General features: G+C 70.2%; 48 protein-coding genes and 1 tRNA gene (2 of these 49 cut by a window edge). 24 read left to right on the top strand and 25 right to left on the bottom strand.

Going from position 1 to position 57,671, the window contains the following annotated elements; translation table 11 throughout:
• Window positions 1-287: the 5' end (the start) of a glycoside hydrolase family 13 protein gene (locus ACYU8V_RS07620; protein WP_460846376.1), read on the bottom strand. The gene continues 1,408 nt to the left of window position 1, outside the view; only the first 287 of its 1,695 coding nucleotides appear in the window; the start codon lies at window positions 285-287; its stop codon lies beyond the left edge, outside the window.
• A gap of 179 nt (window positions 288-466) precedes the next feature.
• Between ACYU8V_RS07620 and ACYU8V_RS07615 the strand changes: the two genes are divergently transcribed.
• A complete protein-coding gene (locus ACYU8V_RS07615) occupies window positions 467-1,498 on the top strand; it encodes a LacI family DNA-binding transcriptional regulator (RefSeq protein ID WP_460846375.1) in 1,032 nt (343 codons plus the stop codon).
• Here the strand turns inward: ACYU8V_RS07615 and ACYU8V_RS07610 are convergent.
• On the bottom strand, window positions 1,482-2,657 hold the full coding sequence (locus ACYU8V_RS07610; RefSeq protein ID WP_460846373.1) for an acetyl-CoA C-acyltransferase: 1,176 nt from the start codon (window positions 2,655-2,657) through the stop codon (window positions 1,482-1,484). The genes ACYU8V_RS07615 and ACYU8V_RS07610 overlap by 17 nt on opposite strands.
• Before the next feature lie 130 nt (window positions 2,658-2,787).
• Here ACYU8V_RS07610 and ACYU8V_RS07605 point away from each other — a divergent pair, with 130 nt between their 5' ends.
• On the top strand, window positions 2,788-3,264 hold the full coding sequence (locus tag ACYU8V_RS07605) for a winged helix-turn-helix transcriptional regulator (RefSeq protein ID WP_460846372.1): 477 nt from the start codon (window positions 2,788-2,790) through the stop codon (window positions 3,262-3,264).
• 9 nt (window positions 3,265-3,273) lie between these two features.
• On the opposite strand, the gene ACYU8V_RS07600 is transcribed toward ACYU8V_RS07605, so the two are convergent.
• Together ACYU8V_RS07600 and ACYU8V_RS07595 are read right to left on the bottom strand one after the other, a co-directional pair.
• Window positions 3,274-5,352 carry a phosphocholine-specific phospholipase C gene (locus tag ACYU8V_RS07600; protein WP_460846370.1) on the bottom strand — a complete coding sequence of 693 codons (2,079 nt, stop codon included), beginning with the start codon at window positions 5,350-5,352 and terminating at the stop codon, window positions 3,274-3,276.
• Window positions 5,353-5,363: 11 nt separating this feature from the next.
• Window positions 5,364-6,521: an alkaline phosphatase family protein gene (locus ACYU8V_RS07595; protein WP_460846369.1), complete on the bottom strand. Its 1,158-nt coding sequence runs from the start codon at window positions 6,519-6,521 to the stop codon at window positions 5,364-5,366.
• Between the two features lie 214 nt (window positions 6,522-6,735).
• On the opposite strand from ACYU8V_RS07595, the gene ACYU8V_RS07590 reads away from it, so the two are divergent.
• The 7 genes from ACYU8V_RS07590 (at window position 6,736) to ACYU8V_RS07560 (ending at window position 17,211) form a co-directional block, all read left to right on the top strand.
• Window positions 6,736-7,455 (top strand): DedA family protein, encoded by a 720-nt coding sequence (locus ACYU8V_RS07590; RefSeq protein ID WP_460846368.1) that lies wholly within the window; start codon window positions 6,736-6,738, stop codon window positions 7,453-7,455.
• Between the two features lie 618 nt (window positions 7,456-8,073).
• Entirely contained in the window at window positions 8,074-9,525 is a 1,452-nt protein-coding gene (locus ACYU8V_RS07585; protein ID WP_460846367.1) for a DUF3375 domain-containing protein, read from the top strand.
• Window positions 9,522-10,157 carry a DUF4194 domain-containing protein gene (locus ACYU8V_RS07580; protein WP_460846365.1) on the top strand — a complete coding sequence of 212 codons (636 nt, stop codon included), beginning with the start codon at window positions 9,522-9,524 and terminating at the stop codon, window positions 10,155-10,157. Before ACYU8V_RS07585 ends, ACYU8V_RS07580 begins: the two co-directional genes overlap by 4 nt.
• Window positions 10,154-13,495 (top strand): ATP-binding protein, encoded by a 3,342-nt coding sequence (locus ACYU8V_RS07575; protein WP_460846364.1) that lies wholly within the window; start codon window positions 10,154-10,156, stop codon window positions 13,493-13,495. Before ACYU8V_RS07580 ends, ACYU8V_RS07575 begins: the two co-directional genes overlap by 4 nt.
• Entirely contained in the window at window positions 13,492-14,640 is a 1,149-nt protein-coding gene (locus ACYU8V_RS07570; protein ID WP_460846363.1) for a Wadjet anti-phage system protein JetD domain-containing protein, read from the top strand. The genes ACYU8V_RS07575 and ACYU8V_RS07570 overlap by 4 nt, the downstream gene beginning before the upstream one ends.
• Before the next feature lie 145 nt (window positions 14,641-14,785).
• Window positions 14,786-15,967 (top strand): AAA family ATPase, encoded by a 1,182-nt coding sequence (locus tag ACYU8V_RS07565; RefSeq protein ID WP_460846362.1) that lies wholly within the window; start codon window positions 14,786-14,788, stop codon window positions 15,965-15,967.
• Complete coding sequence (locus tag ACYU8V_RS07560) at window positions 15,874-17,211, top strand: AAA family ATPase (protein ID WP_460846361.1); 1,338 nt, start codon at window positions 15,874-15,876, stop codon at window positions 17,209-17,211. The genes ACYU8V_RS07565 and ACYU8V_RS07560 overlap by 94 nt, the downstream gene beginning before the upstream one ends.
• A 450-nt stretch (window positions 17,212-17,661) precedes the next feature.
• Here the strand turns inward: ACYU8V_RS07560 and ACYU8V_RS07555 are convergent.
• From ACYU8V_RS07555 to ACYU8V_RS07525, 7 genes are all read right to left on the bottom strand, one after another.
• Window positions 17,662-17,737, bottom strand: a tRNA-Ala gene (locus tag ACYU8V_RS07555).
• Between the two features lie 149 nt (window positions 17,738-17,886).
• A complete protein-coding gene (locus ACYU8V_RS07550) occupies window positions 17,887-19,212 on the bottom strand; it encodes a hypothetical protein (protein WP_460846360.1) in 1,326 nt (441 codons plus the stop codon).
• Window positions 19,213-19,301: 89 nt separating this feature from the next.
• Window positions 19,302-19,925, bottom strand: coding sequence for a histidine phosphatase family protein (locus tag ACYU8V_RS07545; RefSeq protein ID WP_460846358.1), 624 nt, complete (start codon window positions 19,923-19,925; stop codon window positions 19,302-19,304).
• Window positions 19,925-20,287, bottom strand: a complete 363-nt coding sequence (gene rsfS, locus ACYU8V_RS07540; protein ID WP_460846355.1) for a ribosome silencing factor — start codon at window positions 20,285-20,287, stop codon at window positions 19,925-19,927. Before rsfS ends, ACYU8V_RS07545 begins: the two co-directional genes overlap by 1 nt.
• Entirely contained in the window at window positions 20,284-20,904 is a 621-nt protein-coding gene (gene nadD, locus ACYU8V_RS07535) for a nicotinate-nucleotide adenylyltransferase (RefSeq protein ID WP_460846353.1), read from the bottom strand. Before nadD ends, rsfS begins: the two co-directional genes overlap by 4 nt.
• A 375-nt stretch (window positions 20,905-21,279) precedes the next feature.
• Complete coding sequence (locus ACYU8V_RS07530; protein ID WP_460846350.1) at window positions 21,280-21,756, bottom strand: hypothetical protein; 477 nt, start codon at window positions 21,754-21,756, stop codon at window positions 21,280-21,282.
• Entirely contained in the window at window positions 21,753-22,439 is a 687-nt protein-coding gene (locus ACYU8V_RS07525; RefSeq protein ID WP_460846349.1) for a CDP-alcohol phosphatidyltransferase family protein, read from the bottom strand. Before ACYU8V_RS07525 ends, ACYU8V_RS07530 begins: the two co-directional genes overlap by 4 nt.
• 103 nt (window positions 22,440-22,542) lie before the next feature.
• Between ACYU8V_RS07525 and ACYU8V_RS07520 the strand changes: the two genes are divergently transcribed.
• The 3 genes from ACYU8V_RS07520 to ACYU8V_RS07510 are packed head-to-tail and all read left to right on the top strand — an operon-like array spanning window position 22,543 to window position 25,286.
• Window positions 22,543-23,394 carry a DMT family transporter gene (locus ACYU8V_RS07520; protein WP_460846348.1) on the top strand — a complete coding sequence of 284 codons (852 nt, stop codon included), beginning with the start codon at window positions 22,543-22,545 and terminating at the stop codon, window positions 23,392-23,394.
• A gap of 45 nt (window positions 23,395-23,439) precedes the next feature.
• Window positions 23,440-23,871 (top strand): MarR family winged helix-turn-helix transcriptional regulator, encoded by a 432-nt coding sequence (locus ACYU8V_RS07515; protein WP_460846346.1) that lies wholly within the window; start codon window positions 23,440-23,442, stop codon window positions 23,869-23,871.
• A complete protein-coding gene (locus ACYU8V_RS07510) occupies window positions 23,868-25,286 on the top strand; it encodes an MFS transporter (RefSeq protein WP_460846344.1) in 1,419 nt (472 codons plus the stop codon). Before ACYU8V_RS07515 ends, ACYU8V_RS07510 begins: the two co-directional genes overlap by 4 nt.
• 14 nt (window positions 25,287-25,300) lie before the next feature.
• Here the strand turns inward: ACYU8V_RS07510 and ACYU8V_RS07505 are convergent, their stop codons facing one another.
• A complete protein-coding gene (locus ACYU8V_RS07505) occupies window positions 25,301-26,548 on the bottom strand; it encodes a glutamate-5-semialdehyde dehydrogenase (protein WP_460846342.1) in 1,248 nt (415 codons plus the stop codon).
• Between the two features lie 109 nt (window positions 26,549-26,657).
• Between ACYU8V_RS07505 and ACYU8V_RS07500 the strand changes: the two genes are divergently transcribed.
• Together ACYU8V_RS07500 and ACYU8V_RS07495 are read left to right on the top strand one after the other, a co-directional pair.
• Window positions 26,658-28,226: a hypothetical protein gene (locus ACYU8V_RS07500; RefSeq protein ID WP_460846341.1), complete on the top strand. Its 1,569-nt coding sequence runs from the start codon at window positions 26,658-26,660 to the stop codon at window positions 28,224-28,226.
• 244 nt (window positions 28,227-28,470) lie between these two features.
• A complete protein-coding gene (locus ACYU8V_RS07495; RefSeq protein ID WP_460846340.1) occupies window positions 28,471-30,270 on the top strand; it encodes a hypothetical protein in 1,800 nt (599 codons plus the stop codon).
• A gap of 54 nt (window positions 30,271-30,324) precedes the next feature.
• Here ACYU8V_RS07495 and ACYU8V_RS07490 read toward each other — a convergent pair whose 3' ends face one another.
• Window positions 30,325-31,899, bottom strand: coding sequence for a S8 family serine peptidase (locus ACYU8V_RS07490; RefSeq protein WP_460846338.1), 1,575 nt, complete (start codon window positions 31,897-31,899; stop codon window positions 30,325-30,327).
• 173 nt (window positions 31,900-32,072) lie between these two features.
• Between ACYU8V_RS07490 and ACYU8V_RS07485 the strand changes: the two genes are divergently transcribed.
• On the top strand, window positions 32,073-32,591 hold the full coding sequence (locus ACYU8V_RS07485; protein ID WP_460846337.1) for an SGNH/GDSL hydrolase family protein: 519 nt from the start codon (window positions 32,073-32,075) through the stop codon (window positions 32,589-32,591).
• A gap of 15 nt (window positions 32,592-32,606) precedes the next feature.
• On the opposite strand, the gene ACYU8V_RS07480 is transcribed toward ACYU8V_RS07485, so the two are convergent.
• The 5 genes from ACYU8V_RS07480 to ACYU8V_RS07460 all read right to left on the bottom strand — a co-directional run bounded on the left by ACYU8V_RS07480 (window position 32,607) and on the right by ACYU8V_RS07460 (window position 37,289).
• Window positions 32,607-34,037, bottom strand: a complete 1,431-nt coding sequence (locus ACYU8V_RS07480) for an MFS transporter (RefSeq protein ID WP_460846336.1) — start codon at window positions 34,035-34,037, stop codon at window positions 32,607-32,609.
• A 165-nt stretch (window positions 34,038-34,202) separates the two neighbouring features.
• Window positions 34,203-35,156, bottom strand: coding sequence for an electron transfer flavoprotein subunit alpha/FixB family protein (locus tag ACYU8V_RS07475; RefSeq protein WP_460846334.1), 954 nt, complete (start codon window positions 35,154-35,156; stop codon window positions 34,203-34,205).
• 11 nt (window positions 35,157-35,167) lie between these two features.
• The gene (locus ACYU8V_RS07470; protein WP_460846333.1) at window positions 35,168-35,959 is read right to left on the bottom strand and encodes an electron transfer flavoprotein subunit beta/FixA family protein; all 792 of its coding nucleotides are present in this window, start codon (window positions 35,957-35,959) and stop codon (window positions 35,168-35,170) included.
• Between the two features lie 125 nt (window positions 35,960-36,084).
• Complete coding sequence (locus ACYU8V_RS07465; RefSeq protein WP_460846332.1) at window positions 36,085-36,471, bottom strand: hypothetical protein; 387 nt, start codon at window positions 36,469-36,471, stop codon at window positions 36,085-36,087.
• Window positions 36,472-36,488: 17 nt separating this feature from the next.
• Window positions 36,489-37,289 (bottom strand): enoyl-CoA hydratase/isomerase family protein, encoded by an 801-nt coding sequence (locus ACYU8V_RS07460; protein WP_460846330.1) that lies wholly within the window; start codon window positions 37,287-37,289, stop codon window positions 36,489-36,491.
• 79 nt (window positions 37,290-37,368) lie between these two features.
• On the opposite strand from ACYU8V_RS07460, the gene glgX reads away from it, so the two are divergent.
• Window positions 37,369-39,456 (top strand): glycogen debranching protein GlgX, encoded by a 2,088-nt coding sequence (gene glgX / locus ACYU8V_RS07455; protein ID WP_460846328.1) that lies wholly within the window; start codon window positions 37,369-37,371, stop codon window positions 39,454-39,456.
• A gap of 6 nt (window positions 39,457-39,462) precedes the next feature.
• Here the strand turns inward: glgX and glgP are convergent, their stop codons facing one another.
• Complete coding sequence (glgP, locus tag ACYU8V_RS07450) at window positions 39,463-41,976, bottom strand: alpha-glucan family phosphorylase (RefSeq protein ID WP_460846327.1); 2,514 nt, start codon at window positions 41,974-41,976, stop codon at window positions 39,463-39,465.
• 191 nt (window positions 41,977-42,167) lie between these two features.
• On the opposite strand from glgP, the gene ACYU8V_RS07445 reads away from it, so the two are divergent.
• The 6 genes from ACYU8V_RS07445 to ACYU8V_RS07420 all read left to right on the top strand — a co-directional run bounded on the left by ACYU8V_RS07445 (window position 42,168) and on the right by ACYU8V_RS07420 (window position 51,191).
• On the top strand, window positions 42,168-43,376 hold the full coding sequence (locus ACYU8V_RS07445) for a molybdopterin molybdotransferase MoeA (RefSeq protein WP_460846325.1): 1,209 nt from the start codon (window positions 42,168-42,170) through the stop codon (window positions 43,374-43,376).
• Window positions 43,377-43,445: 69 nt separating this feature from the next.
• Complete coding sequence (locus ACYU8V_RS07440; RefSeq protein WP_460846324.1) at window positions 43,446-45,392, top strand: alpha-1,4-glucan--maltose-1-phosphate maltosyltransferase; 1,947 nt, start codon at window positions 43,446-43,448, stop codon at window positions 45,390-45,392.
• Window positions 45,389-47,074: a maltose alpha-D-glucosyltransferase gene (gene treS / locus ACYU8V_RS07435; protein ID WP_460846323.1), complete on the top strand. Its 1,686-nt coding sequence runs from the start codon at window positions 45,389-45,391 to the stop codon at window positions 47,072-47,074. The genes ACYU8V_RS07440 and treS overlap by 4 nt, the downstream gene beginning before the upstream one ends.
• Window positions 47,071-48,453 (top strand): maltokinase N-terminal cap-like domain-containing protein, encoded by a 1,383-nt coding sequence (locus tag ACYU8V_RS07430; RefSeq protein ID WP_460846321.1) that lies wholly within the window; start codon window positions 47,071-47,073, stop codon window positions 48,451-48,453. Before treS ends, ACYU8V_RS07430 begins: the two co-directional genes overlap by 4 nt.
• A complete protein-coding gene (gene glgB / locus ACYU8V_RS07425) occupies window positions 48,446-50,374 on the top strand; it encodes a 1,4-alpha-glucan branching protein GlgB (protein ID WP_460846319.1) in 1,929 nt (642 codons plus the stop codon). Before ACYU8V_RS07430 ends, glgB begins: the two co-directional genes overlap by 8 nt.
• A 22-nt stretch (window positions 50,375-50,396) precedes the next feature.
• A complete protein-coding gene (locus tag ACYU8V_RS07420) occupies window positions 50,397-51,191 on the top strand; it encodes an NUDIX domain-containing protein (protein WP_460846317.1) in 795 nt (264 codons plus the stop codon).
• Here the strand turns inward: ACYU8V_RS07420 and ACYU8V_RS07415 are convergent.
• Complete coding sequence (locus ACYU8V_RS07415) at window positions 51,100-52,023, bottom strand: EamA family transporter (RefSeq protein ID WP_460846315.1); 924 nt, start codon at window positions 52,021-52,023, stop codon at window positions 51,100-51,102. The two genes, ACYU8V_RS07420 and ACYU8V_RS07415, sit on opposite strands and share 92 nt — an antisense overlap.
• A gap of 73 nt (window positions 52,024-52,096) precedes the next feature.
• Here ACYU8V_RS07415 and ACYU8V_RS07410 point away from each other — a divergent pair, with 73 nt between their 5' ends.
• Complete coding sequence (locus tag ACYU8V_RS07410) at window positions 52,097-52,996, top strand: LysR family transcriptional regulator (protein WP_460846314.1); 900 nt, start codon at window positions 52,097-52,099, stop codon at window positions 52,994-52,996.
• Between the two features lie 60 nt (window positions 52,997-53,056).
• Here ACYU8V_RS07410 and ACYU8V_RS07405 read toward each other — a convergent pair whose 3' ends face one another.
• Genes ACYU8V_RS07405 through ACYU8V_RS07385 form a run of 5 tightly spaced genes read right to left on the bottom strand, consistent with a single transcriptional unit; the run spans window position 53,057 to window position 56,944 of the window.
• Window positions 53,057-53,791, bottom strand: a complete 735-nt coding sequence (locus ACYU8V_RS07405; protein WP_460846312.1) for an EI24 domain-containing protein — start codon at window positions 53,789-53,791, stop codon at window positions 53,057-53,059.
• 15 nt (window positions 53,792-53,806) lie between these two features.
• The gene (locus ACYU8V_RS07400; RefSeq protein WP_460846309.1) at window positions 53,807-54,745 is read right to left on the bottom strand and encodes a co-chaperone YbbN; all 939 of its coding nucleotides are present in this window, start codon (window positions 54,743-54,745) and stop codon (window positions 53,807-53,809) included.
• Between the two features lie 24 nt (window positions 54,746-54,769).
• Window positions 54,770-55,294: a PH domain-containing protein gene (locus ACYU8V_RS07395; protein WP_460846307.1), complete on the bottom strand. Its 525-nt coding sequence runs from the start codon at window positions 55,292-55,294 to the stop codon at window positions 54,770-54,772.
• 11 nt (window positions 55,295-55,305) lie between these two features.
• Window positions 55,306-55,482 (bottom strand): hypothetical protein, encoded by a 177-nt coding sequence (locus ACYU8V_RS07390; RefSeq protein WP_460846305.1) that lies wholly within the window; start codon window positions 55,480-55,482, stop codon window positions 55,306-55,308.
• A 46-nt stretch (window positions 55,483-55,528) separates the two neighbouring features.
• Window positions 55,529-56,944, bottom strand: a complete 1,416-nt coding sequence (locus ACYU8V_RS07385; protein ID WP_460846304.1) for a M1 family metallopeptidase — start codon at window positions 56,942-56,944, stop codon at window positions 55,529-55,531.
• Between the two features lie 23 nt (window positions 56,945-56,967).
• On the opposite strand from ACYU8V_RS07385, the gene ACYU8V_RS07380 reads away from it, so the two are divergent.
• On the top strand, window positions 56,968-57,671 hold the 5' portion of the coding sequence (locus tag ACYU8V_RS07380; RefSeq protein ID WP_460846301.1) for an LOG family protein. Its footprint extends 208 nt past the window's final position; 704 of the gene's 912 nt are visible here — the first part of the coding sequence; it begins with the start codon at window positions 56,968-56,970; its stop codon lies off the right edge, out of view.

Below are 57,671 nucleotides of genomic sequence, written 5' to 3'. Positions count from 1 at the left end.
GTCCCGTAGGCGGGCTCGATGTCGCGGTAGTCGGCGACGTCGTACCCGGCGTCGGCCTGGGGGGACGGGTACCAGGGGTTGATCCAGATCGCGTCCACGCCGAGCTCGGCGAGGTAGCCGATCCGGGCGCGGAGGCCGGCGAGGTCGCCGATGCCGTCGCCGGATCCGTCGGCGAAGGAGCGGATGTAGACCTGGTACACGACCGCGTCGGTCCACCAGGGTCGCCCCGAGGAGTCGGGTGCGTCGGAGCCCGCTGATGCCGGGAACGTGGTGAGCGCGTCAGCCACAGCGGTGTCGTGGTGCAGCAAGGGGATGGCCCTTCCATGGGGGAGGTGACCGTGAGCGCGGTCACGTAAACGTTTGCGCTACCATCGTGGCGACAGTCACACCGGCTGTCAACAGCCAGCCCGGATCTCGGCCCCGAAAGCCGGGACCGGCAGCGTTGGAAGGACCTACATTGAGCCGCGTGGGGAGTCGCAACGAGATCAACATGGCCGACGTGGCGCAGCGGGCCGGCGTCTCCCTCGCCACCGTCTCGCGCGCTCTTCGCGGGCTGCCCGGGGTCGGGCAGGCCACCCGCGACCGGATCCTCGAGATCGCCGACGAGCTCGCCTACGTCGTCTCCCCCGAGGCGTCGCGGCTGTCCAGCGGCCAGACCCGGCGCGTCGGCGTGGTCGTGCCGACGACCAACGCCTGGTTCTACGGCGAGATCCTCGCCGCCATCGAGAGGCGCCTGCGGGCAGCCGACCTCGACGTGCTCATCTACCAGGTCAAGGACGTCGAGGTCCGCCAGCGCTTCTTCCGCGAGCTCCCGACCCGGCGCAAGGTCGACGCGGTCATCCTCATCGCGCTCCCCCTCCCCAACGACGAGGCAGACCGGCTCGACCACCTCGGCGTCGAGGTCGTCGTCGCGGGCGGCCGCATGCGCGACTTCCCCCACGTCGAGGTGGACGACCCGGCCATCGCGCGCACGGCCATGGACCACCTGGTCGGCCTGGGCCACGAGCGGATCGGTCTGATCCGGACCACCAGCTACGGCGACATCCACTGGGAGCCCGACGTGCTCCGCCTCGACGGCTACCTCCAGGGACTCGCGGCCGCCGGCATCCCCTACCGGGACGACTACGTCCTGTCGGTCCCGTTCACTCCGATGGACGGCGCCGCCGCCGCCGTGCAGCTGTTGTCACTCCCCCAGCGACCCACCGCACTTCTCTGCTTCTCCGACGAGATCGCCTTCGGCGCGCTGCAGGGCGCGCAGCGCGCCGGGCTCCGGGTCCCCGAGGACGTCTCGATCATCGGCGTCGACGACCACCCGCTCGCCGAGGTGATGGGGCTGACGACGGTCGCCCAGGACGTCGCCGCGCAGGGCGAGCTCGCCGCGACGATGGCCCTCCAGCGGCTGGCCCAGCGACCGGTCACCGACGTCGTCGTACCCCATCACCTCGTCGTGCGGTCCTCCACCGCTCCGCCGCCGAAGCGGGTCAGAGCCGCTCGATGATGGTGGCGTTGGCCAGTCCGCCGGCCTCGCACATCACCTGCAGGCCGTAGCGGCCGCCGGTCTGCTCGAGGTTGTTGACCAGCGTCGTCATCAGGCGTGCACCCGAGCCGCCCAGCGGGTGGCCGATCGCGATGGCGCCGCCGTTGATGTTGACCTTGGTCAGGTCGGCACCGGTCTCCGCCTGCCATGCCAGTACGACGGACGCGAACGCCTCGTTGACCTCGAACACGTCGATGTCGGCGATCGAGAGGCCCGCCTTGGCGAGCACCTTCTGGGTCGCCGGGATGATGCCGGTGAGCATGTAGATCGGGTCGTCGCCGGCCACCGCGACGGAGTGGATGCGGGCGCGCGGGGTCAGGCCGAGCCGGCCGGCCGCCTCCTCGGACGCGATGAGCAGCGCGGCGGAGCCGTCGTTGACCGGGCTGGAGTTGCCGGCGGTCACGCGCCAGTCGATCTCCGGGTAGCGCTCGACCCAGTGGTCGTCGCGGAACGCCAGCCGCAGCCCGGCCAGGGTGTCCGCGGTCGTGCCGGGGCGGATCGTCTCGTCGGTGCGGAGGTCGTTCACGTAGGCGACCTGCGACTCGAAGAGCCCCTCGGCCCAGGCCGCGGCCGCGCGGGCGTGGGACTCGGCGGAGAACTCGTCGAGCCGCTCGCGCGACAGGCCCCACTTGTTCGCGATCAGCTCGGCGCTGATGCCCTGCGGCACCAGGCCGCCGTCGTACCGCTGAGCGACCGACGGGCCGGCGAAGTCCTTGCCGAGGAACTGCGATCCGATCGGGATGCGCGACATCGACTCCGAGCCGGAGGCGATGGCGACGTCGTACGCACCGGCGATGACGCCCTGGGCGGCGAAGTGGACGGCCTGCTGGCTCGAGCCGCACTGCCGGTCGACGGTGACGCCGGGGACCGACTCGGGGTAGCCGGCCGCCAGGAGCGCCCAGCGCGCCGTGTTGCCGGACTGCTCGCCGACCTGGCCGACGGCACCGGAGATGACGTCGTCGACGACGACCGGGTCGATGCCGGTGCGGTCGACCAGCGCCTTGAGCGAGACCGCGTGCAGGTCGACCGGGTGGATCTCGCTGTAGGCGCCGCCGGGCTTGCCCTTGGCGACGGGCGTGCGCACGGCGTCGACGATGACCGCGGATCGGGTGCTGCTCATGACATCTCTCCTTCGAGTGGCGGACGGTCTCCCGTCGACCGGATCCGGCTGGATTCAGTCGACTGAAGTCACGTTCGACGCTACCTCCAGACTTCAGTCTGGTAAAGTCAGATCCGAGGTGATGTGAGTCATGAGGCTGACCGGAGTGCTGGCCGATCGCGGCACGTGGGTGACGCAGGGCGACTGCCCGATCGAGAAGGCGATGGCCGTGGTCGGGTCACGCAACGCGATGCTCGTCATGCGCGAGGCGTTCTACGGCACCCGCCGCTTCGACGAGTTCGCCGAGCGGGTGGGCATGTCGTCGGCGACGACGGCCGCCAACCTGCGCGCCCTCGTCGAGGCCGGGCTGCTCGCGAAGTCGCCGTACCAGGACGCGGGGGCGCGCACCCGTGAGGAGTACGCGCTCACCGCCGCCGGGACCGACCTCATGCCGGTCGTCTTCGGGCTCTTCGACTGGGGTATGCGCCACTGCGACGCACCTCCCCCGCTGCAGCTCGACCACCACGACTGCGGCCGGCAGGTCACCGTCGCGATGGTGTGCGACGACGGCCACGTCGTACCGCCCGAGGACGTGGACCTGCGAGTGGCGCGGCGCCGCCCGCGCTGAGCCGGGCGCTCAGCCCCCGACAGCGGCTGCGACGCGGCCCGCGAGCGCGGGATCGCTCGAGCTCGCCCGGCCCGTCTCGACGTGACCGGCCAGCTGGAGCCGGATCGTCGCCGCCGCGACGGTCAGGTCGTACCAGCCCTCCTTGCCGGGGAACGTCTGGTCGACGGTGCTCCGGGCGGGAACGGCGATCGCGCTCGACGTACCGGTGTAGCCGTCGGTGACCGTGACCTGGACGGCCCGGGGGCCGGGGTTGCGGAGGCTGACGCGTAGGGCTCCGCTGCGGCCCGAGGGAGCGGCCGAGACGACCGGGGCGAGCAGATCGAGTCCGGAGGCCTGCCGGAAGAAGCCGTTGGGCCCGTGGATCTCCACCGACCCGACGGCACTCGTGGCCGCCAGCTCCGCGCGCATCGTCCGGCCCGCGCCGACCGTGTACATCTGCGTGAGCTGCCCGGCGGGCGTGGTCGTGCGGATGTGGAAGACCGCGCCGCGTGACCCGCGGTTCACGAGATCGACCCCGAGACCCGCGGCGGTCGCCGAGACGACCGCGTCGAGGTCGTACGGCAGCGGCCGCGCACCGCGGACGCCGGGCTCCTGGGCCGGGAGCTGCTGCTGGGCCGGCGGCACCATGACGACGTCGGGGTGCCGGTTGCGGTCCGGCGGGGCGTAGCCGCTCGTGCTCGGCAGCGACGGCACCGAGGCGCTGGCGCCGGAGAAGTCGAACGCCGACGTCAGGTCCCCGCAGACGGTACGACGCCACGGCGTGATGTTGGGCTCGTGGACGCCGAAGCGCGCCTCCAGGAACCGGATGATCGAGGTGTGGTCGAAGACCTCGGACGTGACATAGCCGCCCTTGCTCCACGGGGAGACGACCAGCATCGGCACGCGCTGGCCCAGGCCGTAGGGCCCGGGGACGCCGGTGCTCCCACCCGGGGTGTTGACCTCGCCGTGGTAGATCTCGCCCTCGGTGCTCACCGTCGACGCGCCGTCGGCTGCCGTCATCGGGGCGTAGGGCGGCACGACGTGGTCGAAGAAGCCGTCGTTCTCGTCGTAGGTGATGAACAGGGCGGTCTTGCTCCACACGTCCGGGTTCGCCGTGAGGGCGTCGAGCACCTGGGCGATGTAGCCGGCGCCGTAGTTGGCCGGCCAGTTCGGGTGCTCGGTGTAGGCCTCGGGCGCGACGATCCAGGACACCGACGGCAGCGTGCCGGCGGCGACGTCCGAGCGCAGCGTCTCGAACAGGTCCTGACCCGACTGCGCGTTGGTGCCGGTGCGGGCGCCGGCGTACAGCGGAGAGCCGGGGGCGGCGTTCTGGTACTGCTTGAAGTAGAGCAGCGCGTTGTCGCCGTAGTTGCCGATGTAGGCGTCGCTGGTCCAGCCCCAGTAGCCGGGGCCGTCCAGGCCGACGCCGGAGTCCTGGTAGACCTTCCAGCTCACGCCGGCCGACTGCAGCCGCTCGGGGTAGGTCGTCCACGAGTAGCCGAGCTCGTCGTTGGCGATGACCGGACCCCCGCCGCCCTCGTTGCCGGGCGAGCCGCCGACCGAGCCCGTCCACATGTAGTAGCGGTTCGGGTCGGTCGGGCCGAGCAGCGAGCAGTGGTAGGCGTCGCAGATCGTGAACGCATCGGCCAGCGCGTAGTGGAACGGGATGTCGCCGCGGTCGAGGTACGCCATGGTCGCGGCCGTCTTCACCGAGACCCACTTGTCGTACTGGCCGCCATTGAGGGCGGCGTGGGTGCCGTTCCAGCTGTGGTCGAGGTCCTCGAGGAACGCCAGGCCGGCATCGGCCACGTCCGGGTGGAACGGCAGCACCTCGCCGGCTCCGTCGGGCTGGTGGAAGACGCTCTTGCCGGACGCGAACCTGGCCGGGTGCGGGTCCCCGAAGCCGCGCACGCCGCGCAGGGTTCCGAAGTAGTGGTCGAAGGACCGGTTCTCCTGCATGAGGACGACGACGTGCTCGACGTCCTGGATCGACCTCGTACGCCGGTTCGGGGTGATCGCCACGGCCCGGTCGATGCTCTGCAGGAGCACCGACGCGGTCGCGGCCCCGGCTCCGGCCTGCAGCAGGCGGCGGCGGCTCAGGCTCGTCATCGTCGCGCCCCTCAGGGACGGAAGAGCTCGACGAGCGAGCCCGAGGTGGTCGGCGAGCAGGTGTTCGCGAGGCAGCCGAGGTGCCACAGCTTCTCGATGGTCGCCAGCACCGTGTACTCGTCGGCCGGGGTGTCGGTCGCGATGTGCGGGCCGCCCGCGGAGTTGATCACCAGCAGCGGGGCGTCCCCGCCACCGAGCACGACGCCGTCGGCGCCGACGGGGCTGCCGGGACCACCGGAGAAGCCGGAGTAGTCGTTCTCGTCCCACATCAGCACGATGCTGGAGTTGGTGGTCTTCCAGGTCTGCGAGCTGGTGATCTGCTGCACCGCCTGCTTGACGTAGTCGTCGCCGAGCTGGATCGCGCCGTGGTCGAGGCCGCTGTCGGGGTAGCCGCACTTCGGGTTGCCGATCAGGGCCGCGCTGGACGGGGAGATGCCGTGCATGTCGTGGCACTGGTCGGGGCTGATCCACACCAGGTTCGGCACGTTGCCCGACGCGAGGTCGGCGCCGAGCTGGTCGCCGGGGACGATGTTGCTCAGCCGCGGGTTGCCCGGCGAGTTGATGCCGGAGAAGTACATGAACGGGTTGTGCTTCTGCGCGTAGAGCTTGACCGTCGTACCGTTGACGACCGGGGCGTACTCGCCCTCGAAGCCCACGCTCGGCATCGACTGCATGTAGGCCTTCCAGGTGCGCCCGCTGGCCTCGAGCTGGTCGACCAGGGTCCTGCCGCCGAACAGGTGCGGGGTCTCCGAGGCGCTGGCGAACTGCTCCGGCGTGAGCGCGGCACCATCGGTCGCGTCCCCCGAGCCGGGCACGAACTCCTCGGGCTCGCAGGTCACGTCGGCGCCGGCCTTGCAGTCGTCCCAGATGCCCTGGAAGCTGCCGGAGATCGCGGCGAGGTACTCGGGCAGGCTCGGGTGGGTCACGCCGTGGTAGTTCGTGGCGACGTTGTAGCGCCGCGCGAGCGAGGTGATGTACGGCGCGTCCGCGGTGTTGCCGATGATCTGGTCGGTGCCGTGGTTCTCCATCATGATCACGAACACGTGGTCCGGTCCGCTGGACGAGGTGGTCCGCTGGGCGTGCGCCGATCCGGGGACCAGGGCCAGGGCCGAGGCTGCGAGCACACCCGCCGCGGCCAGCGATCGGACAGTGCGGTGAGAAGTCGTCATCGAGAAACCACCTGTGAGAAGGAGACCGTCGATTCCGAATGCTCGCGGTCTCGGCCGCGCCGCGCCTCGACCAGAGGGTGAACATTCCGCCAACTCATCAGCAACGGTCACACGCAGCCCTCGGCACGGATGCCACCCGTTCGAGGAGGCGTCCCGGACGATCGTGCGAGCGGACGCGAGGTGACGGCCTCACGCCGGTGCCACACTTTCCACGATGACGTCGGCCCCGGATCTCCCCAGCACCCGGCCATCGCCCGACGGGCGGTCGCAGCGCGGGCGGTTCGCGGGCGCCGGTCGCGCGGACGTCGCGCTGTCGCTCCTGCTCGGGGTGATCGCCGCCTACACGCTGGCGCTCTGGCCGCTCACCACGGCACTGATCGGTTCACACCCGCTGCTGCTGGAGCTCCTGAGCGGCTCCGCGGTGGCCGAGGTGACCGTCGGTGCCCACAGCCGATCGGGCGAGCTGCCGCTGTGGGTGGCGGTCGCCGCCGGCGTACCGGGAAGCGTGATGTTCGACTGGGTCTTCTGGTGGGCGGGTCGGCGTTGGGGCGACCGGGCCCTCCACCTGTTCCTGGGGCGCGGCTCGTCACCGAGGGACGTGGCGCGGCGGGAGGCCCGGATCGTCCGACTCGAACGGGCGGCGCGACGATGGGGCCGCGCTTTCGTGCCCTTGGCCTACTACCTCCCCGTTCCCACGTTCCTGGTGTACGTCGCGGCGGGGTTGGCGGGGATGCGACTGCGGACGTTCCTGGTGCTGGACGTGGCGGGAGCCCTCCTCTGGATCGGCCCCGTCGTCGGCCTGGGCTATGCCATCGGCAAGCCTGCCGTCGACGTGGTCGACAGGATCGACCAGTACGGCACCTACCTGGCCGTCGCGGCCGTCGTAGTCATCCTCGTCCTCCAGGCGAGGAAGCGTGGGTCTGCTCCGCGCTGAAGGCCGAGGTCGAGGTTGTGGTCGAGGATCGGCTCGATGTGCGACCACTTCCTCGATCTCGTCACCCGAGGACCCGCACCAAAAACAGGAACGCTGGTCAGGTCCCGTCTCCAGGTCCTGACCAGCGTCCTCGCGGTGGAGCTGAGTGGACAACTATCGAAACCTGGCCCGGCCGTCGCGAAGTGGCTGAGTTCGCCATTGTCGCAGGTCGGGCCGCCGTCGGACGAAGTCGTCGCTCCCCCGCCACGGCTTGTCCAGGTCCGACTGTCGAGACGACAGCAGCTCGAGCTGGTCGAGAGATACCGAGGCGGGGCGCTGAGGCGAGAGTTGGCCGAGGCGTACGGGATCGGCACGGGCACCGTATCCGGGATACTCAAACGGCACGACGCTAGCCGCAAGATCGGCCTGAGCGAGGACGAGGTCGAGGAAGCCGCGGAGAGCTACGAGGCCGGGCAATCGCTCGCACAGATCGGCGAGGCCCTCGGAGTCGTCGCGGGAACCGTGCGAACTGCGCTTCTTCGGCGCGGGGTCGCGATGAGGTCAACGGCCCCATTGAGGCATCGGTCGGATCCACTGTGTTAGCCCAATGTGTCGGACTCCGATGCCAAGATTGCGGGCATGTCCGCTTTGGCGTCGGCTCTCGCGTATCAGCGTTTGGTCACCGAGCACGCATCGTTGCGCATGCTCCGGGCAGATCACGCTGCCGTCGCCGCAGCCCTGCTGGCGGCTCATCTCGGCAAGCCGGGCGCGCGTCTGGCGGCAGACGATCTGTACGAGTTGATCGATGCCGATCTTGAGGTTCTTCGCGATCATTTTGAGCTACCGCAGACTGCGCGTGCCTACTGCGACGCCTGGCGGAGGGACGGCTTCATCGTCCGACGTCCGTCGGTCGGTACTCGCGGAGAGACTCTGGAGCTCTCCCCTGAAGGGCACGTCGCTCTGCGGGTCTTCGCCCAACTCGATGAACCACGCTCCACGGTCACCCAGTCCCGCCTGCTGAGCCTTGCCCAGGCGGTCCGGCAACTCGCCATCGACACCGATCCCGAGGCGGACCGACGGCTGACAGCACTGCACGCTGAGCGCGACCGCATCGACGAGGCAATCGCCCGCATCAAGACCGGGGACTTCGAGGTCCTCGACAACCGATCCTCGCTAGAGCGGGTCAACGAGGTTCTCCTCCAGGCTCAGGATCTACCAGCCGACTTCGCTGGTGTCCGGTCACGCTTCGAGCAGCTCAATCACGAGCTTCGAGCCCGCATCCTTGAAGTCGACGACGCTCAAAGCAGTGTCCTTGACGATGTCTTCCGGGGCGTTGACCTGATCGAGTCCTCGGATGAGGGACAGACGTTCAGCGCGTTCTCGATGCTCATCCGAGATCCCGAGCGCTCATCGGCGCTGGATAGTGATCTGTCAGCCGTGCTGGACCGGGACTTCGTTCGCACGCTGTCTCCAGAGGCGAGGCGAACGCTTCGTTCGCTGGTGCACGATCTGAAGCACAACAGCCGTGAAGTGCACGCCGTACTCACCGAGTTCGCCCGCGGGCTGCGGCGCTACGTGTACTCACAGGAGTTTCAGCGCGACCGGGCGCTCCGTGACGCTCTTCAGGAAGCACTGGCGGCCGCGGTCCCGGCCAGTCGTCAGGTGCGACCGACATCCGCATTCGGTCAGGACATCGAGTTGTCTTCGCTTCGCTTGTCCAGCGTGGGCGAGATCAACGTGCACGATCCGACCGAATACGACACCGGCACCGCCCTTGGAGACGCCGAAGCCGGCACCGTGGACCTGATCGCCCTGGCCGCCATCGCACGGGAGAGCGAGATCGACTTCACCGAGTTGATCGACAACGTGAATCTCGTGGTCGCGCAACGAAGACAGGTGTCCGTCGGTGAGGTCCTTGGCCTTCGTCCCGCCACCCAGGGGCTCGCCAGCATCGTTGGGCTGCTGTCGCTCGCGACCACGTACGGCGAGGTAGATCCCCTGCATACCGAGCACCTTGACTGGCTGGGCGCCGACGGCGTGGCTCGTGAAGCCGACGTAGTAGTTCACACCTTCTCTGAGGCGATCGCATGACCGAGGGCACCGTGGATTCGGTCGCCTCAGAAGCCCGACTGTGGTCGGAGGATCTTGGCACCCTTGCTGAACAGTCGCGCCGCGCGCTTCTTGAGATCGTCCGAGGTCCGTACCTCTCTGGTCAACGCCGACCGGTTCTGTGGGCAGCGCTGATCGCGGATGAGCATGCGATTCGCTCTCGGCTCCACGACCTTTTCCTCGACCTGGTGATCGATCGAGTTGATGAGTTCGCGTTCGCCCGTAAGGTGCGGACGACCGAGATCGATGCCCCAAGCCCGATGCGAACTGAGAGCCTCAACTTCCTAGATACGGCGATGCTCCTGGTCCTTCGCCAGTTGTTGCTCGCCTCGCCCGGAGAGAGTCGGGTCATCGTCGGCCAAGATGAGGTCTACGAGCGGCTGATGGTCTACCGAACCGGTGACGAGAAGACATTCCGGGGCAATCTCAACGGGGCGTGGGGACGCATGGCGAACCGCTTCCGCGTGATCCACGTAGTCGAGGAGGACAGGGCCGAGATCTCCCCAGTCCTCAAGTTCATCCTCGACCATGACCGCGTCCGTGCACTCACCGAGCACTTCCAGAACATCGCGGCGGGTGCCACATCGGCCGCCCCACCGGAAGGCGAGCAGTGAGCGGCGCCGGGACCCTCCTTGATGCCGCCGGCGCCCCTATGGGGCAGTGGCGGCTGGTCGAGGTGCAGCTGGCGAACTGGGGCACCTTCGACGGCGCGATCTATCGTGTTCCCGTGGCGCGCCGGGGCCACCTGATCACCGGGCCGTCGGGGTCGGGCAAGTCGTCCCTGCTCGATGCGATCGCAGCGGTGCTCACCCCTGACAAGTGGTTGCGGCTCAACCAAGCCGCGCAGGGGCCGGGAAGCCGTGACAGCCAGCGGACGCTGCTGACGTACATCCGGGGTGCCTGGAGCCGCACTGTCGATGAGACCGAGGACCGCATCGTCAGCGCCTACCTGCGGCCACGGGCCACCTGGAGCGGCATTGCGTTGAGGTTCGATGACGGTGCCGGGCAGGTCGTTTCGCTGTGCCGCCTGTTCTTCCTCCGCTCCACCGCAACCGCTGCCGCCGACATCAACGATCTGTGCATGCTTGAGCGGTCCGCGGTGGATCTGCGTGACCTTGAGCCCTTCGCAAGCTCCGGTCTGGAGACACGCAAGGCGCAGCAGAACTGGCCGGACGCCGTCGTCACGAGCAACCACGGTCACGGACGGTTCTATGCGCGTGTGCGATCCATCTTCGGTATCGCCAACGAGAGTGCTCTACAGCTACTTCACAAGACCCAGTCAGCGAAGAGCCTCGACAGCTTGGACCAGCTCTTCCGCGACTACATGCTGGAGCGTCCCGCGACCTTCGATCTCGCTCAGACGGCCGTGGATCAGTTCGGGGAGCTAAGGGACGCTCACGATCGGGTGGTCCAGCTGAGACAACAACGAGACCATCTCGTGAAGCTGCGGATCCACGCCGAGAGGTACAACGCCGCACGCGCCGCGGCCGCCGAGGCGCGACTGCTGATCGACGCGGTGGAGCCCTACCAGCGGCGTCGGAGTCTCGACCTCGCAACAGCAGAACTGGATGAGTTGAACGAGCGTCTGGTGGTTCTGCGGATCGAGACGGAGAAGGCCGAACAGGCCTACCTCGATGCCGACACAGCCTGGGACACGGCGAACAAGCAGGCGCTTCAACTCGGCGGAGACCAGGCAAATCACCTCCGAGATCGCATTCGCGCAGCCGATCAGAACGTCGAGGACGTGCGCAACCGCTGGACGAGGTTTGCCACCGATCTTGAGAACGCAGGGATCGAGAGCGCACCGGAGGACGCGACGACGTTCGCGGAGCTGATGCGCGCCATCGAGGAGATGCTGGGCGACGACGCGACCGTCGCCGGACCGTCGCACGAGCAGCTGGAACGTCTCTCGAAAGCTCGGCGAGAACACCAACGTCTCGAACGCGCGGTGATATCGCTACGGTCAACGGGCAGCACGGTCCCCGATCACTTGCTATCCATCCGCACTATGCTCGCCGAAGAACTGTCCGTCCCCTCAACGGCGCTCCCCTTCGCAGCCGAGCTCATCGAGGTCGACGCCTTCTACTCGACATGGACCGGCGCCATCGAACGGGTGCTTCGGCCCCTCGCGCTGACCTTGCTCGTTCGTTCCGAACACCTCCGGCAGGTTCGGCGCTGGGTTGACGCCCACCGCATCCCCGGACGATTGGTATTCGAAGAAGTGGCGGCAGAGTCTCCCCCGCCGCGTCCCGCCCGCAATGACAACTCCCTCGTCAACCGGGTACGGGTCCGTTCGGGACCGTTCGCTGCGTGGCTCTCCGGGCAACTCTCCGAGCGCTACGACTTCGCCTGCGTCGACTCACCCGACCTGCTCGACAGCCACGTCCGGGCCGTAACCATCAACGGACAGGTCAAAGCCTCGCGGACCCGTTACGAGAAGGACGACCGCCAGGCGATCGACGATCGCGGCCACTGGGTGCTCGGGGACCGTGAGGCGAAACTAGAAGCCCTTGTTCAACAACTCAACGCGGCGGCGAGCGAAATCGCTGACGCGGCTGGTGTCGTCGACCGCATCGCCGAGGCGCAGAGAGAAGCCCAGAAGCGCCGAGGCATCCTTGAGACGCTCCGTGGTCGGCATTGGCACGACCTCGACTACCAGTCAGCAACCCAGGCAGTCCGCACCCTTCAGGAACAGCTCGATGACCTCACCCGAGACGACAGCGATCTGACCGCAGCCATCCAGGCTGAGGAACGTGCCCGGGCCGCTCGCAAAGCTGCTGGTGACGATCGGATCCATGCTCAGGTCAGCCTGTCGAGCTCGGAGAGCACGGCAGAGGAACTGGCAGGCCTCATCGGAAGGATCGAGGCCGACCTGGCCTCAGGAACTGTCCCTGCGTTGGACGAGACCACTACCGCGGCACTGAACGAGCGGTTCCGTTCCGTGCGCCGCAACGTGACGCGCGATGTCATCGGAGAGATCGGGCAACAGGTCACACGTCGCCTGGGCCAGGAGCGGGACGATGCCTTGCGGGATGAGAGGAAGGCGGGCGAGGAATTGGTCTCGCTGGCCACACAGTTCAACGGGCACTGGCCCGCAGCGGCTGCGTCGGCGGAGCTCACCCCAGGAGTCGATGATCGCGCTAACTACCTGGAGCTGCTTGACACGATCATCGCTCACGGCCTGCCCGAGCATGAGGCGAACTTCCTGCGACTGCTGCGGGAGCGTTCACGCGACATGATCGGCGAGCTCGTCAGCGACATCCTCTCCGCACCGCGGGAGATCGAAGAGCGCGTCAGGCCGGTTAACACCTCGCTGCGCCGATCTCCATTCGACGAGGGTCGATTCCTCAACCTTCGAATCAAGACCAGACGCTCCGACACCGTCACACGGTTCATCGGCGATCTGCGCGCCATCTCGGAAGGAAGCTGGACCGACGACGACTTGGAGTCGGCTGAGCGTCGTTTCGCGACGCTCGCCGAGATTATGAGGAAGCTGGGGTCCAGTGAGCATTCCGACCGCGTGTGGCGCCAGCAGTGCCTCGACACCCGCCAGCATGTGACCTTCCTGGCCGAAGAGGTCGACGACAGCGGTCGTGTCGAGGCCACGTACGACTCGGGTGCTGCCATGTCAGGTGGTCAGCAGCAGAAGTTGGTCGTCTTCTGTCTGGCGGCCGCGCTCCGCTATCAGCTGGCCGACGCAGATGACGAATACCCCCGGTACGGCACGATCGTGCTCGATGAGGCCTTCGACAAGGCCGACACCCGTTACACCCGGATGGCCTTGGACATCTTCGTCGAGTTCGGCTTCCAGATGGTTCTGGCAACCCCGCAGAAACTGCTGCAGACGATCGAGCCCTACGTGGGAGCCGCGACATCGATCGAGAACCCGACCAGACGGAAGTCCGAAGTCTCCGAGATTCGCTGGGACCAACCCGAGTCGGAGCCGTCGTGATCGGAGTTGATGAGGCGCGCGGCATCGCGAGCGCGAAACTCGCCTCCAAGCTCGCACAGTGGGCAACTCGGCCCACCAACACTCCTGTCCTTTCCGTCTCACTCAAACCGCCATTGGAGCGCGAGGTTCGCTCCGACGAACTGGCAGCCGAGACGTGGGTGCGCAAGTGGTCGGAAGCCTCGCTTCCAGACGGTGCCGACCTCGATTGGGAGCCACGAACGTGGCGCAGCATTGGGCAACAGCAGGTGCCCGTCCGCTTGCGCTTCCGGGACGCAGACTCGGTTGCGAGTTTCGCAGGAGGCACCGCTGCCCGGGATTGGAAAATTCTGCACTCGCGTGTAGCAAGGCTGCGTGAAACCCTTGGATTCTCCGAGGCGCTTGACGCCGCGATCCGGCGCCATGCGGTCGAGACTCTTCGCTGGGCACCCGCACGCTTCGAGCAAGTCGTACAAGCGGTCGATTGGCTAGCCGTCAACTCCGTTCGAGGCCTTCGCCCTCGCCAGATACCGATCCGCGGCGTCGACACCAAGTGGTTCAACTCGCATCGGTCCGTCATCACGGACCTTCACCGCGCGGCTACCGGCTCAGCAGGGCTGGGCATCGTCGAGGCCGACCGCATGGTGCGAGTCAGGATCCTCGACCCAACCCTCGCGCCTTCAGGGATCTCCGATTTTGCCGCGCCGCCAGCACAGTTGGCTTCGCTCGATCTGCGGCCTGCCGTCGTGTTTATCTTCGAGAACCTTGAATCGGTGTTGGCAATGCCACAGTGGCCCGGCGCCATCGTTCTTCATGGCGACGGGTACGCCGTCGACGTGGTTGGGAACCTTCCTTGGGTCCAACGGGGGCACGTAATTTACTGGGGCGACCTCGATTCACACGGTTTCGCCATCCTCCACCGGTTGCGCACCCACCTGCCCACGGTCATCAGCGTCCTCATGGATGAGCGAACCCTGCTGGACCACCGCGATCTCTGGGTCTCCGACCCCAAGCCGACCCGCGCCAAACTGGAACTTCAACCAACCGAGCGCACGGCGTTGGAGCGCCTCCGCGCGGAGGGCGATGCGAAGCTTGAGCAAGAGCGGATTCCCTGGGAACAGGCCCTAAGCAAGCTCCAAAGCGCCGCTCGCGCGGTAACTTCCGAGTGAGTAACACTGCCGGCCGCAGATTAGAGAGCATCCTGGCCGCGGGTTGCCCCAATCTCACACGCTCCCCAGGGGCGCGCTGTCACCGGATGTGTCGGCGCGGTGCTGCACACTGTGGCGCAGGCAGATCTGGAAGTGGGAGTAGGCAATGCTTCGTCGGTTCGAGTCGATCAGGGACTCCGGCATCTTCGAGGACTTCCGTTGGGGTGGCTCCAACCCCGACTTCGAAAGAATCAACCTGATCTACGGCACGAACGGTGCCGGAAAGACATCACTGGCTCGTGCTCTGGACAGCCTGGACGCCGACAGCGGTGGATTCACCAAGGTTTCCGTCCGTCTGAGCGACCCAGACAGGACGAACGAGCGGTCGAGCAGCCAGCAGTACGACAACGAGTTCGATCGCATCCATGTCTTCAGCGAGGCATATGTCGACCGGTCGCATAACTTCCGCGATGCCGCCGAAATCGACGCCGTTCTCACGTTGGGCGAACGCACCGTTGAGGACGAGGCGCGGATCGCCGAACTGAAGGATCTGATCGAGGCGACTGGCGAGCGCCTCGCTACCGCCGCTCGCACCACGTCCGCTGCCGAGCGCGCGCTGGATAATGAGTACACGGCCATCCGTGACCGAGTGGTCAGTTCGCTACGGCGCGCAGGCGGCGAGTATGCGTCGAACTCGAACTACAGCACGCGGGTCGTCAGGAACAGGTTCGCCGGTTCACACCACTCTTGGACCGTGATAGCCGACCGGCAGAAGGACGCTGACCTCAACACCGTCAACTCCGACGAACGCCAGCGCGTCGCAGCAAAGTCCTATTCGCTTAGGGTACGGCCAGAACTCCGCGACGAGGCTGTCGTGGTGCTCACTACGTCCCCGTTGTCGGTGGTGCTGGACACTCTCGAACAGAACCAGCGTGCATCGAGTTGGGTGGACAACGGCCGGCACCTTCATGCGGGTCTGGATACCTGCATCTTCTGCGGAGGCCCACTCCCCGAGGATCGGAAGCGCCAGATCGAGCAGCACTTCTCCGATGAGGTCGAAGCCGCACAGCGGTCCGTCGACCGACTGCTTCGGGAAGTTGGAGTCTGCCAAGACGCGCTTCATGGACTTTTGGGCGAGGGGAGCATTGTCGGGTCTCTCTTCGAAGACCTGCGCGACGAGTTCAATGCCGCTCACACCGCGGCGAGGAACGAGGCGACCGAGTTGGAAGGGTGGCTCTCAGAGCTGCAACCGCTTTGGAACGGAAGCGCGCCAACGTTTTGCTCCGTGTCGATGACGAGATCACCGCTGCCCCGATCGTCGACGGCACCCGGATCGAAGCGGCGCTGATGACCCACAACGAACGCGTTACTCAGCACGCGACCCTCGTGAGTGAGGCAGCGAAGCGCGTGGAACTCCATCTACTCAAGGAGTCAGAGGCGAAGATTGCCGAACTCGCTGAGGCGGTCGAGACACAGACCAGGGACAAATCGCAGCTTGAGCAAGATCTCCGCATGTACCGGGAGAAGGTGGCCGCCCTAGAGAACGTCGAGGGCGACCCGCTCCCAAGCGCGGAAGTCATGGCGAAGGAGCTGACTCGCATCCTCGGGCGCAACGAACTGTCATTTGAGCTGCTCCCCGACGGCAAGCGCTACAGAGTTACCCGCCATGGGGCACCAGCGCTTGACCTGAGCACGGGTGAGCGGACAGCGATCACATTGATTCACTTCCTCGAACGGGTCAAACGCTCCGACGCCGCCAATGGCAAGCCAATCGTGGTGATTGACGACCCAGTCTCGAGTCTCGATAGCAACGCCTTCACAGGTATCTCGACCTACATCTGGAGCGAGACCGTCTCAAGGAGCCACATTGAGCAGGTCTTCCTACTGACGCACAACTTCGAGCTCTTCCGGCAGTGGGATATCCAGATTGAGGGGCTCCCAGGGCGGCGTGGTGCCGGTAACAACAGGGGATACGCCTCGAACTGCTACGAGCTCGTCGCCCCGCACAAACAAGTCCATGGCAAGTCGAAGCGAGTTCCACAATTCAAGGTCTGGCCGCCCAGCGAAGGGGCACGAGTCAAGATCCGGTCGAGCTACCACCATGCGTTCATTTCGGCAGTTCGGGCGCAGGCAGCGTTGCAGGACGACGGCTCGATGGAGAAGAAGCTCGATGCACTGCTCCTCTATCCGAACGTGCTACGCCGGATGCTCGAAACCTTTCTCGCGTTCAAGAGCCCGTCCTTGGCCGGGAACTTCACGGATGCCATGCGCGACGTCGGCAACACGCTTGAGGCGCGCGGCTACGAGGGCGATGCCGACGCACTCCGGATTCAGCTGACCAGGTTTACGCATGCGAACTCCCACGCTGACTCTCCCGAGACCGATGTCGCCGTGAGCCCCGACGAGATCGGCGCGATCATCTCGGCTGTCTTCACCTTCATGAACGCCGTTGATACGGGGCATTTCGAAGGCCTCTGCCGCGTTGCAGGAATCGAGGCGTCGACACTCCTACTCGTATCGCATCCAGTCATCGAGGTACCTGAGGCGCGTGCGGCCGCAGCGCCCCGCACCTCGGACCAAGGCGTCGACTGATTGTGTGGCGTGATCAGCAACGCGTGCACGAAGGTGGTCCGCGGAGCATTGGCAGGAGATCCACGCCCGCTCACCACGGCCCGTCACCGCACAGACGTGATGAGCTATCACATCCGGCGGCACCACAAAGAGGAGGATCGATGGCGCGGCGGCAACGAAGACTTGAGATTAGGGCACGCGGCGTCCGGCGATCCGACCCAGACCTGGACGCGATCGCCCGCATCCTCATCAAGGAGCTCAGAACTGACCTCGCCGGACACCCCGCCGCCTAACCAGCGGCGATCGAACCCGCGCCGCAAGGTTTCGAGACCACTCAGCCTCGTTGACATAAGTGTGATTGGAGGCCGTCCTGACGGTCGTTCGAACGTCACAGCAGCCCCAGAACACCCCAGAAGAGCACCGAAGCGGGCCGTTTCCGGCCCGCTTCGGTGATTTTCTACTTACTAACCTTGGTGGAGGTGAGGGGACTCGAACCCCTGACCCCCTGCATGCCATGCAGGTGCGCTACCAGCTGCGCCACACCCCCGGGGTCATCGCTCCGTGGAGCAACGAAGAGAGATATTAGCGAACACCCACGGCGAGGTGAAATCCGGGCCCGGCGCGAGCGCGTACAGCGCCCGCCCGGCCCTCGCGGGGGCCGGGCGGACCGATCGGATCCGGTGCTGCGGACGTCCCTCAGCAGCCCGTCGCGGGCTGGCGGAAGCCCTGGAACGGGTTGAGGTCGCCCATGAGGGTGTACCGGCCGCCCGCGCCGCTCTGGTTCGGCTCCGAGCCGGTCGCGTTCGACGGCGATCGCACGAACCACGGCAGCAGCGCCTCGTCCTCGGGGTGGTAGTACCCGTCCGAGCTCACCGTGCCGTTCGGGTTCGGGCCCTGGCGGAAGGTGTTGGTGCCCATGGCGAAGCCGATCCCGACGACCGGGTCGCCGGTCTCCAGGACGTTGGTGCAGCCGTACTGCGGAGCGGTCGGCGTCAGCCACGGCTCCACGTAGTTGTTGACGAACGGGTCGTCGGCCCACTCCGCGATCTCGTGGCTGATCGCGTGGATGTCCTGCAGGGCCCAGTACGTACCGCCGTTGGGTCGGGCGTACACCCCCGGGCTGAGGTACGACGCCCACGCGAAGGTCTGCACCGCACCGTTGCCCTGGTTCTTGCCGTAGCCCTTCTTGAGGCCCGCCGCACCCGTCCCGTGGAAGCCGATGATGCCCGTCGTGCTGACGTCGTTGTTCGTGTAGAGCAGCACGTCGTCGGTCAGGTAGAGCGGCAGGTGCGTCGGGTCGGCCGTCGTCTCCAGGTTGTTGATCTGGCCCGCCCACCACGTGGCGTTGAGGGCCGCGATGGTGACGCCGCGACCGCTCAGCAGGAGCGTGCCCTGCTGCTGGGGAACCGTGATCGTCACCGCGGGCAGCAGGTTGGCGTGCAGCCGCAGGTGGTACGGACTGGCTCCCGTCCGGTCGAACTGGGCCCGCATGGTGGCGTCCTCGAGCTGCAGCGGTACGCCGGCGTCCTCCTGCGAGAGCGCTCCGCCGGGGCCGCGGACCTGTTGCGGCACGCCGGGGAAGTTCCCCGCGGCGGTCGCGGCCGGCGTGGTGCCGTAGTCGTTGTTCTGGAACAGCGGCGAGGACAGCGTGGGCTCCAGCACGCTGTTCCCGTCGAAGGTCTGGCCCGCGATCTTGACCACCACCGGAGTGATGTCGACCTGGACGGTGACGTCGCAACCGCTTCCCGAGCAGCTGTTCGGGTCCGCCCCGACCATGTTGTACGAGTAGTCGATCCCGTTGCTCGGGTCGAGGCTGTGGCCGTACCAGTGCGCGACGGTACGGCTGGTCGGCAGCACCTTGGCACCACCATCGAGGACGACGCTGCGCGCCGACGCGGGGTCACCGGCGAACGGTGGCGGAGCCGCCGGCGAGGAGGCTGCCGTGGCGACGGCCGGCGCGAGGCCGATGACGACGACACCCGTCGCCGCGACTACGAGGAGCTTGCTGATCGAACGGTTCATCTGGGATCTCCAAGGGGCAGACGCCCTGGCCGATCGCCGGGGGCGACATCCCAGATTCGCACGGCCCTCCGGCCGCGCCAATGCACGAATTAGGGGGCCGCGATGTTGTACGCCGCCACCGCCCAGCCGCCGTTCTCCCGCTCGGCCAGCTCGACCCGCGCGCAGTTGGTGAGGGCGCAGAAGGCGGACGCGGCCTCGGGCGTCCAGCCCAGCCAGGCGACCAGGCCGGTGCGGATCGAGGCGCCGTGCGCGACGGCGACGCCGAGCTCGCCCGGCCCCAGCGCGTCGACCAGGTCGCCCAGGCAGGCGGTGAAGCGCTTGGCGACGGCCTCGGGCGGCTCGGCGTCGGCGAGCTCGTCCCAGCGGCCGGTGCGGAACAGCTCGAAGCCGGCCGGGTCGGCGGTCGCGAACTCCTGGTGGGTCGATCCCTCCCAGCGTCCCAGGGTGTACTCCCGCAGCCGCTCGTCAGGCACGGGGGCCAGCCCGCAGGCCTCCCCCACGATCTCGGCGGTACGCCGGGCGCGGGACAGGTCGGACGTCCAGAGCAGGGTCGGCTTCAGGGCGGCCACGATCGGCGCGACCGCCGCGGCCTGCGCGAGCCCGACCGCGTCGAGCTGCGAGTCGATCTGTCCCTGGATGCGGCACTCGGCGTTCCAGGCCGTCTGCCCGTGCCGCAGCAGGACGAGCCGGCGCATCCCTGGCGTCCCGGCCATCAGAGGTCGTCGGGAAGAGCGATGGTCGGGCAGTCGCGCCAGAGCCGCTCGAGGGCGTAGTACTGCCGCTCCTCCTCGTGCTGCACGTGCACGACGATGTCGCCGAAGTCCAGCAGCACCCAGCGCCCGTCCCGCTCCCCCTCGCGGCGGATCGGCTTCGCGCCGACCTCGCGGACCCGGTCCTCGATCTCCTCGACGATGGCCTTCACCTGGCGGTCGTTCGAGCCCGAGGCGAGCAGGAACGCGTCGGTGATGGCGAGCTGCTCGCTGACGTCGAAGGCGATGAGGTCGGTGGCGAGCTTGTCGGACGCGGCACGGGCCGCGACCTCGATCAGGCCGACGGCGAAGTCGGTGGCGGTCATGGGTCTCCCGGGTAGAGGCGGTGCTTGTCGATGTACTGGACGACGCCGTCGGGCACCAGGTACCAGATCGGCTGCCCGGCCGCCTGTCGCTCGCGGCAGTCGGTGGACGAGATCGCCAGCGCCGGCACCTCGAGGATCGTCACCTTCTCGCCCGGAAGCGAATCGACGACCTCCGGCGCGAGCTCCGCGCCCGGCCGGGTGCACCCCACGAAGTGCGCGAGGTCGAAGACCTCGTCGGCGTTGCGCCAGGTGACGATGTTGGCCAGCGCGTCCGCACCGGTGATGAAGAACAGGTCCGAGTCCGGCCGCTGCTCGTGCAGGTCCCGCAGCGTGTCGATGGTGTACGTCGGTCCGGGCCGGTCGATGTCGACGCGCGACACCGTGAACCGCGGGTTCGCGGCGGTGGCGATCACCGTCATCAGGTAGCGGTGCTCGGCCGGCGAGACACGGCGCTCGGCCTTCTGCCAGGGCTGACCGGTCGGCACGAAGACGACCTCGTCGAGGTCGAGCCACCCCTGGACCTCCGAGGCGGCCACGAGGTGCCCGTGGTGGATCGGGTCGAACGTCCCACCCATCACCCCCACACGACGCCGGGCGCTCACCAGGTCACCGACCACTCAGGCCGGCAGCGGGACGCCCCAAGGCTTGCCGCCAGACCAAGGCAGGACCTACGCAGACCATTGCGGGCCGGAAGTCTTGCCGCCAGACCAAGGCAGGACCTACGCAAGCCAACCGCGGGCCGGCAGCGTGTCGCCGCAGCGACCGAGGCCGGGTTTGCGGCGCGAGGCGACGAAGGGAGCGCCAGCGACCGAAGGAGCCGAGAGTCGCAAACCCGGCGAGGGAGCGTCCGCGGCGACACGCTCGGCCAATTTCACGTGTGGTCGCGACCGCCACCGAAGGCGACCAGGGCCCCCAGCAGGAGCAGCAGGACGAGGAGGAAGCCACCACCGACGATCCACGGGTCAATCTCGAGCGCGAGCATGGCGCTGATGCTATCCAATCAGCACGTGGAGGACGTCGACGCCCATGAACAGCAGGGCGAAGCGGATGCTGCGGCCCACCACGACCGTCGGGATGAACACCCACAGGGGCATCTTCAGGAAGCCCGCGACGGCCGCCATCGCGAGCAGCGGCGGGATGCCGACCGAGGCGGCGATGAACATGATGGTGGCGGCGTACCAGGGGCGTCCCTGCATCCGCGTCGTCCAACGGGCATAGGCCTCGGCGATCTTGGGCTTCGACATCTTGCGCTGCACCCAGGGCAGCCGGCTGCCGTGCAGGGCGAGCTCGTACCAGATGATCTTGCCGAAGGTGGCGCCCACACCGGCCGCGATGCCGAGGGAGATGGCGGCGCCGGTGCTGTCGCCGTACTTGGCCCCCGCACCGAGGATGTAGACCTCCATGGGGAGGAACGGCAGCAGCGCCGACGCCAGGCTGAACAGACAGGTCGTCAGCCAGACCAGGATCATGCGGTGGCGATCCGGTCGCGGATCTCGGCGGGCAGGTGCTCGGGGATCGGGCGGTCCGGGATCGGGAGTCCGAGCTGGAGCAGCCAGCGCAGCGACACGCACTTCACGGCCAGCAGGCCGACGGCGATGATCGTGCCGAGCCACCACCAGCCGCTGAACAGCAGGATGACCGCGAACGCACCGGAGTTGGCGCCCTTGCCGATGCGCGACCAGTTCCACAGGTAGATCCGCTTGTCGATCACCCAGAAGTAGTTGGGGCTGCGGATCGGCCAGGCCAGGAAGGCGGTCGACAGGAACATGTCGACGACCATGAACTCCAGCAGGTAGATCCCGATCGGGATGCCGATCAGGGTCATGTGACCCTGGTCGAACAGCCAGCCCTTCGGCTGCAGCCACACCAGGCCGCCGTACAGGACGCCGCACGCCAGCCGGTCGCACATCATGTCGACGACGGCGCCGATGCGCGTCTCGCAGTCGAACCAGCGGGCCCACTCGCCGTCCAGGCTGTCGCCGATCCAGTGCGAGACCAGGCCGATCCACATCCAGGTCAGCGACTGCTCGTGCGCCGCCCACAGCGCGATCGCCAGGGTGATGACGATCCGGACCGCAGTGATGATCGTGGCACCGGTGAAGAGACGCTCGCTCGCGGGGTCGGCCATGATCCGCTCATTGGTGCCCGCCATGGGCGGAAACCTACCCCGAGCGGGTACGACGGACGGACCCTCCCCCCGCGACATCCACGCACCGTTCACCGTCGATCCACCTCGCGTCCCTACCGTTCGGGACGTGATCTGGCCGGCGGTCTGCCTCGCCCTCGCGAGTGCCGCGACGACCGGGCTCTCGACCGCGATCCAGCACCACGTGGCGGGCCAGTCGCCGCTCGGCGGCGTGTGGCGCCGGCCGCGCTGGCTGCTCGCGCTCGCCCTCGGGCCGGTCGGCTTCACCGCGCATGCGCTCGCCCTCCGCCACGGCCCGATCAGCCTGGTCCAGCCCGTCGTGGTCGTGGGCGTCGTCGCGGCCCTCCCGCTGCGCGACCTGGTGGCGCGGACCCGGCCCCGGTGGAGCGACGTACGCACTGCGACGGCGACGGTCGCCGCGCTCGCCCTGCTCCTGCTGGCCGCGGCCCCGCGGCCCGCGCGGACGGCGCCCGACCCGACGGCGCTGTTCCTCGCCACCGCCGCCGGGGTCGGCCTCGCGGGTCTCGCCGCCGTCCTCTCCCGCGCGGTACGCCGGCCGGCCACTCGCGCCGCCGCCCTCGGCCTGGCCTCGGGCGTGCTGTTCGCCCTGATGGCCGTGCTCGTCGACGCCACCCAGCTGTGGCTGCGCTCCCACCCGCTCGCGGCACTCCCCCTGGTCTGGCTGCCGTACGCCGTGGTGGGCTGCGGGGTCGGTGGCCTGGCGGTCAACCAGGTCGCGTACGGCGCCGGCCCGCTGGCGGCCTCGATGCCGGTCCTCAACGTGACGAACTGCCTGCTGACCGTGGCCCTGGGCGTGACCGTCCTGCACGAGTCGGTGCAGACCTCGCCCTGGCGGATCGCCGTCGCGCTCGCCTGCGCGGCGGTCATCGGGCGCGTGCTGGTGCGGATGGCCGGCGCCCCGGCCGACTCCCCCGCTCCGGCCCCGGTCGCGGTCGCCTGAGCGCCGTTCCTTGTCCACATACAGTTGTTGTCATACAATCATTTCATGCGACGAACCAGCCCTGACCCGCTCGCGGTCTGGATGGGCCTGATGGGCCTGGTCATGGACCACAAGATGCTCGCCCCGGCCCTGCTCCAGGAGGCCAGCGGCATGCCGTGGAGCCGCTACCGCGCGCTGCGCCGGGTCGAGGACCGGGCGCTCTCGCAGCGCGAGCTCGCCGAGGCCATGCACGTCGACGCCCCGGCGATGTCGGGGATCGTGAACGACCTGGTCCGTCGCGGGTACGCCGCCCGGGTCGCCCATCCCGACGACGCGCGCAAGCGCCTGGTCACCATCACCGACGAGGGCCGCGGCCTGATGGAGCGGCTGCGCACCCTTCCCGACGTGGTGCCGGCGCCGGTAGCCACCCTCACCGCGGCCGAGCGGCGCGAGCTGGCCCGGCTGATCGACAAGATGCGCGAGGCGGCCGAGTCATGACCGAGATGACCCACGGCCGGCGCAGGGGCGTCCTGGCCATCTGCTGCATGAGCCTGTTCATCGTCGGCGTGGACGCGACCGGGGTGAACCTCGCGCTCCCCTCGATCAGCCGCGACCTCGCCGCCACCGGGAGCGAGCTGCAGTGGGTCATCGACGCCTACACGCTGGTCCTGGCCAGCCTGCTGATGCTCTCCGGCTCGATGGGCGACCGGCTCGGACGGCGCAGCGTCTTCCAGACCGGCCTCGTCCTGTTCGGCCTGGGCTCGCTGCTGTGCTCGGCCGCGCAGACCCCCGGCTTCCTGGTCGCGGCCCGGGCGGTCCAGGCCGTCGGCGGCTCGATGCTCAACCCGGTGGCCATGTCGATCATCACCAACACCTTCCGCGAGCCCAGGGAGCGCGCCCAGGCGATCGGCCTGTGGGGCGCGACGGTCGGGCTGAGCATGGCGCTCGGCCCGGTCCTCGGCGGCGTCCTCGTCGACGCGGTCGGCTGGCGCGCGATCTTCTGGCTCAACATCCCCGTCGTCGTGGCCGCCCTGGCGCTGACGGCGGTGTTCGTCCCGGAGTCCCGGGCCGATCGGGTACGTCGGCTCGACCCGGTCGCGCAGGTGCTGGTCGTCGGCCTGCTCGCCTCGCTGACGTACGCGATCATCGAGGGCCGCTCGCTGGGCTGGGGCTCGACGACCGTGCTCGGCTGCTTCACCGCCGCGGGCGTCGCGGTCGTGATGCTGGTGGGCTACGAGCTGCGGCGTACCGAACCGCTCCTGGACCCGCGCTTCTTCGCCAGCATCCCGTTCAGCGGGGCGGTGCTGAGCGCCATCCTCGGCTTCTGCGCGATGGGCGGCTTCCTGTTCCTCAACACCCTCTACCTCCAGGACGTCCGGGGACTCTCCCCGCTCCAGGCGGGGCTGATGACGCTGCCGATGGCCAGCGCGACCGCGGTCATGTCGCCGATCTCGGGCCGCATCGTCGGCGCCGTGGGCCCGCGGGTGCCGATGGTCGTGGCCGGCGCGGGAATCGCGCTCAGCGCGCTGATGCTGCTCCGCGTCGAGAGCGGTACGCCGATGGCCTACCTCGGCGTGGCCTACCTGGCCTTCGGGATCGGCTTCGGGATGCTCAACGCGCCGATCACCAACGCGGCAGTGTCCGGCATGCCCAGGGCCCAGGCAGGCGTCGCCGCGGCGATCGCCTCGACCAGCCGGCAGGTGGGCGTCTCGCTGGGCGTGGCGGTCCTCCCCACGATCGCCTACGGCCACCTGCACGGCGCGGCGTCGACCGGGCTCGCGGACGCCTCGCATCCCGCGTGGTGGCTGATGCTCGGCTGCGGCCTGGCGATCCTCGCCCTGGCGCTGGTGACCACGAGCGCCGTGGCGATCCGGACCCGGGACCGCGCCGCGGCCGCGCTGGGCGCCGCCTGAGCCGTAGGCCCGCGTCAGCGGATGTGGCCGTCCCCGATCACGACGTACTTGGTCGAGGTCATCTCCGGCAGGCCCATCGGTCCCCGCGCGTGCAGCTTCTGGGTGCTGATCCCGATCTCCGCGCCGAAGCCGAACTCGCCGCCGTCGGTGAAGCGGGTCGAGGCGTTCACCAGCACCGCCGCCGAGTCGACCTCCGCGACGAACCGCCGGGCGGCGCCCTGGTCCTCGGTGACGATGGCCTCGGTGTGGGCGCTGGACCAGGTCTGGATGTGCTCGATCGCCTCGTCGATGGAGTCGACCACCCGGGCGGCGATGTCCATCGAGAGGTACTCGGTGCCCCAGTCGTCGTCGGTCGCGGCCTCCGCGCCGAGCTCCTGGAAGGACGCGTCGCCGTGCACCACGACGCCCGCGGTCTGGAAGGCGGCGGTGATCCGCGGCAGGAACTCCCCCGCCACGTCGCGGTGCACCAGCAGCGACTCCGCCGCGTTGCACACCGACGTGCGGTGGGTCTTGGCGTTGATCACGATGGCGAGCGCCTTGTCCAGGTCGGCCGCCGCGTCGACGTACACATGGCAGTTGCCGACGCCGGTCTCGATGACCGGGACCGTCGACTCCTCGACGACCGACTGGATCAGGCCGGCACCGCCGCGCGGGATCAGCACGTCGACGTACCCGCGCGCCCGCATCAGCGCCTTGACGCTGTCGTGGCTGTCGCCCGGGACGAGCTGGACGACGTCGGCGGGGAGGTCGCTGGCCACGATCGCGTCGCGCATCACGGCGACCAGCGCGGCGTTGCTGGACCGCGCCGACGAGGAGCCGCGCAGCAGCACGGCGTTGCCGGACTTCAGGCAGATGCCGGCGGCGTCGGCGGTGACGTTGGGGCGCGCCTCGTAGATCATCCCGACCACGCCGAACGGCACCCGGATCTGGCGCATCTCCAGCCCGTTGGCGAGCACGCCGCCGCGCACGACCTCGCCGACGGGGTCGGCCAGGCCGGCGACGTCGCGCAGGCCCTGGGCCATCCCGTCCAGCCGCTCCGGCGTGAGCCGCAGCCGGTCGATGATGTTGGCGGGCGTACCGCCCTCCTCGGCGCGCGCCACGTCCTCGGCGTTGGCGGCCAGGATCTCCGCGGACCGGTCGGTCAGGGCGTCGGCCATGGCGTGCAGCGCGCGGTCCTTGTGGGCCCGGGTGGCCAGCGCGAGGGTGCGCGAGGCGGTGCGGGCGTTGCGGGCGACGTCGATCACGTCAGCGGCGGTACTCACCCCCACAGATTAGTTGCTCGCAGCGCGCAACCTCCCGGCGTGCTCGCGCGTCCCAGTCGGCAGACGGCCGCTCGGGCCGGCACCCCATTCGCTCCATCGGAGGATCCGCATGTCCCTCAGGTTCCGCGTCGCCGCCGGCGCACTCGCCCTCTGCACGCCCCTCGCGTCGATCGGGATCGGCGGACTGACGACCCCGGCCGCCCGCGCCGACACCGCGCCTCCCCCGGTGCTCAAGCTGTCCGCGCCCGCCAAGCAGACGATCTACACCTACGGCAACAGCGTGTACGGCGGCTTCGGGGTCCGCATGATCAACTCCGGCGGCCCCTTCGAGGTGCGCGTGACGCGCCCCGACTACACCACCCCGCTGCAGGCCTTCGAGCGGCTGGGCGGGGTCGACGTACCCCTGTCCACCGACCTGCCGGTCACGTTCAACGCGCTCGGCTCGTTCCTCTACATGAAGTTCACGCCGCTCGGCACCAACACCCACCCGGCGTTCTTCCACAAGTTCGACTCGTGCATCGGCCAGCAGGCCGACCGCGTCGACCCGGCGGCACCGGGCGAGTCGGACTACCCGACCCAGTGCTCCTACAACCCCTTCGCCCTCGGGTCGCTGATGGGCATCCAGCAGGGGTACGCCGCGTCGGTGACCGACCAGTGGGGCGGGCTGAACGTCCGCGTCCCCACCGGCCGCTGGCAGGTCGCCATCAGGATCAACCCGATGTGGGCCAAGGCCCTGCACATCCCGGTCGCCAACCGGAGCGCCACGACCACGATCACGGTCAAGCAGGACGGCGGCTGCGTGGTCGACCGCACCGCCGCCCGCGGATGCCGTACGGCGCCCCGCATCGCTCCGCGACTGGCCCAGCCGTCCGGCGTACGCCCCAGCGCGCAGCGCGCCATCACGGCGGCCGAGCTGCCGGCGGGCACGCCGCTCCCGGATCTCCGCGCACTGCCGGCGACCGGCTTCCGGATCTCGCCCAGCGGCAACTTCCTGCAGTTCTCGGCCACGGTGTGGAACGGCGGCACCTCGCCGATGGTCGTCGACGGCTTCCGCACCGGTGACCTGACCATGGACGGCTACCAGTACTTCTACGGCGCGGACGGCAAGCAGCTGCCCGACTACGTCAAGGTCGGCACCTTCGAGTGGGACGCCCGCCCGACGCACCTGCACTGGCACTTCAAGTCGTTCGCGGCGTACTCGATGCTCCCCCTCGGCGTGACGCCGCAGCCCTCCGGCCACGCCCACGACGTCGGCGGCGTCGACTCGCGCAAGGAGGCCTTCTGCCTGGCCAACACCGACGCCATCGACCTGGCGGGCCCGGGTGCGGACATGAACCCGAGCAACACCGACCTCTCGACCGCCTGCGGCGACTACACCTCGCTGTCGACGCGTGAGGTGCTGGCGGCCGGCTGGGGCGACACCTACGCGCAGTTCCGTGCCGGCCAGTCCTTCGACCTCCGCAAGCTGCCGAACGGCTGCTACAACGTGTGGGTCGAGGGCAACCCGGTCGTCAACGCGACCACCGGCGCCCGGACCCTGATCGAGTCCGACACCACCAACAACCAGGCCAAGCGCAAGGTCTGCATCGGCGGCCGCACCGACCACCGCACCATCACCCGGATCGCGAAGGTGGGCCTGGTCGACGACCCGGGCTACGCCTACTACGGCGACGACTGACCGACGAGCTGCCGGTGAGGTGCCGGTGAGGTGCCGGTGAGGTGATCCGTCAGGAGGGACTGGTACATACCAGTCCCTCCTGATTTCCGCTGGTCAGACGGGCCGCACATCCGCTGGCCCCCGAAAACCTTCCCGCGGTCCCCGGGCCGTCTTACCGTCGGTGTGAGCCGCGGGACTCGGCCGATGCGGGAGGCCTACTAACACAACAAGGGGATGGGCAGTCATGCCCGACAACAAGCAACGGATGAGGAGGACGCTGGTCTCGGTCACCACGGTGGCGTCCATGGCTTTTCTCGGTCTCGGCACGGGGATCTACGGCGGAGCGGCACGTGCGTCGACGCCCGTGACCCACGCCGTCTCGACCACGACGAACATCACGGCGAGCACCGGCAACGGCGCCTGTCTCAACGGCCCGTCGGGCGACCCGGTCAACTGCAACCTCTACCAGTCCAAGGAGGACGTCTGGTTCAGCGGACTGCCGACGTCGCTGGCCGACGGCACGTACTTCTTCGCCGTACTGGAGCCCGGAGGTCAGGCGGACCCCAACGACGGTGGCGCCAAGAACCTCTCGACGAGCGACCCGTACGGCGCCCGCTCGTTCTCCATCGCCGGCGGCACCATCACCAACCTCGGCGACCACGTCCTCGAGAACAACGAGCTCCAGCTCTTCCCGTACGCCGACACGAGCAACCCGGGCGGGGTCTACAACCTGGCGGTCTGCTCGCTGGCCAACGGCTACCCGGTCAAGCCGAGCGACTGCAAGTACGACGCCTTCAAGGTGCGGGCGTCGAACCCGCCCCCGAACCCGCCCGCGTCCGAGCCGACGGTCGTCAAGGACGCCAGCGGCGCCTACGACACCACGTGGAACTGGGGCATCACCAAGGACGTCGACAAGACGCTGGTGAAGCAGGTCGGTGGAACCGCGACGTTCAACTACACGGTGTCGGTCACCCACGACGCCGGCACCAACAGCAACGTGACGGTCTCCGGGACGATCGATGTCTCCAACCCGAACTTCGACTCGGCGTTCAACATCGTGCCCCTCACCATCAGCGGCATCAGTGACCAGCTGTCCGACGGCACCGTCTGCACGGTGGACACCAGCGGTGGTCTGACGCTCACGGCGTTCGACAACCTGTTCCCGTACTCCTGCCACCTCGCGGGCCTGCCCGCCGGCCAGCTGGACAACACCGCCACGGCCACCTGGGGCGCGCAGACGCTGTCCAACGGCTCCGACCTGACGGCCGGCTCGGCCGACTTCACCTTCTCGGCGATCTCCTTCTCCCAGACGGCGATCGACGACGCGGTGAACGTGACCGACACCTACGCCGGGACGCTCGGCACCGTGACGGCCACCGACCCGAGCCCGACCACCTTCACCTACGCGCGCACGGTGCCGGTCCCGGCACACGACTGCCTGTCCTACGACAACACCGCCACGTTCACCACGGACACCAGCGGCACGACCGGCAGTGCGTCGCAGACCGTGATGGTGTGCGGGGCCGCGAGGACCGGTGCTCTCACGATGGGGTTCTGGCAGAACAAGAACGGCCAGGCGATCATCAAGGCCGCCAGTGAGCCCGCTCTGATCAACTGGCTCAAGACCTACGCACCGTTCGGGGACATCACCGCGACCAACGCCACCGGCATGGCCACCTACGTCACCAACGTGATCAAGGCTGCCAACGCCAGTGGCTCGTCCATGAACGCCATGTTGAAGGCCCAGATGCTCTCCACGGCACTGGACGTGTACTTCAGCGACCCGGCGCTCGGCGGCAACAAGATCGGCGCCCCGGCACCGATCGGCGGGATCTCGATCGACCTCACCCAGGTCTGCAAGAACCCGCTCAGCTGCACCGCCTACATCAACGCCGGCCCGGCGTTCGGCGGAGCGACCAGCATGACGGTGAGCCAGCTCCTGGCCTACGCCGCGAGCCGGTCGAACATCGGCGGAAGCGTCTGGTACGGACAGGTCAAGTCCACCCAGGAGCTCGCCAAGGACACGTTCGACGCGATCAACAACCAGGTCGCGTTCGGCGCGTGATCTGACCGAGTGACACCCGGTAGGGCCTCGCCGACGGGGCCCTACCGGCGCATGTCAGGAGCTCGCCGTCACCGACAGCGTGAAGGAGACCTTGCAGGAGCTGCTCACGGTCCACACGTAGGTCCCGGCCGGGACGGTCGTGGAGACCGTCAGCCCGGTGGGGCCGCTCGCCTGCGCGAGGACCGAGCCCGAGGACGTCGCGACGCTGAGCGAGAAGGCGGAGCACTTGCCGAACGACAGCGTGCCCGTCGTCGTACCGGCACCGGCGGCGACGGTGTAGGAGCGCTTCGTCACCGTCCGCGTCAGGCTGCCGCTGTACGTCGTGGTGGTGGTCGGGGTGGGCGTCGGGGTCGGGGTGGGCGTCGGGGTGGGCGTGGGCGTCGGGGAGGGTGAGGGCGCCGGCGGGGGCGGCGTGCTCGACCCGGTCAGGGCGGCGATGGCCCGCGCCGCGTTCACCCGTCCGTAGGCGATCGGCTTGCTCCCCGCGATCGGGTCGGTCGTGGTGAACAGCGCGTTCGCCACGTCGGCGGGTGTCGCGGTCGGCACCGAGGACAGCAGCAGCCCCGCGATGCCGGCGACCACCGGGCTCGCGATCGAGGTGCCGCCGACGGCGCCGTACGCACCGTTGGGCAGGGTCGTGACCGTCGAGCCGGGCGCGGCGACGTCGACCCAGGAGCCGTAGTCGGAGTAGGAGTACGGCGTGTCGGTCTGGTCGGTGGCCGCCACCGAGATCACACCGGGGATCGACGCCGGGTACGTCGCCGTGCTGTTGCCGTTGTTGCCGGCGGCCGCCACGACCACGGCGCCGTGCGCGTTCGCGTAGGACACCGCGCTCGCGAGGACGCTCGAGGCCGTGGTGCCGGCCATGCTGATGTTGAGCACCCGGGCACCGTGGTCCACGGCCCAGGTGATGCCGCTGGCGATGTCGCTGCTGTAGGCACCGGTGCTGTTGTAGACCTTGATCGGCATCAGCCGGCACTGCCAGCAGTACGCCGCGACGCCCTGGCCGTTGTTGGAGCCCGCCACCGCGACCCCCGCCACCTCGGTCCCGTGGCCGAAGGTGTCGGCGGTGTCCGCGGTGCCGGTCAGGACGTTCCAGCCGGGGACCAGGACCGGCGCGAGGTCGCTCTGGCTCGCCACCACGCCGCTGTCGATCACGGCGACGACGACGCTGCTCGCGCCGGTGGTGGTCCCCCATGCGGTCGGCGCCTGGGTCTTCACGCTGCCCCACTCCCCGCCACTCAGCGCGCCCGCGCCGGTCGGGAAGTAGGGGTCGTCGGGCGTGACGTCGGTGGGGAGCTCGGTGCCGTCGACCTCGGCGTACGCCACCGTCGCGTCGGCGCGGAGGCGGGCGAGCACCGCGGCCGCCCGGTCGGAGGGGACGGTCACCACCCGGGCGCGCAACGCTCCGATGGCCGACCGCTCCGTGGCGCCGAGGCTGCGGTCGAGCGCCCGGATCCCGGCCGGCGTCGCGGATGCGCGATAGCCCACGACCAGGCGGGTCGCGCCTCCCAGGTCGGCGCTGGCCCGAGCACCGTTGGTGCCGATCAGCAGCGTCGCCGCGGCCAGGAGGGCGAGAACGATCCCGCGGAGGGCGCGGAGGAAGGACGGGCGCGATGTTCTGGACACAGGACTGACAGCCTCCGGGGGATGGATCTTCGACCGGAGCATCGACCCGGGTATGCACACACTGAGGGGTCGCGTCAGCCGAATCGCGCAGCTCGCACGAAACCGTCCGAGCGTGTCGCGGGTCCGGGACATGGTCCTGGGCCGAGCCCGCGTCGTGCCCTAGGGTCGCGGCCATGCGCGTCCTGATGCTCGGCGACAGTCACTTCGACCGGCTGCACCTCATCCCGTGGGCCGTCTCGCGCGACACCGTGAACCTCGCGGTCGGCGGCGCGATCGCGCCGGAGATGCTCGACCAGCTAGGTGACCTGGACCCCCGCGACTTCGACGTCGTGATGATGAGCATCGGCAGCAACGACGGCGCCAGCCGGCCCATCCCGCTCGAGGAGTTCCTCGGCGCGATCCGGCAGGTCCTGGAGCGCTGCGAGGGCCGCTCGGTCGTGCTCGCGACGAGTCCCGGCGTCGACGAGCGGGCGCCGTACCCGGAGGTCCGCGTGGAGGAGTACGCCGCCGCGGCGGCCGCGCTGGTCCGGTCGCGCGGCGGCCTCGTGGTCGACACCCCGAAGGTCATCGCGCCCCTCGGCATGCGGGCCCGGATCGCCGACGGCGTCCACCTCAGCAAGGCCGCCCACCTGCTCTTCGTCCCCGCCCTGCGCCGCGCCGCCCGGACCGCTGCCAAGCGATCACGTCGCTAGCTCGGGGCGGTCCGGTCAGGAGACGCTCGCCTCGGCCGCCACCTCCTGCGCCTCCTCCTCGGACGCGGCCGCGGGCGCCGAGCCCCACATCCGTCGTCCGTTCGGCTCCTGCAGGAACAGCAGCGAGACCGCGCCGACGACACCCGCCCCGATCAGGTAGTACGCCGGCCAGTTCAGGTCGCCCGTGGCGCTGACGAGCGCTCCGACCACCACCGAGACGGTGCCGCAGAACAGTGAGATCGCGACGTTGAACGCGACCGACAGGCCGGCTCCGCGCACCTCGGTCGGGAACAGCGACGGCAGCGTCGAGGGGCCGGTCGCGCTGAAGCAGATCAGCGCGAAGCCCATCAGCGCCAGGCCGGCGAACACCCCAGCAGTGCTGTGCGAGCGGACGAGCAGGACCATCGGCAGCGCGAGCACGAGCAGCATGCTCGTGCCCGTCCACATCAGCGGCTTGCGGCCGACCCGGTCCGAGAGCAGGCCGAGCAGCGGGATGAGGAGCAGCGCGATCGCCATCACCGCGATCTGGAGCCACTGCGAGGCGCTCGAGGACACGCCACCCCCGGCCGTCGCGTCGGGAACCGTCTCGGTGACATAGGTCGGCATGTAGGAGGTGAGCATGTAGTTGGTGACGTTCCAGACGATCACCAGGCCCATGCACACCAGGAGGAACGGCCACAGCCGAGCCAACGTGCGTGCCTCGCTGCTGGCGCGGTGGGCACGCTCCTTCTGCTCCGCGTCGCGCTCCAGCTGCTGGAACGCGGGCGTGTCGGCCAGCCGGGTCCGCAGGTAGACGCCGACGATGCCGAGCGGCAGCGCCACGAAGAAGGGCAGCCGCCATCCCCAGGAGTGCAGCTGGGCGTCGGAGAGCTGGGCGTCGACGACCGTGACGACCAGGGCGCCGAGCAGATAGCCGGTGAACGTGCCGAACTCCAACCAGCTGCCGAGGAAGCCCCGGCGCCGGTCGGGTGCGTACTCCGCGATGAAGGTCATCGCGTTGCCGTACTCACCGCCGGTCGAGAAGCCCTGGACGAGTCGCGCGAGCAGCAGCAGGGCGGGCGCCCACAGACCGATCGCGTGCTTGTCGGGGATGCACCCGATCGAGAAGGTCCCGAGGGCCATCAGGATCATCGTCGCGGCGAGCACCGTGTTGCGGCCGATCCGGTCGGCCAGCGGGCCGAAGAACAGACCGCCGAAGGGGCGGACCAGGAAGGCGACCGCGAACAGGCCGAAGGTGGCGATCGTGCCGGCGGTGTCGCTCAGCCCGGAGAAGAAGACATCCTTGATCGTGGGCTCGAAGTAGGCGTAGACGCCGAAGTCGTACCACTCGGTCAGGTTGCCGATCGCGGCTGCGCCGATGGCACGACGGACCACCGACGGCTCGGTCACGATGACGTCGTCGGCGCGCCACTTCCGGGGACGTTCGCGTGGGATGAGGACGGACACGGCTGCGGGCAGCGCTCCTTGGTCGAAAGATCGGGTACGTCACCGGTTCCCCGACGGGTCGCCGCCATGTCCTGGCAGACCGGCACGACCCGAGACGGCCGGTAAAAGTGCGACCGGGGAGCACCGTGCTGGACGGTGCTCCCCGGTCGACGGGAGCTGAGGAGCTCAGCCCTTGCGAGCGTTGATGCCCTCGGTGACCTTCGGCAGGACCGAGTGGAGGTCACCCACGACGCCGAAGTCCACGAGCTCGAAGATCGGGGCCTCCTCGTCCTTGTTGACCGCCACGATGGTCTTCGAGGTCTGCATGCCGGCCCGGTGCTGGATCGCGCCGGAGATGCCGTTGGCGACGTACAGCTGCGGCGAGACCGTCTTGCCGGTCTGGCCGACCTGGAAGGTGTGCGGCTTCCAGCCGGAGTCGACGGCGGCGCGCGAGGCGCCGACCGCGGCACCGAGCGCGTCGGCGAGAGCCTCGACCGCGGTGAAGTCACCGCCGGTGCCACGACCACCGGAGACCACGATGGCGGCCTCGGTGAGCTCGGGGCGACCGGTGGCCTGACGCGGCTGCGAGGCCACGATCTGCGCGGTCTTGGCGGCGTCCGAGATCGTCACGGAGACGTTCTCGACGGTGCCGGCGCCGGCACCCTCCTCCGGGGCGGCCGAGTTGGGCTTGACCGTGATGATCGGCGTGCCCTTGGTGACCTTGGCCTTGACCGTGAAGTTGCCGGCGAAGACCGACTGGGTGGTCGTGCCGTCGGCCTCGACGTCGATCGCGTCGGTGATCAGGCCCGAGCCGAGCTTGATCGCCAGGCGACCGGCGACCTCCTTGCCCTCGGCCGAGGACGGGATCAGGATCGCGGCCGGGCTGGCCGTGCCGGCGATCTGCGCGAGGACCTCGGCCTTGGGGGCCACCAGGTAGCCCTTGATCTCGGTGTCGTCGACGACGTACACCTTCTCGGCGCCGTAGCCCTTGACGGCGTCGGCAGCGGCGGCAGCCTTGTCGGCGCCACCGATGAAGACCGCCGAGGGCTCACCGAGCCGCTTGGCGATGGCGAGGAGCTCGTAGGTCGGCTTCTTGACGGTGCCGTCGACGTGGTCGACGAGAACCAGAACTTCAGACATGTCCAGCCTCCTCAGATGAACTTCTTCGAGGCGAGGAACTCGACCAGCGCCGTGGCACCCGAGCCGTCCTCGTCCTTGACGATCTCGCCGGCGGTGCGCGGCGGGCGGGCGGCGGTCTCGGTGACCTCGCTCCACGCGACCGACAGGCCGACCTCGCCGGCGTCGACACCCAGGTCGCCCAGCGAGTAGGTCTCCAGCGGCTTCTTCTTGGCCGCCATGATCCCCTTGAAGGAGGGGTAGCGGGCCTCGCCGGACTGGTCGGTGACCGAGAGGACCAGCGGCATGGTGCCGCCGATGACCTCGGTCGCCGCGTCGCCGTCACGCTTGATGCGGACCTGGTCGCCCTGCGACTCCACCACGGCGGCCTGGGAGACCTGCGGCAGGTTGAGGCGCTCGGCCAGCATCGCCGGCATGACGCTCATCATCGAGTCGGTGCCGGCCAGGCCGGTCACGACCAGGTCGGGGACGCCGATCTTCTCGATGGCCTTGGCGAGCACCAGCGACGTGGCGATCGCGTCAGAGCCCGCGATGGCGTCGTCGATGACGTGGACGGCCGAGTCGGCGCCCATCTGCAGCGCCTTGCGCACGGCGGCCTCGGCGGCCTGGGGGCCGACGGTCAGCGCGATGACGTTGACCTCCTCGTCGGCGCGCTTCTCCTTGAGCTGCAGGGCCTGCTCCACGGCGTACTCGTCGAGCTCGGAGAGGAGCCCGTCGACGCCGACGCGGTCAACGGTGTTGTCCGACTCGAACCGCCGGTCGGCGGTCGCGTCGGGAACGTACTTAACGCACACGACAATGTTCATGGTTGTGGCCGCAACGGCCCCTTCCTACTCGTAGGACAGCGTTGGGCAGGTTACCGCCCGGTCACCAACCCCGGCGAACCCGTCCACGTGGCCTTCGCCACGCCGCTGGCCGCCGCCGGAGCGGATCAGCGACGGATCAGGCGCTCCAGCGCGCGGCCCACCACCAGGTAGACGACGGCGGCGATGCCGTAGTTGGCCAGCACGGTCTTGGTCTCCGCGTTGGCCCCGGTGCCGCGCCAGATCGGGTTGTCGAGGTCGAACCACCCCAGGTCGCAGTGGTCGGCGACGCCGCGCAGCAGCTTGATCAGCGAGTTGGCCGGGTTGGCGTCCAGGGCGTAGCTGAAGGCGGCGCCGGCCAGGCACAGCGCGATGACCACACAGACCGTCCAGAGCACCGACGCGATCCGGCCTCGGATCTGCGCGGAGGTCAGGGCACGGCTGCGCCGCGGGGCCGTCGCCTCGACGGTCGCCCCGCTGTCGTGCTGCTCCTCCGCGTCCTGCTCCTCGCTCACCTCGTCGCCCTCCCGCATCACTTGCCCGTGAAGGTGGCCTTGCCCGGCCCGTTCTCGACGAAGGAGCGCATGCCGATGCGGGCGTCCTCGGTGGCGAAGATGGAGGAGAAGTGCCGGCGCTCGATGAACAGCCCCGTCTCCAGGTCGCTCTCCAGGCCCTGGTCCACCGACTCCTTGATCGCCCTCAGTGCGTACGGCGCTGCCCCGGAGAACTGCCGCGCCCACGCGACCGCGGCCTCGTAGACCTCGGCGGCCGGGAGCACCTTGTCGACCAGTCCGATGGCGAGCGCCTCGTCGGCCTTCACGAACCGGCCGCTGAACAGCAGCTCCTTCGCCTTGGCCGGACCGACCAGCCGCGGCAGCCGCTGCGTGCCTCCGGCACCCGGGATGATGCCGAGCAGCACCTCCGGCTGGCCCAGGACGGCGTCCTCGGCGGCGTACCGGATGTCGGCGGCGAGGGCGAGCTCGCAGCCGCCGCCGAGCGCGTAGCCGTTGATCGCGGCCACGACCGGCTTGGGGATCCGCGCGATCGCGGTGACGGCGCCCTGCAGCGCGTCGACCCGGTCGACCATCGCGGTGTAGGGGATCTCCCCCATCTCCTTGACGTCGTTGCCGGCGGCGAACACCCGCTCGCCGCCCCAGACCACGACCGCCCGGACGTCGTCGCGTGCGGTGGCCTCGGCGGCGACCGCGGTCAGCTCGTCCTGCACCTGCAGGCTGATCGCGTTCATCTTGGGACGGTCCAGTCGGATCGTCCCCACACCGTCGGCCACGTCCAGCCGGACGAACTCGGTCATCGGGTCCCTTCCCTCGAGCATGCGGTCAACCAAGCATTCTGCCGTGACTGGGAGCCGGCCGCAGCCCGACCCGCGAATGGTGATCATCTAACTTGGAGCCGTGACCCCCGGATCGTGGCGTTCTCTCGGCGAGCAGGCTCCGACCTGGCCCGGCCGCAACTGGCCCCTCGGGGCGACCTGGACGGTCGCCTCCACCAACTTCGCGGTCTACGCGCCACGTGCCACCGAGGTCTGGCTGTGCCTGTACGACGACGGGCCCGGTGACGCCGAGCGCCGCTTCCCGCTCACCGAGCAGTCGCTCGGCATCTGGCACGGTGCGCTGCCCGGGATCGCGCCGGGCACCCGGTACGGCTACCGCGTCGACGGTCCGCACGAGCCCGAGCAGGGGCTGCGCTTCGACTCCGAGGTCGTGCTGCTCGACCCGTACGGCCTGGCCGCCGGCGGGGAGCCGATGCGCAGCGTGGTCGTGGATCCGGCGTACGACTGGGGCGATGACGCGCCCATGTCGCTGCGGTGGCGCGACACCGTCATCTACGAGCTGCACGTCAAGGGCTACACCCAGCTCCATGACCGCATCCCGCCCGAGCTGCGCGGCACCTACGCCGGCCTGGGCCACTCGGTGGTCACCGACTACCTGCGCGACCTCGGGATCACCGCGGTCGAGCTGCTGCCCGTGCACCAGTTCGTGCCCGAGCCGGCGCTGGTCGAGCGCGGGCTGACCAACTACTGGGGCTACAACACGATCGGCTTCTTCGCCCCGCACGGCGCCTACAGCGCCTCGGGCGACCGCGGCCAGCAGGTGACCGAGTTCAAGCAGATGGTGCGCTCGTTCCACGCCGCGGGCATCGAGGTCATCCTCGACGTGGTCTACAACCACACGGCCGAGGCGGGCCCGGACGGCCCGACGCTGAGCTTCCGCGGGTTCGACGACCGCGGGTTCTACCGGCGGGTGCCGGTCCCCGAGGGCGAGTACGACGACACCTACTGGGACGTCACCGGCTGCGGCAACACCGTCGACTCCGAGGACCCCCTCGCCCTGCGGCTGATCCTCGACTCGCTGCGCTACTGGGTGACCGAGATGCACGTCGACGGCTTCCGCTTCGACCTGATGTCGGCCCTCACCCGCACCGCGGGCGACGACGCGATCCGGATCGACATGGCCTGCAAGCTGCTCACCGCGATCGGCCAGGACCCCGTGCTGCGGCACGTGAAGCTGATCGCCGAGCCGTGGGACACCTCGATGGACGGCTACCTGGTCGGCAACATGCCGCCGCCGTGGGTGGAGTGGAACGACAAGTTCCGCGGCACCGTGCGGGACTTCTGGCGCACGCAGACCCCGGGCATGTTCGACGTCGCCACCCGGCTGGCCGGCTCCTCGGACCTGTACGCCGACGACGGACGCTCGGCGTACAACTCGGTGAACTTCGTGACGGCCCACGACGGGTTCACCCTGCGCGACCTGGTCTCCTACGAGCACAAGCACAACGAGGCCAACGGCGAGGACAACCGGGACGGGACCGACGACAACCGGTCGCAGAACTTCGGGGTCGAGGGCGAGACCGACGACCCCGCGATCGTGGCGGCCCGGCGGCGCCAGGCGGCGAACCTGATGGCGACGCTGTGCCTGTCCAACGGCGTGCCGATGCTGACCGCGGGCGACGAGCGGGGGCGCACCCAGGGCGGCAACAACAACGCCTACTGCCAGGACGACGAGATCTCCTGGGTCGACTGGCGGCCCGACGACGCGTGGCTGGACGTCTACGAGCTCACCAAGGCCGCCCTCCGGTTGCGCCGCGAGCACCCGGCGCTGCGGCAGCGGCACTGGTTCGAGGGGCGCCCCACCATCGTCGGCGGCGCGAAGGACCTGGCCTGGCTGCACCCGACCGGCCGCGAGATGACCGACGAGGACTGGCACGACGAGGGCCTGCAGACCATCGGCATGTTCGTCTCGGGCAAGCCGCTGCGCGAGCCCGGACCGCACGGCGAGCAGCTGCTCGACAGCTCGTTCCTGGTCTGGTTCCACGCCGGGGCCGGTGACGTCGACCTGTACCTGCCCGACAACGACTGGGTGCACAGCGGGTCGGTCGTGCTGTCCACCGATCCCGACCTCGCCGCCGGTACGCCGGTCCGAGCGGGCGAGTCGATCACCATCGGGCCCCGCACGGTGGTGGTCCTGCAGGAGGCGTAGGCAGGCTCAGGCCGTGGCCACGACCCCCAGCTCGGCCGGCGAGACCACCAGCGGGTGCGTCGGCACGACCCGGACCGTGTAGCCGAAGGCGCCCGAGCGCTCCAGGACGAGGTCGCCGTCGAAGCGGAACCGGTTGCCGTCGTAGGACTCGGCGAGCACCAGCTCGGTCGATGTCGCCTCCACCAACGCGTCCTCGGCGTCGACGCGGCCGTGCACCGCCTCGACCCGCACGTCGCCCGGGGTCAGCTCCCCCAGCGCGACGTAGGCATGCAGTCCGAGACGGGAGCCGACCTCGGGCGCGTCGCTGCCACCGTGCGACTCGACGTGCTCGACGGCCACGCCGTCCCAGGCACCGCGCACCCGGGCCTTCCACGCGGCGAGGTCGCGGGCGGCGGCGTACCCGTCGGCGGTCAGCGCCGCGCCGTTCGCTGCGGCCGGGGCGTAGAGGCGGTCGACGTACTCCATCACCATCCGGTCCGCGAGGACCTTGGGCCCCAGCTCGCCCCACGTGTGGCGCAGCATCTCGACCCAGCGGCCGGGCACGCCGTCGGCGTCGCGGTCGTAGAAGCGCGGCGCTACCTCGTTCTCGATCAGGTCGTAGAGGGCGGCCGCCTCGAGGTCGTCGCGACGGTCGGGGTCCTCGGCGCTGGTGGCGGACGGGATGGACCAGCCGAACTCCTCGTCGTACCACTCGTCCCACCAGCCGTCGCGGATGGAGAGGTTGAGGCCCCCGTTCAGGGCGGCCTTCATGCCCGAGGTGCCGCACGCCTCGTAGGGCCGCAGCGGGTTGTTCAGCCACACGTCGCAGCCCGGGTAGAGCGGCAGCGCGAGCGCGATGTCGTAGTTGGGCAGGAACACGATGCGATGGCGGACCTCGGGGTCGTCGGCGAAGCGCACCAGCTCTTGGATCAGCCGCTTGCCGCCCTCGTCGGCGGGGTGGGCCTTGCCCGCGATCACCAGCTGCACCGGGCGCTCCGGATCGAGCAACAGGGCCCTGAGCCGGTCGGGGTCGCGCAGCATCAGGGTGAGCCGCTTGTACGACGGCACCCGCCGCGCGAAGCCGATGGTCAGCACGTCGGGATCCAGCGCGGTGTCGATCCAGCCCAGCTCCCCCGGCGTCGCGCCCCGCTTCAGCCACGACTTGCGCAGCCGCTTGCGGGCATCGGCGACCAGGGCCTGCCGCATCCGCCACTTGGTCTGCCAGATCTCGACCGCGGACGCGTCGCCGGGCTTCGGGCCGAGCGCCTGCAGCTCGGCGGCGACCCAGGTGGGTGCGTGTACGCCGTTGGTGATCGAGGTGATCGGCTCCTCGGCCTCGTCGAAGGCGGGCCACAGGCCGTGGAACATCTCGCGGCTGACCTCGCCGTGCAGCTCCGAGACGCCGTTCGCCCGCTGCGCGAGGCGGAAGCCCATCACCGCCATGTTGAACACGCCGGGGTCGCCGCCCGGGAAGTCCTCGGCGCCGAGCGACAGCACCGCCTCGGTCGGTACGCCGGGCGTGGCGCCCCCGGCCTCGTCGAAGTACTGCTCGATCAGGGTCCGCGGGAAGCGGTCGATCCCGGCCGGCACCGGGGTGTGGGTGGTGAAGACCGTCGAGCCGCGGCCTACCTCCAGCGCGGTGGCGAGGTCGAGGCGGGGCCCGGCGTCGTCGGCGGTCAGCTCGCGGATCCGCTCGACGCCGAGGAAGCCCGCGTGGCCCTCGTTGGTGTGGAAGACCTCCGGCGCCGGGGTCCCGGTGATCCGCGCCCACGCCCGCAGCGCGCGCACGCCGCCGACGCCGAGCAGGATCTCCTGGCGCAGCCGGTGCTCGCCCGTCCCGCCGTAGAGCCGGTCGGTGACGTCGCGCAGCTCGCCCTGGTTCTCCTCGACCATGGTGTCGAGCAGCAGCAGGGGCACCCGTCCGACGTACGCCACCCAGACCTGGGCGAACAGGTCGGCGCCGCCGGGCATCCGGATCCCGATCCGCACCCGCGTGCCGTCCTCCTCGCGCAGCGGCGAGATCGGCAGCTCGTCGGGGTCGAGGACCGGGTAGCTCTCCAGCTGCCAGCCCTCGCGCGACAGCGCCTGCTTGAAGTAGCCGTGCCGGTAGAGCAGGCCGACGCCGACGATCGGCACGCCGAGGTCGCTGGCGGCCTTGAGGTGGTCGCCGGCGAGGATTCCGAGGCCGCCGGAGTACTGCGGCAGCGCGGCGGTGATCCCGAACTCCGGCGAGAAGTAGGCGATCGTCCGGTCGAAGGCCCCCGGCCCCGAGAGGTACGCCGCCAGGTCGCCGCGCACCTCCGCGACCCGGGCCACGAAGGACGCGTCGGCGGCGAGCTCGGCCCACCGCGACGGCTCGACCTCGCCGATCAGCCGCGTCGGGTCCTGCCCGACCCGCTCCCATGCCTCCGGGTCGATCGACGCGAAGAGCTCCTGGGTCGGGAGGTGCCAGGACCAGCGCAGGTTGAGTGCCAGCTCGCCGAGGGCGGCGAGCGGCTCGGGCAGGACGGGCCGGACGGTGAAGCGTCGGATCGCGCGCATGCCACGAACCTAGCCACGGGGCGGGCGGCGGGCCAACGTCCCTCGGATGCGCTGGCCCGGCGCTCCGGGTCGGGAATTGCGAGATCCGACCCGTAACCCGTGACGCGGTGTCGCGTTATCCGATCAAGCTGCGGGCGAGACGGATCATGGGGGCCGGCTCGCCCGCCGCGCTTTTTCCCTAGTCTGGCGCCGTGACCCTCGTCTCCGTGCCCGACCACCAGGCCGCCGTCGCGGCCCTCCTCGACCACCTCCCCCGCACCGAGCTGGTCCCGGTGGCCGAGTCGCTCGGCCGGGTCCTCGCCGAGGCCGTGACGGCCCCGGAGTCGCTCCCGTCCTTCGCCAACTCCGGCATGGACGGGTACGCCGTGCGGGCGGTCGACGTCGCCGGCGCGTCCGAGCACACCCCCGTGCTGCTGCCGGTCGCGGGCGACATCCCCGCGGGCGCTCCGGTCGGGACGCTGGATCCCGGCACGACCCAGCGGATCATGACCGGCGCGCCGCTGCCGCACGGCGCCGACGCGGTCGTCGAGGTCGAGGCGACCGACGCGGGGACGGTGCACGTGCAGATCCGCGCCGCACGGGAGCCGGGCAGCTTCGTGCGGGAGGCCGGGAGCGACGTACGCGCGGGCGCGGAGATGCTCGCGCCCGGGGCGCTGATCGGCGCGGCCCAGCTCGGTGCCCTGGTCGCCCTCGGGGTCCGCGAGGTCACCTGCCGGCGCTGGCCGCGGGTCCTGGTGCTGTCCACCGGCTCCGAGCTGACCGACGACCCCGAGCCGGGCGCCGGGATGATCCGTGACTCCAACGGTCCGATGCTCGCGGCCGCCGTGACCGATGCCGGAGCCGAGGCGGTCCGCACGCTCACCTCGGCCGACGACGTGACGGCCTTCCTCGGGGTCCTCGACGCGGCGCTGGCCGACGGCGGGATCGACCTGGTCCTCACCTCCGGCGGCGTCAGCGCCGGTGCCTACGAGGTCGTCAAGGACGCGTTCGGGCCGCGCGGCGTGAGCTTCACCAAGGTCGCGATGCAGCCGGGCATGCCCCAGGGCCTCGGCTCGTACGCCGGCGTACCGGTCGTGTGCCTGCCCGGCAACCCGGTCAGCTCGCTGGTCTCCTTCGAGGTCTTCGTCCGCCCGGCCCTGCGCCGGCTGGCCGGCCTGCGCCCCGGGCGCCCGGTCGTCACCGCCACGCTCACCGAGTCGCTCACGTCCCCGGCGGGCAAGCGGCAGCTGCGCCGCGGCCGCCTGGACCGCGACGCGGGCACGGTGCGGACCTGGGGCCCGGCGGGCAGCGGCTTCCTGGGTTGGTACGCCGGCGCCGACTGCCTCATCGACCTCCCCGCCGAGACCGCGGAGCTGGCGTCGGGGGCGAGCGTCGAGGTGTGGGACCTGACGCTGGGCTGAGCCGGGCCGATTCGCCCGCGACACGCGCGGGCCCTTGTCCGGGAGCGCCGGGCCCGCTTGGCTGGACACATGGTCGGACGGATCCCCGTGACCGATGTGATGCCCGTTCTCGGCGAAGGGCGCCCGGTGAAGGCTGCCGTCGCGGAGCCCTTCCCCGTCGACGCCACGGTCTTCCGCGAGGGCCATGACCGGCTCGGCGCGGAGGTGGTGCTCGTCGACCCCGGGGGGAACCGCAGACCGCCGGTGCGGATGGAGCAGCTGCCCGCGGTCGACCGGCACACGGTCGACCGCTACCGGGCGTGGGTCACGCCCGACTCCCCCGGCCTGTGGACCTTCGAGGTCCGGGCCTGGTCCGACCCGGTCGCCACCTGGCACCACGCCGCCGAGGTCAAGATCCGGGCCGGTGTCGACGTGGAGCTGATGTTCCAGGAGGGGCGGGTGCTGCTGGAGCGGGTCGCGGCCACAGCCCCCGACGACCTGACCGCCGTGGAGGCGGCGATCGCGGCCTGCGCCGACACCGAGCGGCCCGCCCTGGCCCGGCTCGCGGTGCTCACCTCCCTCGAGGTCGTGGCGGCGCTGCGGGCCCACCCGCTGCGCGAGCTGGTCACGGTGGCCGGCCCGTTCCCGGCGTACGCCGATCGCGAGCGGGCGCTGTTCTCCTCCTGGTACGAGTTCTTCCCGCGCTCCGAGGGCGGGTTCGCGGGCGCCACGAAGCGGCTCGACGCGGTCGCCGCGATGGGCTTCGACGTGGTCTACCTGCCGCCGATCCACCCGATCGGCGAGGTCAACCGCAAGGGCCCGAACAACACCGTGCTCCCCGAGGGCGAGCCGACCCCCGCCGACTGGACCGGCTCCCCCTGGGCCATCGGCAGCCGGTACGGCGGCCACGACGCCGTCGCCCCCGAGCTCGGCACCATCGAGGACTTCGACGCCTTCGTCGAGCACGCCCGTGAGCTCGGCCTGGAGGTCGCCCTGGACCTGGCGCTGCAGTGCGCGCCGGACCACCCGTGGGTCGGGAGCAACCCGGAGTGGTTCACCACCCGGGTCGACGGCTCCATCGCCTACGCCGAGAACCCGCCGAAGAAGTACCAGGACATCTACCCGCTGAACTTCGACAACGACCCCGCCGGCATCCGCGCCGAGATCCTGCGCGTGGTCCGGTACTGGATGGACCACGGCGTGCGGATCTTCCGCGTCGACAACCCGCACACCAAGCCGGTCGACTTCTGGGAGTGGCTGCTCGGCGAGATCCGCGCGACCGACCCCGACGTCCTCTTCCTCGCCGAGGCGTTCACCAAGCCGCCGATGCTGCAGACCCTCGGCGCGATCGGCTTCCACCAGTCCTACACCTACTTCACCTGGCGGGTGGCCAAGGACGAGGTGGCCGACTACCTGCGCGAGGTCAGCGAGGAGTCGGCCCATCGGATCCGGCCGAACTTCTTCGTCAACACCCCCGACATCCTCCACGAGTTCCTGCAGTACGGCGGGCCTGCCGCCTTCAAGATCCGCGCGGTGCTCGCCGCCACGGGCTCCCCGAGCTGGGGCGTCTACTCCGGCTACGAGCTGTTCGAGCACGTCGCGGTGCGCCCGGGCAGCGAGGAGTACCTGGACTCGGAGAAGTACCAGCTGCGGCCCCGCGACTGGGACGCCGCCGAGGCGGAGGGGCGGACGCTGGCGCCGTACCTCACCCGGCTCAACGAGCTGCGCCGCTCCCACCCGGCCCTGCAGCAGCTGCGCAACGTCACCGTCCATCCCACCGACAGCGACCACCTGCTGTGCTTCTCCAAGCGGGCCGGGGTCGACGTGGTGATCGTGGTGCTGAACCTCGACCCGCACACCGCCCACGAGGGCACCGTGCACCTGGACCTCGCGGCGCTGGGGCTGCCCGCCGGGGCGAGCTTCGCGGTGCACGAGGAGCTGACCGAGGAGGACTGGACCTGGAGCGAGCACGCCTGGGTGCGGCTGGACCCGGCCGTCGAGCCGGCGCACGTGCTGACGGTGAGGTCGCTGCCATGACGCTGGACAGGGACGACCCGCAGTGGTTTCGTACGGCGGTGTTCTACGAGGTGCTGGTGCGCACCTTCCGCGACAGCGACGGCGACGGCACGGGTGACTTCAAGGGCCTCACCGAGAAGCTCGACTACCTGTCCTGGCTGGGCGTCGACTGCCTGTGGGTGCCGCCGTTCTTCGCCTCCCCGCTGCGCGACGGCGGCTACGACATCGCCGACTACACGGCGGTGCTGCCCGAGGTCGGCACGATCGAGGACTTCCGCGAGTTCGTCGCGGCCGCCCACGAGCGCGGCATCCGGGTGATCATCGACTTCGTCATGAACCACACCTCGGACCAGCACCCGTGGTTCCAGGCCTCCCGCAGCGATCCCGACGGCCCCTACGGCGACTTCTACGTCTGGTCCGACACCGACGACCTCTACCAGGACGCGCGGATCATCTTCGTCGACACCGAGCCGTCGAACTGGACTTGGGACCCGGTGCGCCAGCAGTACTACTGGCACCGGTTCTTCCACCACCAGCCCGATCTCAACTTCGACAACCCCAAGGTCCACGACGCGATGATCGAGGCGATGTCGTTCTGGCTGGACCTGGGCCTGGACGGGTTCCGCCTCGACGCCGTGCCCTACCTCTACGAGCGGCCCGGCACCAACGGGGAGAACCTCCCGGAGACCCACGCGTTCCTCAAGAAGGTCCGCAAGTACGTCGACGACAACTACCCCGGCCGGGTGCTGCTGTGCGAGGCCAACCAGTGGCCCACCGACGTGGTCGAGTACTTCGGCGACGGCGACGAGTGCCACATGGCCTTCCACTTCCCGGTGATGCCCCGCATCTTCATGTCCGTACGCCGGGAGTCGCGCTACCCGATCTCCGAGATCCTGGACCAGACCCCGCCCATCCCGGACGGCTGCCAGTGGGGCATCTTCCTGCGCAACCACGACGAGCTGACCCTCGAGATGGTCACCGACGAGGACCGCGACTACATGTGGGCCGAGTACGCCCAGGACCCGCGGATGAAGGCGAACATCGGCATCCGCCGCCGACTGGCGCCGCTGCTCGACAACGACGTCAACCGGATGGAGCTGTTCACCGCGCTGCTGCTGTCGCTGCCCGGGTCGCCGGTCCTCTACTACGGCGACGAGATCGGGATGGGCGACAACATCTGGCTGGGCGACCGCGACGGCGTACGCACGCCGATGCAGTGGACGCCCGACCGCAACGCCGGCTTCTCCTCGGCCACCCCCGGCAAGCTGCACCTGCCGGTGATCCAAGACCCGGTCTACGGCTACGAGGCCGTCAACGTCGAGGCGCAGCTGCAGAACCCGTCCTCGCTGCTGCACTGGACCCAGCGGATGGTCCACGCGCGCCGCCATCACGACGCGTTCGGGCTCGGCACCTTCGCCGACCTGGGCGGCTCGAACCCGTCGGTGCTGTCCTACGTCCGCGAGCACACCGATCCGGACACCGGCCGGACCGACGTGATCCTCTGCGTCAACAACCTGTCCCGGTTCCCGCAGCCGGTCGAGCTCGACCTGCGTCGCTTCATCGGCTGCATCCCCGTGGAGCTCCTCGGCGGCGTCCCCTTCCCGGCCGTCGGGGAGCTCCCGTATCTCCTGACGCTCAGCGGGTACGGGTTCTACTGGTTCCGACTCACCGATCCCGACACCTCGGGGAGGCCCGTCCTGTGATCGAAGACTTCCTCGCACGCAGTCGCTGGTTCGGCGGCAAGGGCCGCACGTTCGCGGTGACCGGCCAGCGGGAGGCGGCGAGGCTGGGCGGCGATCCCGAGGTCGTGCTGCTGCTGGTCGAGGTCACCTACGACGACCCCGGCGCACCGGCCGAGACCGAGCTGTACCAGCTTCCCTTCGCGCTGTACGACGAGCCACAGCCCCGCCTCGAGCACGCCCACGTCGGGCGGTGGCCCGACGGCCGCACGGCCTACGACGCGGTCCACGACTCCGCCGCGATGCACGTGCTCATGGGCGCCTCCGACTGGCACCGGCTCGGCGGCTGGCCCGAGCTCGGCGAGGACGTGGTCGCCTCGGCCTTCTCCGGCGAGCAGTCCAACTCCACGGTGCTGTTCGGCGAGGAGGCCGCGCTCAAGGTCTTCCGCAAGGTCACCCCCGGTGAGAACCCCGACATCACCACGCACCGCGCCCTCACCGAGGCCGGCTCGACGCACGTCGCGGAGCTGTACGGCTGGCTGGAGGCCGGCAGCGCTGATGGCACGGAGGGCGAGACCCTGCAGCTCGCGCTGCTCCAGCAGTTCCTGCGCACCGCCACCGACGGGTGGGAGCTGGCGCTGGCCAGCGTCCGGAGCCTGTACGCCGAGGCCGAGATGCACCCCGGCGAGCACCTCGACGTCGGCCACCTCGGCGGCGACTTCGCCGGGGAGGCTGCCCGCTTGGGCGCGGCCCTGGCCGAGGTCCACGAGCAGCTCCGCGTCGCCTTCCCGGTCGACCGCGTGCCGACCACGCAGATCGTCGAGGGGATGCGGCACCGGCTGGCCGCGACGGCCCGCGCCGTGCCGCAGGTCGCGCCGTTCGTCGTACCCCTCCAGGAGCGGTACGACGCGCTGCTCGACCTCGGCGACCTCGACGTCCAGCGGATCCACGGCGACCTGCACCTGGGCCAGACCCTGCGCACGGTCGTGGGGTGGAAGCTGGTCGACTTCGAGGGCGAGCCGGCCAAGTCGCTGGCCGATCGGCTGCGTCCTGACACGCCCTGGCGCGACGTCGCCGGCATGCTGCGCTCCTTCGACTACGCCGCCCACGCGCTGTTCCCGGCCGAGGACCCGGTCGAGCCCGAGCTCACCGCCGCCCGCCTCGAGGGGGCCCGGGAGTGGGCGCGGCGCAACCAGGTCGCCTTCCTCGCGGCGTACGTCGGCGGCGACCCGGCCACCCTGATCCCCGCACGCGAGCTGACCCCGGAGGAGGACGCGATCGTGACCGCCTACATCGCCGACAAGGCCGTGTACGAATGCCTCTACGAGGCCCGCAACCGACAGGCCTGGCTGGACCTCCCGCTCGGGGCGCTGGCCCGACTGGTGGGGGGCGAGGATGACTGAGCTCTTCGCCCCGACGCTGGGCGAGATCGACCTGCACCTGGTCGGCGAGGGCCGCCACGAGCAGCTCTGGGAGGTGCTCGGCTCCCACGTCCGGACGCTCCCGGACCCGGCGACCGCCGCCCCGGTCGCCGGCACGTCCTTCGCCGTGTGGGCGCCCAACGCCCGCTCGGTCCGCGTCGTCGGCGACTTCAACGGCTGGGACGGCAACGCGGCTCCCCTGCGGATGCTGGACGGCTCCGGGGTGTGGGAGGCGTTCGTGCCGGGCGTCGGCTCCGGAGCGACGTACCAGTACGTCGTCGAGGGCGCCGACGGCGTGTGGCGGCACAAGGCCGACCCCTTCGCGGCGTACGCCGAGATCCCGCCCGCGCACAGCTCGCGCGTCTTCGCGAGCACCCACGGGTGGGCCGACGAGGAGTGGATGCGGCAGCGCGCCCGGCGCAGCCCCGTGCACGAGCCGATGTCGGTCTACGAGATGCACCTCGGCTCCTGGAAGCGGCACCCGGACGGGTCCTTCTGGACCTACGACCAGCTGGCGGCCGACCTGCCGGCGTACCTCGCGGCGATGGGGTTCACCCACGTCGAGCTGATGCCGGTCATGCAGCACCCGTTCGGCGGGTCGTGGGGCTATCACGTGACCGGCTACTTCGCGGCCGACAGCCGGTTCGGCGACCCCGACGGGCTGCGCCGTCTGATCGACGCGCTGCACCGCGCCGGCATCGGCGTGATCCTGGACTGGGTGCCGGGCCACTTCGCCACCGACGAGTGGGCGCTGGCCCGCTTCGACGGGACGGCGCTCTACGAGCACGAGGACCCGCGCCGCGGCTGGCACCCCGAGTGGGGCTCCTACATCTTCAACTTCGGCCGTCACGAGGTCCGCAACTTCCTGGTGGCGAACGCGATCTACTGGGCCGAGGAGTTCCATGCCGACGGCCTGCGCGTCGACGGCGTCGCCTCGATGCTCTACCTCGACTACGCCCGCGGGGGCGGCGAGTGGGTGCCGAACAAGTACGGCGGCAACGAGCACCTCGAGGCGGTGAGCTTCCTGCAGGAGGTCAACGCCACCGTCTACAAGCGGGTGCCCGGCGTGGTCACCATCGCCGAGGAGTCGACGGCGTGGCCCGGCGTCACCCAGCCCACCTCGACCGGCGGGCTCGGCTTCGGGTTCAAGTGGAACATGGGCTGGATGCACGACACCCTGCGCTACCTCGAGCGTGACCCGATCCACCGCTCCCACCACCACGGCGAGATGGCGTTCACCCTCGCCTACGCGCATGCCGAGAACTACGTGCTGCCGCTCAGCCACGACGAGGTCGTGCACGGCAAGGGGTCGCTGGTCACCAAGATGCCCGGCTCGCGCGAGGAGCAGCTCGCGACGCTGCGTGCCTACCTGGCCTACCAGTGGGCGCACCCCGGCAAGCAGCTGATCTTCATGGGCATCGAGCTCGGCCAGGAGCGCGAGTGGGCCGAGGCGCGCGAGCTGGACTGGTGGATCCTGGAGCGCTCCGGGCACGCCGGCGTCCAGGCGCTGGTGCGCGACCTGAACGGCGTGTACGCCGCCCATCCCGCGCTCTGGCAGCGCGACAACGAGCCCGCGGGGTTCGCGTGGATCGACGCCAACGCCGCGGGTGCGAACGTGTTCGCGTTCCGTCGGCTCGACCGCGAGGGCGGCGAGCTGGTGTGCGTCACGAACTTCTCCGGGAGCGAGCACAACCGCTACCGGCTCGCCCTCCCGGCCGTCGGGACCTGGGCCGAGGTGCTCAACACCGACGCCTCGGCGTACGACGGCGGCGGGCGGGGCAACCTCGGCACCGTCACCGCGGTCCCCGCGCCCGACCTCGCAGCGAAGGCACCCGGCGGGCTCCCGGCGTACGCCGACGTGGTGCTGCCGCCGCTGAGCACGCTCTGGCTTCGCCCCGCCTGACCCCGCCGCATAGGGTGGGAGCGTGACCGAGCCCGCCGCGGACCACCGCACCGTCGACGACGGCGTCGCGCGGCTCAGCTGGTCCCCGGAGCTCGCGGAGCGGGGCTGGCAGGCCGCCGTGGACGTCGTACGCCGCCAGGTGGCCGAGGCGCTGACCGACCACCACCGGGTGGAGGTCAAGGTCCCCGCGGGTGACGACGAGGCGAACCGGATCGCCACCTGGTCCGGGCTGCGCCGCGAGGGCGTGGAGCGCCGCGTGACCGGCGACCTGGTCGTCTACGGCCGGCTCGCCGACGACACCCCGGTGCACGAGCCGGGCGGGTTCCGGGCGATCCTCAACTCCTTCCTGCCGCGCAAGCGCGGGATCAGCCAGATGCTCATCCGCTCTGCCGACAGCGCGCCCGAGGACCCGCGGGTGCTGCTGTGCAACCTGACCTACAAGACCGACTGGGACCTGCCCGGCGGCGTGATCGAGGTCGGCGAGTCACCCCGGCTCGGGGTCGGCCGGGAGGTCGAGGAGGAGCTCGCGCTGCACATCGAGCCCGGGCGGCTGCTGCTCACCGACTGGCTGCCGCCGTGGGGTGGCTGGGACGACGCGCTGTGCCTGGTGTTCGACGGTGGCGCCCACCCGGCCTCCATCGTCGAGCAGATCGTGCCGCAGGCCCGCGAGATCCGTCAGGCCGCGTTCCTCTCGCTCGCGGAGATCGACGAGCGGGCCACCGACTTCACCGCGCGCCGGATCCGCTCGGCACTGGCCGCGCTGGACGCGTCGGCTCCTCGCTACACCGAGTCCGGGCGCGTCCCGGACGCAGGGTGACCAGGACCCCGACGACCAGCAGCGCCCCACCGAGCAGCTCGGCGAGCGACGGCCGCTCCCCCAGCAGCGCCCACGCCGAGCCGATCGAGACCGGCGGCACCAGCAGCACCCACGGCACCACGGCCGAGGACGGGTTGCGGGCGAGCAGGCCGTTGAAGATCGCGTAGCCGGTCAGCGACGCCAGGCCGGCCGTGTAGAGCGTCGACAGGCCCGCCCGCCAGCCGAAGGCGTGCGCGGCGACGACGAGCGTGTGCGGGCCGTCGAGCACGACGGCGATCGCGAGGACCGGGAGCGGCACGACCAGCGCCGACCAGACCGTGAGCGCGAGGCCGCCGGTGGCGCCGGAGGCCCGCGAGACGACGTTGCCGATCGCCCACATCAGGGCACCGGTCAGACACAGCACCATCGCGACGAGCGGGATGTGGCCGCCGCGGCCGAGGCCGACCACGAGCAGACCGACGACCCCGAGCGCCACCCCTGCCGTCTGGGCCGCGGTCGGGCGCTCCTTGAGCACCACCGCCGCGATCACGATCGTCAGCACCACCTGGGCCTGCAGCACCAGCCCGGCCAGGCCGGGCGGCATGCCGCGGTCCATCGCCACGTAGAGGAAGGCGAACTGGCCCAGTGACATGAACGCGCCGACGCCGAGGATGGTGCGCCAGGGCAGGTCCGGTCTGGGGATCAGGAATACCGCGGGGAGGACGACGGCGGTGAAGCGGATCGCGACGAACACCAGCGGAGGTACGTCGCCCATCCCCCAGTCGATCACCACGAAGTTGAAGCCCCAGATGGCGGCGACGAGTGCGGCGAGGAGGCAGTCGCGGCGAGTCATGGTGCCCAGCCTGTCCTCTGTCTCCATGAAGCACCAGCGAATAGAAGTGCGCCCATTCATGTAGCGTTGCTGCATGATCGATCTGGACGCCCTCGCCGCGCTCCGCGCCGTCGCCGACACCGGGTCGGTGATCGCGGCCGCGGCCGCCACGGGCTACACGCCGAGCGCCGTCTCCCAGCAGGTGAAGCGGCTCGAGAGGCAGACCGGCGTCCCGCTGCTGGAGCGGGTCGGGCGCGGCGTGATGCTGACCAGCCAGGGCCGGCACCTGGTCGAGGCCGGGCAGCGGGTGCTGGCCGACCTGGAGGAGCTCGAGTCGGACCTGCGGGCCAGCGTCGGCGCGGTGGGCGGCCGGGTGCGGCTGGCCGTGTTCTCGACCGGCGTGCGCGGGCTGGTCGCTCCCGTCGTACGACGCCTGCGGGACGCGCACCCCGACCTGACCCTCGTCATCGACGAGCGGGAGCCCTGGGACACCGTGGACCTGGTGGCCGGCGGCCAGGCCGAGCTGGGCATCGTGCACCGGTGGGGCGGCGTACCCCTCGCCGTACCGGACCACGTCACGACCCACGCCGTCACGCGCGATCTCGCGGACCTGATCGTGCCGCACGACCACCCGCTCGCCGGGCGGAGGCGGGTCACGCCGCACGACCTGGTCGACGTCGAGTGGATCGCCACGCCCGAGGGCACGATCTGCCGGCAGTGGCTGCACCGGATGTACGACGGCACCGGCCGCCCGCCCCGCATCGCCCACGTCTCCGGCGAGTTCGAGTCGCACCTCGCCCTGGTGGCCGCCGGGCTCGGCGTCGCGCTGATCCCCCGGCTCGGCCGCGCCCCGCTCGGCCCCGACGTGGTGGCGATCGAGGTCCGCGACCCGCAGCCGGTGCGCCTCATCGACGCCCTCCACCGCCGCACCATGACCAACGATCCCGCGGTCCGGGCCGTCCTCGCCGCCCTCCTCGTCCCCGCGAGTTCCTAGTTCTGGCCCCGCGAGTTCAGACTTCTGGTCGACCGAAACCCTTGCTTCGGTCGACCAGAACTATGAACTCGCGGAGAGGGCCTCCCGCGCCAGGTACGTCGCACCCGCGACCGCCCCGGGCATCACCAGCACTCCGCCGAGCGGCACCAGGAAGCACAGCTGGACGCCGACCCCGAGGCCGAGCAGCTCGCCGCGGTGCGGCCGCAGCAGGGCCGCACGTGCCGCCCGATCCATGCCGCGCGCCGCCAACGGGCGGGAGACCAGCTCGCCGGCCAGCAGCCGGCCGGAGACCACGACGCCGAGGACCGCACCGACCACCGCGCCGACGGCGGGCAGCAGGCCGAGCAGCAGCACCACGAGCGACGCGGCGATGCCGTAGAGCACCAGCACCACGCCGTCGATCGCACCGCGCAGCCAGCCCAACCCGCGCTCGGGCACCTCTCCCCCGAGCTCGTGCTCGACGGCCAGCCAGATCCGCTCGTAGAACGGGTCGCCGACGGCCAGCGTGAGCCCGGTGAACGACACCACGAAGAGCAATCCGGACCCGAGCACGGCGACGACCTCGAGGGCGGCGCGGAAGACCGAGCGCAGCCCCGACGCCCACCCGTCGGCGAACGGCGTGGCCCAGGTGACCAGGTCGTCGACGTACAGCAGCAGCGCGATGAGGAGCGCGACCATCACCACGGCGACCAGGGCCGCCGGGATGAGCCCGAGCAGCATCAGTCGCGGCCGGCGACGCCACAGCCCCTGTCCGTGCAGGAGCAGCCGGACACCGTGCCCGAAGCCGGTGAGCATCAGCTCAGCCCAGGGTCAGAACAGCGCGGAGGCCAGCGCCTGCCGGCCCTTGAGGACCCGCGGGTCGTCGTTGCCGACGGCGGCGAAGAGCCCGAGCAGGTGCTCGCGGACCCGGTCGCGCTCCTTGTCGGCGGTACGCCGGACCAGCTCCACCAGCCGCGCGAAGGCGTCCTCCACGTGGCCGCCGAGCATGTCGAGGTCGGCCACCATGATCTGGGCGTCGACGTCGTCGGGGTCGGCTGCCGCGGCCGCGCGGGCCGCGTTGAGGTCGACGCCCTGGGTGCGCTGCAGGACCTTCGCCATCGCCAGGCCGGCCGCGGCCTCGGCGTCGGCCGGGTTGGCCTTGACGAGCTTCTCGTACTCGGCCACCGCCGCGTCGATGTCGCCGGCCGCGAGCGCGTCCTGCGCCGGCGCGTAGCGCGGGTCGACGGGCGGCTCCTCGCCCTCGGCCGCCGGGCCCGCCTGGCTGAGCGGCTGGTGCCGGCCGGTGAGCCCGGAGGCCGTCAGTTGCTGGGCGAGCTGGTTGAACATGGCCCGGATGTCGTCGATCGGCGCGGCGCCCGGGATCGGCTGCGTGGCGGGCTGGCCCTCGACGAGCACGAGCATCAGCGGCACCTGCTGCACCTGGAGCGCCGAGGCGAGCTGCGGGTTGGAGTCGACGTCGACCTTCGCGGCCAGGAAGCGGCCGTCGTACTCGTCGGCGACCCGGGCGACGTCGTCGGCAAACGCGACGCTCTCGGGCACCTGGGCGCTGGAGAAGAACACCAGCACCACCGGCGCCGTCATCGACGACTCCAGGACGTTCTGGACGTTCTCCGGCGTCACCGCGATGGAGTACGCCGAGGAGCCGCCACCGCTCCCGGCGCCCGTCCCTGACGCGGGCGGTGCCGCGCTGGTCCGCTTGAGGCCCGACAGGTCGATCGCGCCGGGGCGCGAGAACGGCTGCTGCGTCATGCCGCCGATTCTAGGGAGGCGCGCTCAGTTCGGGATCCGGGGACCCCGCAGCCCGGCCCGCTGCACGACCCGCTGGATCGCGAGGTCGCGCTCGTCGGGGCGGCCGACGTACCGGATGTCGCGAAGGCCCTGGTCCTGGGCGGCGGACTCGAAGACGAAGTGGCCGTAGCCGAGCAGGCGGCCGAGCAGCGGCTTGGTGACGGTGATGTCGAGGATCCGGCTCAGCGGCATGGTGGCCAGCTGCGAGGACAGCACCCCGTGGACGCGGAAGACGCGCATGTTGGTGATGACGAAGCGGTCGCGCTTCTCGCGCAGCGCGAGCCAGGTGGCATGCAGGAACAGACCCGCCGCGACGATGAGGAAGAACCACGCGACCTGGACGGCGACCACGGTGCTGAACATCAGGGACACCAGCCCGACGAGGGACTCGATGCCGGGCCGGACGTAGGCGACCCAGTGCTTGCTGACCTCGTCGACGATGACCTCGCCCTCGTCGCGCAGGAGGTGCTTGCCGATCCCCGGATCGGTGATCGCCACCAGCAGACCCACGACGGGTCAGCTCACTTCTTCGAGAACGCGCCGACGAAGTCGATGACGCCGGTGAACCCCTGGGTCGCGAGGTGCCAGCCGTTCGACCCGGCCTCCTTCGCGGTCACCGCCAGGCCGCTCGGGTCCGTGAACATCCAGAACCCGAGGAAGACGACGACGACGACACCGATGAGCTTCTTGGCGTCCATGCCACCATGTCTAACAGCAATCACTCCCGTCACGCGGGAGGCGCGCTCACCAGCCGTTGGCGCTGGTGCGCGCCGGGCGCGCCAACGTGTCCAACCATGCGGTGAAGAACCCGCCCAGCCGCTGCCCCGAGACCCGCTGGGCGAGCCGCTCGAACTGCGCGGTGGTGCCCAGACCGTAGCGGTGCTGGGCCACCCAGGTCCGCAGGACCGTGCGGAAGTCGGCCCTGCCGATCCGGTCGCGCAGCGCGGCCAGGGTCATCGCCCCGCGCTGGTAGACCGCCGAGGCCCAGATGTGACGGACGCCGGGCGCCGCGACGGAGAGGTCCCAGAAGGAGGGCGACTCCTCGGCGTACGCCGTGTGCAGCCACTGCCGCGTCGAGATCCCGCCGTGCGCCTCGTTCCACCGCTGCTCGAGGTACGTCGCGAACCCCTCGTTGAGCCAGATGTCCTGCCAGCGCCGGATCGAGACGCTGTCGCCGACCCACTGGTGCGCCAGCTCGTGCACGACGGTCGTGTGGTCGATCCAGCGTCCCGGGTACGTCGGCCGCGTCTGGTTCTCCAGCGCGAACCCCGGGTCGAGCGCGGTGACCACGCCGCCGGTGCTGTCGAACGGGTAGCGGCCGAGCTCCTTCTGCAGCCAGTCGGTGATCCGCCCGCTGCTGTTCACCAGCCCGCGGCTGCGGGTGAAGTCGGCCGAGCCCAGCCCGCGCGACACCGCGGTCAGCCACGGGATGCCCGAGGCCGACGTACCGCGGCTGATCGCGAAGTGCCCGGCCGCGAAGAAGGCCAGGTACGTCGTCATCGGGTGGTCCTCGCGCCAGTGCGTGGTCGCCTGGCCGCCGCTCACCGTGCGGGAGATCCGGCGGCCGTTGCCGACCACCTGCATCGCGTCGTCGGTCGTGATCGAGACGTCGAAGGTCGCCTTGTCGGAGGGGTGGTCGTTGGACGGGAACCACCACGGCGCCATGTGCGGCTCGTTCATCGCGACGACCTCGGAGCCGCTGGCCAGCCAGTTGCTCTCCCCCGCGTAGGAGTAGTTCCCGGGGTAGCCGGCGTAGCTGACGGTGACGGTGAAGAGGTCGCCGCTCGGGATCGCCGTCGTCGGCGTGACGACCAGCTCGTGCGGGGTGGGCCGGCTGAAGCCGGCCGCGGTCCCGTCGACGCTGACAGCCGTGACGGGTAGCAGGAAGTCGAGGTGGAAGGACGAGAGGGCCTCCCGGGACCGGATCCTCAGCGTCGTCGTACCGGAGAGGTGGCGGGTCGCGAAGTCGTAGGTGTCGTCGATCGCGTAGTGCCGCACATCGATGCCGCCGTTGCCGTCCTGGGGGAAGTACGGGTCGCCGATCCCGGCCGAGCCGGCCACGGGGGTCGCCGTCATCGCCGTCGTCATGGTGGTCGCCTGCGCCACCGAGCCGCTCATGAACATCGCGGCCGCGACCGCGCCAACCAGGAGTCTGCGCACGCGCCCAAACTACGCTGTCGGGCGTGAGGAAGACCCGCGCCCACCGCATCCGGATGCGCCCGCCGACCGCCACCGACGCCCAGGTCGCCCGGCAGCTGCCGGTCCCGTTCGACGCGCACCGCACCACGCTCTACACCGCGAGCGAGCTGTACGACGCCGAGCCGTACGCCGACTCCCTCGACGCCCGCACCTACGCGTGGTCCCGCGAGCCGGTGCGCCCCGAGGGCGCCCTCGCGATGGTGCTCCACGACGGCGCGATCGACACCGCCCTCGGCACCTGGATCCAGGGCCGCTCGCTGGTCGGGGTGATGGGCGGGCACGCGGTCGAGCGCGGGCAGGCGGCGTACGACGACACGGCCCGGCTCGGCCACCTGCTCGGCGCGACGCACGTGGTGGCGACCGGCGGCGGGCCGGGTGCCATGGAGGCGGCCAACCTGGGCGCGCGGCTGGCCGGGATGCCCGCGGAGACGCTGACCGAGGCGAGCCGGATCCTCGCCGGCACGCCGGGCTTCCGGCCCTCGATCGACGGCTGGATCGGACGGGCCCAGGAGGTGTGCCGGCGGTTCCCGTCGGACCGGGCCTCGCTCGGCGTACCGACCTGGTTCTACGGGCACGAGCCGTCCAACCTGTTCGCCACCGCGATCGCGAAGTACTTCCGCAACGCGCTGCGCGAGGCGATCCTGCTCCAGATCTGCGGTGCGGGCATCGTGTTCATGGAGGGTGCGGG

The organism is Nocardioides ultimimeridianus (assembly GCF_054777895.1).
This window is presented reverse-complemented; position numbering and strand designations above follow the sequence as displayed.

What these genes read in the sequence shown, in the direction of transcription:
- ACYU8V_RS07500 (WP_460846341.1), top strand. Translation starts at nt 26,658, where the DNA reads ATGTCCCTCAGGTTCCGCGTCGCCGCCGGCGCACTCGCCCTCTGCACG.
- ACYU8V_RS07530 (WP_460846350.1), bottom strand. Translation starts at nt 21,756, where the DNA reads ATGATCCTGGTCTGGCTGACGACCTGTCTGTTCAGCCTGGCGTCGGCG.
- rsfS (WP_460846355.1), bottom strand. Translation starts at nt 20,287, where the DNA reads ATGACCGCCACCGACTTCGCCGTCGGCCTGATCGAGGTCGCGGCCCGT.
- ACYU8V_RS07580 (WP_460846365.1), top strand. Translation starts at nt 9,522, where the DNA reads ATGACCGAGGGCACCGTGGATTCGGTCGCCTCAGAAGCCCGACTGTGG.
- ACYU8V_RS07565 (WP_460846362.1), top strand. Translation starts at nt 14,786, where the DNA reads ATGCTTCGTCGGTTCGAGTCGATCAGGGACTCCGGCATCTTCGAGGAC.
- ACYU8V_RS07585 (WP_460846367.1), top strand. Translation starts at nt 8,074, where the DNA reads ATGTCCGCTTTGGCGTCGGCTCTCGCGTATCAGCGTTTGGTCACCGAG.
- ACYU8V_RS07605 (WP_460846372.1), top strand. Translation starts at nt 2,788, where the DNA reads ATGAGGCTGACCGGAGTGCTGGCCGATCGCGGCACGTGGGTGACGCAG.
- ACYU8V_RS07515 (WP_460846346.1), top strand. Translation starts at nt 23,440, where the DNA reads ATGCGACGAACCAGCCCTGACCCGCTCGCGGTCTGGATGGGCCTGATG.
- ACYU8V_RS07545 (WP_460846358.1), bottom strand. Translation starts at nt 19,925, where the DNA reads ATGGCCGGGACGCCAGGGATGCGCCGGCTCGTCCTGCTGCGGCACGGG.
- glgB (WP_460846319.1), top strand. Translation starts at nt 48,446, where the DNA reads ATGACTGAGCTCTTCGCCCCGACGCTGGGCGAGATCGACCTGCACCTG.
- ACYU8V_RS07525 (WP_460846349.1), bottom strand. Translation starts at nt 22,439, where the DNA reads ATGGCGGGCACCAATGAGCGGATCATGGCCGACCCCGCGAGCGAGCGT.
- ACYU8V_RS07440 (WP_460846324.1), top strand. Translation starts at nt 43,446, where the DNA reads ATGGTCGGACGGATCCCCGTGACCGATGTGATGCCCGTTCTCGGCGAA.
- ACYU8V_RS07610 (WP_460846373.1), bottom strand. Translation starts at nt 2,657, where the DNA reads ATGAGCAGCACCCGATCCGCGGTCATCGTCGACGCCGTGCGCACGCCC.
- ACYU8V_RS07550 (WP_460846360.1), bottom strand. Translation starts at nt 19,212, where the DNA reads ATGAACCGTTCGATCAGCAAGCTCCTCGTAGTCGCGGCGACGGGTGTC.
- ACYU8V_RS07475 (WP_460846334.1), bottom strand. Translation starts at nt 35,156, where the DNA reads ATGTCTGAAGTTCTGGTTCTCGTCGACCACGTCGACGGCACCGTCAAG.
- ACYU8V_RS07485 (WP_460846337.1), top strand. Translation starts at nt 32,073, where the DNA reads ATGCGCGTCCTGATGCTCGGCGACAGTCACTTCGACCGGCTGCACCTC.
- ACYU8V_RS07600 (WP_460846370.1), bottom strand. Translation starts at nt 5,352, where the DNA reads ATGACGAGCCTGAGCCGCCGCCGCCTGCTGCAGGCCGGAGCCGGGGCC.
- ACYU8V_RS07415 (WP_460846315.1), bottom strand. Translation starts at nt 52,023, where the DNA reads ATGACTCGCCGCGACTGCCTCCTCGCCGCACTCGTCGCCGCCATCTGG.
- glgP (WP_460846327.1), bottom strand. Translation starts at nt 41,976, where the DNA reads ATGCGCGCGATCCGACGCTTCACCGTCCGGCCCGTCCTGCCCGAGCCG.
- ACYU8V_RS07405 (WP_460846312.1), bottom strand. Translation starts at nt 53,791, where the DNA reads ATGCTCACCGGCTTCGGGCACGGTGTCCGGCTGCTCCTGCACGGACAG.
- ACYU8V_RS07400 (WP_460846309.1), bottom strand. Translation starts at nt 54,745, where the DNA reads ATGACGCAGCAGCCGTTCTCGCGCCCCGGCGCGATCGACCTGTCGGGC.
- treS (WP_460846323.1), top strand. Translation starts at nt 45,389, where the DNA reads ATGACGCTGGACAGGGACGACCCGCAGTGGTTTCGTACGGCGGTGTTC.
- ACYU8V_RS07495 (WP_460846340.1), top strand. Translation starts at nt 28,471, where the DNA reads ATGAGGAGGACGCTGGTCTCGGTCACCACGGTGGCGTCCATGGCTTTT.
- ACYU8V_RS07390 (WP_460846305.1), bottom strand. Translation starts at nt 55,482, where the DNA reads ATGGACGCCAAGAAGCTCATCGGTGTCGTCGTCGTCGTCTTCCTCGGG.
- ACYU8V_RS07590 (WP_460846368.1), top strand. Translation starts at nt 6,736, where the DNA reads ATGACGTCGGCCCCGGATCTCCCCAGCACCCGGCCATCGCCCGACGGG.
- ACYU8V_RS07595 (WP_460846369.1), bottom strand. Translation starts at nt 6,521, where the DNA reads ATGACGACTTCTCACCGCACTGTCCGATCGCTGGCCGCGGCGGGTGTG.
- ACYU8V_RS07510 (WP_460846344.1), top strand. Translation starts at nt 23,868, where the DNA reads ATGACCGAGATGACCCACGGCCGGCGCAGGGGCGTCCTGGCCATCTGC.
- ACYU8V_RS07470 (WP_460846333.1), bottom strand. Translation starts at nt 35,959, where the DNA reads ATGAACATTGTCGTGTGCGTTAAGTACGTTCCCGACGCGACCGCCGAC.
- ACYU8V_RS07460 (WP_460846330.1), bottom strand. Translation starts at nt 37,289, where the DNA reads ATGCTCGAGGGAAGGGACCCGATGACCGAGTTCGTCCGGCTGGACGTG.
- ACYU8V_RS07410 (WP_460846314.1), top strand. Translation starts at nt 52,097, where the DNA reads ATGATCGATCTGGACGCCCTCGCCGCGCTCCGCGCCGTCGCCGACACC.